The organism is Kriegella aquimaris (assembly GCF_900103215.1).
Classification (GTDB): Bacteria; Bacteroidota; Bacteroidia; order Flavobacteriales; family Flavobacteriaceae; genus Kriegella; species Kriegella aquimaris.
In genome coordinates this window covers 1-57,671 of record NZ_FNGV01000018.1, presented here as the reverse complement: position 1 = coordinate 57,671, position 57,671 = coordinate 1, and the positions used below count along the sequence as shown (strand labels likewise).

At 38.7% G+C, this 57,671-nt stretch carries 58 protein-coding genes and 1 tRNA gene (1 of these 59 running past the window's edge); 25 read left to right on the top strand and 34 right to left on the bottom strand.

All coding sequences use genetic code 11. From position 1 onward, the window contains the following. Together BLS33_RS22485 and BLS33_RS22480 are read left to right on the top strand one after the other, a co-directional pair. A protein-coding gene (locus BLS33_RS22485) for a M14 family metallopeptidase (RefSeq protein WP_089895217.1) crosses the window boundary here: on the top strand, positions 1–1,748 show its 3' portion. Its footprint begins 772 nt before the window's first position; only the last 1,748 of its 2,520 coding nucleotides appear in the window; its start codon lies beyond the left edge, outside the window; the stop codon is at positions 1,746–1,748. A gap of 45 nt (positions 1,749–1,793) precedes the next feature. Continuing rightward, on the top strand, positions 1,794–4,139 hold the full coding sequence (locus tag BLS33_RS22480) for an alpha/beta hydrolase (RefSeq protein ID WP_089895215.1): 2,346 nt from the start codon (positions 1,794–1,796) through the stop codon (positions 4,137–4,139). 169 nt (positions 4,140–4,308) lie between these two features. Here BLS33_RS22480 and BLS33_RS22475 read toward each other — a convergent pair whose 3' ends face one another. The 3 genes from BLS33_RS22475 to BLS33_RS22465 form a co-directional block, all read right to left on the bottom strand. Further along, positions 4,309–5,298 carry a 1-acyl-sn-glycerol-3-phosphate acyltransferase gene (locus tag BLS33_RS22475; RefSeq protein WP_262495089.1) on the bottom strand — a complete coding sequence of 330 codons (990 nt, stop codon included), beginning with the start codon at positions 5,296–5,298 and terminating at the stop codon, positions 4,309–4,311. Between the two features lie 50 nt (positions 5,299–5,348). Beyond that, complete coding sequence (locus tag BLS33_RS22470; protein WP_089895211.1) at positions 5,349–6,269, bottom strand: bile acid:sodium symporter family protein; 921 nt, start codon at positions 6,267–6,269, stop codon at positions 5,349–5,351. Between the two features lie 290 nt (positions 6,270–6,559). Further along, the gene (locus BLS33_RS22465) at positions 6,560–6,865 is read right to left on the bottom strand and encodes a phosphoribosylpyrophosphate synthetase (protein WP_089895209.1); all 306 of its coding nucleotides are present in this window, start codon (positions 6,863–6,865) and stop codon (positions 6,560–6,562) included. Positions 6,866–7,084: 219 nt separating this feature from the next. Between BLS33_RS22465 and BLS33_RS22460 the strand changes: the two genes are divergently transcribed. Further along, the gene (locus BLS33_RS22460) at positions 7,085–7,642 is read left to right on the top strand and encodes a thioredoxin family protein (protein ID WP_089895207.1); all 558 of its coding nucleotides are present in this window, start codon (positions 7,085–7,087) and stop codon (positions 7,640–7,642) included. 41 nt (positions 7,643–7,683) lie between these two features. On the opposite strand, the gene BLS33_RS22455 is transcribed toward BLS33_RS22460, so the two are convergent. Then, on the bottom strand, positions 7,684–8,229 hold the full coding sequence (locus BLS33_RS22455) for a YfiT family bacillithiol transferase (protein ID WP_089895205.1): 546 nt from the start codon (positions 8,227–8,229) through the stop codon (positions 7,684–7,686). A 182-nt stretch (positions 8,230–8,411) separates the two neighbouring features. Between BLS33_RS22455 and BLS33_RS22450 the strand changes: the two genes are divergently transcribed. The 4 genes from BLS33_RS22450 (at position 8,412) to BLS33_RS22435 (ending at position 10,852) form a co-directional block, all read left to right on the top strand. Further along, complete coding sequence (locus BLS33_RS22450) at positions 8,412–9,050, top strand: peroxiredoxin (protein WP_089895203.1); 639 nt, start codon at positions 8,412–8,414, stop codon at positions 9,048–9,050. A 176-nt stretch (positions 9,051–9,226) separates the two neighbouring features. Further along, complete coding sequence (locus BLS33_RS22445; RefSeq protein ID WP_089895201.1) at positions 9,227–10,078, top strand: hypothetical protein; 852 nt, start codon at positions 9,227–9,229, stop codon at positions 10,076–10,078. Between the two features lie 2 nt (positions 10,079–10,080). Next, complete coding sequence (locus tag BLS33_RS22440; RefSeq protein WP_089895199.1) at positions 10,081–10,470, top strand: hypothetical protein; 390 nt, start codon at positions 10,081–10,083, stop codon at positions 10,468–10,470. A 187-nt stretch (positions 10,471–10,657) separates the two neighbouring features. Continuing rightward, a complete protein-coding gene (locus BLS33_RS22435) occupies positions 10,658–10,852 on the top strand; it encodes a cold-shock protein (protein ID WP_089895197.1) in 195 nt (64 codons plus the stop codon). Positions 10,853–11,480: 628 nt separating this feature from the next. Here BLS33_RS22435 and BLS33_RS22430 read toward each other — a convergent pair. The 3 genes from BLS33_RS22430 to BLS33_RS22420 all read right to left on the bottom strand — a co-directional run bounded on the left by BLS33_RS22430 (position 11,481) and on the right by BLS33_RS22420 (position 14,853). Continuing rightward, the gene (locus BLS33_RS22430; RefSeq protein ID WP_089895290.1) at positions 11,481–12,413 is read right to left on the bottom strand and encodes a peptidylprolyl isomerase; all 933 of its coding nucleotides are present in this window, start codon (positions 12,411–12,413) and stop codon (positions 11,481–11,483) included. 161 nt (positions 12,414–12,574) lie between these two features. Beyond that, positions 12,575–13,972, bottom strand: a complete 1,398-nt coding sequence (locus BLS33_RS22425; protein ID WP_089895195.1) for a M28 family peptidase — start codon at positions 13,970–13,972, stop codon at positions 12,575–12,577. Beyond that, the gene (locus BLS33_RS22420; protein ID WP_089895289.1) at positions 13,969–14,853 is read right to left on the bottom strand and encodes a PPK2 family polyphosphate kinase; all 885 of its coding nucleotides are present in this window, start codon (positions 14,851–14,853) and stop codon (positions 13,969–13,971) included. Before BLS33_RS22420 ends, BLS33_RS22425 begins: the two co-directional genes overlap by 4 nt. 196 nt (positions 14,854–15,049) lie before the next feature. Between BLS33_RS22420 and BLS33_RS22415 the strand changes: the two genes are divergently transcribed. Beyond that, positions 15,050–15,757: a hypothetical protein gene (locus tag BLS33_RS22415; RefSeq protein WP_089895193.1), complete on the top strand. Its 708-nt coding sequence runs from the start codon at positions 15,050–15,052 to the stop codon at positions 15,755–15,757. A gap of 40 nt (positions 15,758–15,797) precedes the next feature. Here BLS33_RS22415 and BLS33_RS22410 read toward each other — a convergent pair whose 3' ends face one another. From BLS33_RS22410 to BLS33_RS22365, 10 genes are all read right to left on the bottom strand, one after another. After that, on the bottom strand, positions 15,798–16,961 hold the full coding sequence (locus tag BLS33_RS22410; protein WP_089895192.1) for a sigma-54-dependent transcriptional regulator: 1,164 nt from the start codon (positions 16,959–16,961) through the stop codon (positions 15,798–15,800). A gap of 9 nt (positions 16,962–16,970) precedes the next feature. Beyond that, positions 16,971–17,858, bottom strand: coding sequence for a DUF6268 family outer membrane beta-barrel protein (locus tag BLS33_RS22405; protein WP_143017672.1), 888 nt, complete (start codon positions 17,856–17,858; stop codon positions 16,971–16,973). Next, positions 17,837–18,742 carry a mechanosensitive ion channel family protein gene (locus BLS33_RS22400; RefSeq protein ID WP_089895188.1) on the bottom strand — a complete coding sequence of 302 codons (906 nt, stop codon included), beginning with the start codon at positions 18,740–18,742 and terminating at the stop codon, positions 17,837–17,839. Before BLS33_RS22400 ends, BLS33_RS22405 begins: the two co-directional genes overlap by 22 nt. Before the next feature lies 1 nt (position 18,743). Then, the gene (locus tag BLS33_RS22395) at positions 18,744–20,081 is read right to left on the bottom strand and encodes an ABC transporter permease (protein ID WP_089895186.1); all 1,338 of its coding nucleotides are present in this window, start codon (positions 20,079–20,081) and stop codon (positions 18,744–18,746) included. Next, on the bottom strand, positions 20,074–21,009 hold the full coding sequence (locus BLS33_RS22390) for an ABC transporter ATP-binding protein (protein WP_089895184.1): 936 nt from the start codon (positions 21,007–21,009) through the stop codon (positions 20,074–20,076). Before BLS33_RS22390 ends, BLS33_RS22395 begins: the two co-directional genes overlap by 8 nt. Before the next feature lie 413 nt (positions 21,010–21,422). Then, positions 21,423–22,547: a molecular chaperone DnaJ gene (gene dnaJ, locus BLS33_RS22385; protein ID WP_089895183.1), complete on the bottom strand. Its 1,125-nt coding sequence runs from the start codon at positions 22,545–22,547 to the stop codon at positions 21,423–21,425. Between the two features lie 9 nt (positions 22,548–22,556). Beyond that, complete coding sequence (locus tag BLS33_RS22380; protein ID WP_089895181.1) at positions 22,557–23,120, bottom strand: nucleotide exchange factor GrpE; 564 nt, start codon at positions 23,118–23,120, stop codon at positions 22,557–22,559. A 139-nt stretch (positions 23,121–23,259) separates the two neighbouring features. Further along, a complete protein-coding gene (locus tag BLS33_RS22375; RefSeq protein ID WP_089895178.1) occupies positions 23,260–24,219 on the bottom strand; it encodes a TIGR01777 family oxidoreductase in 960 nt (319 codons plus the stop codon). Positions 24,220–24,346: 127 nt separating this feature from the next. Then, positions 24,347–25,006: a tRNA (5-methylaminomethyl-2-thiouridine)(34)-methyltransferase MnmC2 gene (gene mnmD / locus BLS33_RS22370; protein WP_089895176.1), complete on the bottom strand. Its 660-nt coding sequence runs from the start codon at positions 25,004–25,006 to the stop codon at positions 24,347–24,349. A gap of 1 nt (position 25,007) precedes the next feature. Further along, positions 25,008–25,511 (bottom strand): DUF4920 domain-containing protein, encoded by a 504-nt coding sequence (locus tag BLS33_RS22365; protein WP_089895175.1) that lies wholly within the window; start codon positions 25,509–25,511, stop codon positions 25,008–25,010. Between the two features lie 106 nt (positions 25,512–25,617). Here BLS33_RS22365 and BLS33_RS22360 point away from each other — a divergent pair, with 106 nt between their 5' ends. Further along, positions 25,618–26,682, top strand: coding sequence for a branched-chain amino acid aminotransferase (locus tag BLS33_RS22360; protein ID WP_089895173.1), 1,065 nt, complete (start codon positions 25,618–25,620; stop codon positions 26,680–26,682). Between the two features lie 95 nt (positions 26,683–26,777). On the opposite strand, the gene BLS33_RS22355 is transcribed toward BLS33_RS22360, so the two are convergent. Then, complete coding sequence (locus BLS33_RS22355) at positions 26,778–27,164, bottom strand: pyrophosphohydrolase domain-containing protein (protein WP_089895171.1); 387 nt, start codon at positions 27,162–27,164, stop codon at positions 26,778–26,780. A 446-nt stretch (positions 27,165–27,610) separates the two neighbouring features. Here BLS33_RS22355 and BLS33_RS24985 point away from each other — a divergent pair, with 446 nt between their 5' ends. The 5 genes from BLS33_RS24985 (at position 27,611) to BLS33_RS22325 (ending at position 31,800) form a co-directional block, all read left to right on the top strand. Beyond that, positions 27,611–27,781 (top strand): hypothetical protein, encoded by a 171-nt coding sequence (locus BLS33_RS24985; RefSeq protein WP_176801485.1) that lies wholly within the window; start codon positions 27,611–27,613, stop codon positions 27,779–27,781. 553 nt (positions 27,782–28,334) lie between these two features. Next, positions 28,335–28,706 carry a fluoride efflux transporter CrcB gene (gene crcB / locus BLS33_RS22340; protein ID WP_089895165.1) on the top strand — a complete coding sequence of 124 codons (372 nt, stop codon included), beginning with the start codon at positions 28,335–28,337 and terminating at the stop codon, positions 28,704–28,706. A gap of 283 nt (positions 28,707–28,989) precedes the next feature. Beyond that, positions 28,990–29,328, top strand: a complete 339-nt coding sequence (locus BLS33_RS22335) for a P-II family nitrogen regulator (protein ID WP_089895163.1) — start codon at positions 28,990–28,992, stop codon at positions 29,326–29,328. Positions 29,329–29,356: 28 nt separating this feature from the next. After that, positions 29,357–30,601: an ammonium transporter gene (locus BLS33_RS22330; RefSeq protein WP_089895161.1), complete on the top strand. Its 1,245-nt coding sequence runs from the start codon at positions 29,357–29,359 to the stop codon at positions 30,599–30,601. 125 nt (positions 30,602–30,726) lie between these two features. Then, entirely contained in the window at positions 30,727–31,800 is a 1,074-nt protein-coding gene (locus tag BLS33_RS22325; protein ID WP_089895159.1) for an outer membrane beta-barrel protein, read from the top strand. Positions 31,801–31,870: 70 nt separating this feature from the next. Here the strand turns inward: BLS33_RS22325 and BLS33_RS22320 are convergent, their stop codons facing one another. The 4 genes from BLS33_RS22320 to BLS33_RS22305 form a co-directional block, all read right to left on the bottom strand. Then, positions 31,871–32,521 carry a DUF1684 domain-containing protein gene (locus BLS33_RS22320; protein WP_089895157.1) on the bottom strand — a complete coding sequence of 217 codons (651 nt, stop codon included), beginning with the start codon at positions 32,519–32,521 and terminating at the stop codon, positions 31,871–31,873. 101 nt (positions 32,522–32,622) lie between these two features. Further along, positions 32,623–34,035: an alpha/beta hydrolase gene (locus tag BLS33_RS22315; protein ID WP_089895155.1), complete on the bottom strand. Its 1,413-nt coding sequence runs from the start codon at positions 34,033–34,035 to the stop codon at positions 32,623–32,625. 172 nt (positions 34,036–34,207) lie between these two features. After that, positions 34,208–35,032 carry a mechanosensitive ion channel family protein gene (locus BLS33_RS22310; RefSeq protein WP_089895152.1) on the bottom strand — a complete coding sequence of 275 codons (825 nt, stop codon included), beginning with the start codon at positions 35,030–35,032 and terminating at the stop codon, positions 34,208–34,210. A gap of 154 nt (positions 35,033–35,186) precedes the next feature. Continuing rightward, positions 35,187–35,645, bottom strand: a complete 459-nt coding sequence (locus BLS33_RS22305; RefSeq protein WP_089895288.1) for an Lrp/AsnC family transcriptional regulator — start codon at positions 35,643–35,645, stop codon at positions 35,187–35,189. 110 nt (positions 35,646–35,755) lie between these two features. Between BLS33_RS22305 and BLS33_RS22300 the strand changes: the two genes are divergently transcribed. The 3 genes from BLS33_RS22300 to BLS33_RS22290 all read left to right on the top strand — a co-directional run bounded on the left by BLS33_RS22300 (position 35,756) and on the right by BLS33_RS22290 (position 38,210). After that, positions 35,756–36,160, top strand: a complete 405-nt coding sequence (locus tag BLS33_RS22300; RefSeq protein WP_089895150.1) for a hypothetical protein — start codon at positions 35,756–35,758, stop codon at positions 36,158–36,160. Between the two features lie 445 nt (positions 36,161–36,605). Beyond that, positions 36,606–37,457: a formyltetrahydrofolate deformylase gene (purU, locus tag BLS33_RS22295; protein ID WP_089895149.1), complete on the top strand. Its 852-nt coding sequence runs from the start codon at positions 36,606–36,608 to the stop codon at positions 37,455–37,457. Between the two features lie 45 nt (positions 37,458–37,502). After that, positions 37,503–38,210 (top strand): DUF4197 domain-containing protein, encoded by a 708-nt coding sequence (locus BLS33_RS22290; protein WP_089895147.1) that lies wholly within the window; start codon positions 37,503–37,505, stop codon positions 38,208–38,210. Between the two features lie 243 nt (positions 38,211–38,453). Here the strand turns inward: BLS33_RS22290 and BLS33_RS22285 are convergent, their stop codons facing one another. After that, positions 38,454–39,236, bottom strand: a complete 783-nt coding sequence (locus BLS33_RS22285) for an alpha/beta fold hydrolase (RefSeq protein ID WP_089895287.1) — start codon at positions 39,234–39,236, stop codon at positions 38,454–38,456. A 421-nt stretch (positions 39,237–39,657) separates the two neighbouring features. Here BLS33_RS22285 and BLS33_RS22280 point away from each other — a divergent pair, with 421 nt between their 5' ends. Continuing rightward, the gene (locus tag BLS33_RS22280) at positions 39,658–39,858 is read left to right on the top strand and encodes a hypothetical protein (protein ID WP_089895145.1); all 201 of its coding nucleotides are present in this window, start codon (positions 39,658–39,660) and stop codon (positions 39,856–39,858) included. 20 nt (positions 39,859–39,878) lie between these two features. On the opposite strand, the gene pyrF is transcribed toward BLS33_RS22280, so the two are convergent. Beyond that, positions 39,879–40,700 (bottom strand): orotidine-5'-phosphate decarboxylase, encoded by an 822-nt coding sequence (gene pyrF / locus BLS33_RS22275; RefSeq protein ID WP_089895143.1) that lies wholly within the window; start codon positions 40,698–40,700, stop codon positions 39,879–39,881. A gap of 103 nt (positions 40,701–40,803) precedes the next feature. Next, positions 40,804–41,880, bottom strand: coding sequence for a peptide chain release factor 1 (gene prfA / locus BLS33_RS22270; protein WP_089895140.1), 1,077 nt, complete (start codon positions 41,878–41,880; stop codon positions 40,804–40,806). Between the two features lie 366 nt (positions 41,881–42,246). Between prfA and BLS33_RS22260 the strand changes: the two genes are divergently transcribed. Further along, entirely contained in the window at positions 42,247–42,909 is a 663-nt protein-coding gene (locus BLS33_RS22260; RefSeq protein ID WP_089895136.1) for an ATP-binding cassette domain-containing protein, read from the top strand. Here BLS33_RS22260 and BLS33_RS22255 read toward each other — a convergent pair. The 7 genes from BLS33_RS22255 to BLS33_RS22225 all read right to left on the bottom strand — a co-directional run bounded on the left by BLS33_RS22255 (position 42,906) and on the right by BLS33_RS22225 (position 50,064). Next, positions 42,906–44,186 carry a DUF3570 domain-containing protein gene (locus BLS33_RS22255; protein WP_245731605.1) on the bottom strand — a complete coding sequence of 427 codons (1,281 nt, stop codon included), beginning with the start codon at positions 44,184–44,186 and terminating at the stop codon, positions 42,906–42,908. The genes BLS33_RS22260 and BLS33_RS22255 overlap by 4 nt on opposite strands. Positions 44,187–44,229: 43 nt before the next feature. Then, entirely contained in the window at positions 44,230–44,439 is a 210-nt protein-coding gene (locus BLS33_RS22250) for a DUF4266 domain-containing protein (protein WP_089895132.1), read from the bottom strand. Positions 44,440–44,465: 26 nt separating this feature from the next. Beyond that, entirely contained in the window at positions 44,466–45,461 is a 996-nt protein-coding gene (locus tag BLS33_RS22245) for an FAD:protein FMN transferase (RefSeq protein WP_089895130.1), read from the bottom strand. Beyond that, positions 45,458–45,892, bottom strand: coding sequence for a thioredoxin family protein (locus BLS33_RS22240; protein WP_089895128.1), 435 nt, complete (start codon positions 45,890–45,892; stop codon positions 45,458–45,460). Before BLS33_RS22240 ends, BLS33_RS22245 begins: the two co-directional genes overlap by 4 nt. Positions 45,893–45,921: 29 nt before the next feature. After that, complete coding sequence (locus tag BLS33_RS22235; RefSeq protein WP_089895125.1) at positions 45,922–46,362, bottom strand: QcrA and Rieske domain-containing protein; 441 nt, start codon at positions 46,360–46,362, stop codon at positions 45,922–45,924. Positions 46,363–46,503: 141 nt separating this feature from the next. After that, positions 46,504–47,685, bottom strand: a complete 1,182-nt coding sequence (locus BLS33_RS22230) for an AIR synthase related protein (RefSeq protein WP_089895122.1) — start codon at positions 47,683–47,685, stop codon at positions 46,504–46,506. A 192-nt stretch (positions 47,686–47,877) separates the two neighbouring features. Beyond that, complete coding sequence (locus BLS33_RS22225) at positions 47,878–50,064, bottom strand: glutamine synthetase III family protein (RefSeq protein WP_089895120.1); 2,187 nt, start codon at positions 50,062–50,064, stop codon at positions 47,878–47,880. Positions 50,065–50,268: 204 nt separating this feature from the next. On the opposite strand from BLS33_RS22225, the gene BLS33_RS22220 reads away from it, so the two are divergent. Then, positions 50,269–51,291 carry a glutamine synthetase beta-grasp domain-containing protein gene (locus BLS33_RS22220; RefSeq protein WP_089895118.1) on the top strand — a complete coding sequence of 341 codons (1,023 nt, stop codon included), beginning with the start codon at positions 50,269–50,271 and terminating at the stop codon, positions 51,289–51,291. Between the two features lie 77 nt (positions 51,292–51,368). Here BLS33_RS22220 and BLS33_RS22215 read toward each other — a convergent pair whose 3' ends face one another. Next, entirely contained in the window at positions 51,369–52,307 is a 939-nt protein-coding gene (locus BLS33_RS22215; RefSeq protein ID WP_089895116.1) for a calcium/sodium antiporter, read from the bottom strand. Positions 52,308–52,478: 171 nt separating this feature from the next. On the opposite strand from BLS33_RS22215, the gene BLS33_RS22210 reads away from it, so the two are divergent. The 3 genes from BLS33_RS22210 (at position 52,479) to BLS33_RS22200 (ending at position 55,937) form a co-directional block, all read left to right on the top strand. Next, the gene (locus BLS33_RS22210) at positions 52,479–52,838 is read left to right on the top strand and encodes a BlaI/MecI/CopY family transcriptional regulator (RefSeq protein ID WP_089895114.1); all 360 of its coding nucleotides are present in this window, start codon (positions 52,479–52,481) and stop codon (positions 52,836–52,838) included. After that, positions 52,839–55,256 (top strand): M56 family metallopeptidase, encoded by a 2,418-nt coding sequence (locus tag BLS33_RS22205; RefSeq protein ID WP_089895112.1) that lies wholly within the window; start codon positions 52,839–52,841, stop codon positions 55,254–55,256. 528 nt (positions 55,257–55,784) lie between these two features. Next, positions 55,785–55,937: an SsrA-binding protein gene (locus tag BLS33_RS22200; RefSeq protein WP_089895110.1), complete on the top strand. Its 153-nt coding sequence runs from the start codon at positions 55,785–55,787 to the stop codon at positions 55,935–55,937. Here the strand turns inward: BLS33_RS22200 and BLS33_RS22195 are convergent. After that, on the bottom strand, positions 55,934–56,446 hold the full coding sequence (locus BLS33_RS22195) for an adenine phosphoribosyltransferase (RefSeq protein WP_089895108.1): 513 nt from the start codon (positions 56,444–56,446) through the stop codon (positions 55,934–55,936). The two genes, BLS33_RS22200 and BLS33_RS22195, sit on opposite strands and share 4 nt — an antisense overlap. A gap of 168 nt (positions 56,447–56,614) precedes the next feature. On the opposite strand from BLS33_RS22195, the gene BLS33_RS22190 reads away from it, so the two are divergent. Both BLS33_RS22190 and BLS33_RS22185 read left to right on the top strand, forming a co-directional pair. Further along, positions 56,615–56,688, top strand: a tRNA-Arg gene (locus BLS33_RS22190). A 493-nt stretch (positions 56,689–57,181) separates the two neighbouring features. Further along, entirely contained in the window at positions 57,182–57,538 is a 357-nt protein-coding gene (locus tag BLS33_RS22185; protein ID WP_089890427.1) for a bleomycin resistance protein, read from the top strand. Positions 57,539–57,671: the final 133 nt, after the last annotated feature.

The window sequence follows — 57,671 nt, the reverse complement described above, 5'->3', positions numbered from 1 at the left end:
CCTTCTTCTTTCAACCTGGAGAACCAGACCGGGTACATCCGCTGACACCAAAACTGAATCAAGAACTAACTACGGAAATTGCGACATACCACGCCAAAGCTTTGGATAAAATCGGTTCTTTATATTATTCCGAAGAACAGTACGATGATTATTTTTATGGCAAGGGTTCGACTTTCCCCGATGTGAACGGGGGCATAGGAATTCTCTTTGAACAAGCCAGCTCTAGAGGCCATATTCAGGAATCACAAAACGGAATACTAACATTCCCCTTTACTATTCGCAATCAGTTCACAACGGCCCTTTCTACCATCGAAGCCGCCAAAGAGATGCGGGTAAAAATTCTAAGGTACCAACAAGACTTTTTCAAAAACGTAGGTCTAATGTCGGCGATAAGCAGAACCAAGGCCCTAGTTTTTGGAGATAACAAAGATGCCGCCAAAACATGGCATCTAGCCGAAATATTACAGCGACATAAAATAAAGTTTCACGAACTCTCGAACGATATCTCCTTTGACGGTAAATCGTATAAAAAAGGCTATAGCTATGTCGTTCCCATGAATCAAAAGAACCAAAACCTGATAAAGGCCATGTTCGAAAAAAGAACCACCTTCAGTGATAGCCTGTTTTATGATATTTCAGCTTGGACCTTTCCGCTCGCCTTTAATTTAGACTATTCGGAATCCCGCTCTTTGAAGATTGCAGGAAAAGAAGTCGTAAGTCTTACACCCTTAAGCGGTAAAATCGATTCGCAAAGCAATTATGCATACCTTTTTGAGTGGAACGAGTACTACACGCCAAAAGCCCTAAATAAGATTTTGAACAAAGGTATACGTGCCAAGGTGGCAAAACAACCTTTTAGCCTAGATGGAAAAAACTACGGCTATGGTACGATTATGGTCCCCGTTCAAAACCAAGTACTAGCAGCAAGTGAATTGTACGACTTTTTAAATAAAGTTGCCCAAGAAAGTAAAATTGAAATAACGGCGGCAAACTCCGGACTTACCAAAGGAATAGATTTAGGCAGCAATAGTTTTAGTCCTCTTGGCAAACAAAGGGTTGCCATGTTGGTCGGCAGTGGAATCGATGCACACGGAGCTGGCGAGATTTGGCACTTGTTCGATACGCGCTATGATATGAAGATTACCAAAATCGATATCGCCTACTTCAATTCCGTGGATTTGAGCAAGTATACCGATTTAATTATTCCGAATATGGGGAGCAGTCTCTCAAAAGATCAGTCAAAAAAACTGAAGGAATGGGTCGAAGCAGGTGGCACACTGATCGGCTATCAAAAAACCATCAATTGGCTGAACAAGAACGAATTGATCAAATTACAATTAAGAAAAGATACCTTGGTCGGTAAACATATATCGTTTGGTCAAAAAAACGATTTTAAAGGTGCCCAAAACACTGGAGGTGCCATTTTTGAGGCCAAGCTCGATCTTTCCCATCCCATTAATTTTGGTTATAAAGATGACAGATTACCCTTTTTCAGGAATACCAACATTTATATCGAACCCGATAAAAACAGCTATAACAACCCTATTCAATATACCAACAACCCGTTATTGAGTGGTTATATTTCGGAAGAGAATCTGGCGCTATTAAAGAACAGTGTTCCTTTTCAAGTACAATACATTGGCAAAGGAAGAATCATAGTTTTTACCGACAATACAAACTTTAGGGCGTTTTGGTACGGAACAAACAAACTGTTGATGAATGCAATTTTCTTTGGGAAGATGATGTAATAGTTCTATTTATTCGTTAGCAATCAAACTGACCCTTCCTCAAATATGAAGCAGAAACACAAACAGATTATCCAATGGATAAATATTCAAATCAAAGCTATCACACCCGGAAAGAATGCGGTAAAAGGGGCTTCATTAGGTTTGCTGACGACAACAGCATTTTTTTGGCTAGTATACTCTATTAGAATTTATAACAAGCTTAATGATCCATGGATACTCTTATTAAGCTTGGTCGTTGTTCTAGCTGTCATATTGTTTGCCTTTGTGATTAGATGGGTTCTCAAACTTTTAAATAATGTGCCAGCTTTTTACAAATTGGCACTTTTTATCACGTGGCCATTGCTGATTTTTATGAGCTCTAAATCGATTATCTCTGCTTTAATTATAGTTTTGGCGTCACTTTGTGGAGCTGTTATATTAGTTTTGAAAAGAACCAAATATCAAAATTTATCAAAGTCGAAAAAGATTATTACAGGTTTGGGAACAATTATAGGTTTTGGCGGATTCATTGCGCTTGGGGTTTTATATTATCAAGATGGTTTTGATGTTGATCCAATTACAAATGCAGCACTATCCTCTGATTCAAACATTCAACAAATAAGGGCGATTTCTCCTTCCGAAAAAGGTTTTTACACAGTAAGGACATTAACGTATGGAAGTGGGAAGGACTTACACCGACCAGAATATGGGGCAGAAGTCAATATTAAAACTGATTCTGTTAACGGCCTTGCCTTTATTGATAATTGGAAAGGCTTAGGCGGTTGGTATAGTGAAAAATACTTCGGATTCGATTCCAGATCTCTGCCTTTAAATGCTCGTGTTTGGTATCCTGATGGAGAAGGTCCTTTTCCTTTGGCTCTTATTGTCCACGGAGCTGTGGATATGCATTATTATTCAGATGCTGGATATGAATATCTTGGAGAATTACTGGCTTCCAAAGGAATAATTCTCGCATCGGTAGATCAGAATTTTATAAATGGTTCACATTTTGGAGCATTAGCTAAGGAAAATGATGCACGGGGATGGTTATTACTCGAGCATCTAAAGGTTTGGCATGAATGGAATAAGAAAGAAGACAACCTGTTTTATGAAAAAATTGATACTTCCAAATTGGCACTTATTGGCCACTCAAGAGGTGGCGAAGCCGTTGCTCATGCCGCGATGTTTAATAAACTACCGTTTTATCCAGATGATGCTTCAATTAAATTTGATTACAATTTTAATATAAAATCGATTGTAGCAATAGCTCCGATGGACGGGCAATATGAACCAGCAGGAAGTAGAACAGAAATAGAGGATATTGACTATTTTGTAATTCATGGATCACAAGACGCAGATGTTAGCTCTTATATGGGCTCTCAACAGTATGAAAGAATAACTTTTAAGGACAGTCTTTATCATTTTAAATCGGGACTTTATATTTATGGGGCTAATCATGGCCAATTTAATACAGTCTGGGGCAACAACGATACCTATAATCCTTTTTTGGGCCTTCTTAATCTCAAACAACTGATTTCTGCTGAAAATCAAATAAAAATTGCACAGGTCTATATTAGTTCTTTCTTAGATATAACATTAAGAAATAAAAACGAGTACCTACCTCTATTTGTAGATTCTAGAGTAGGTAAAGCCTGGCTTCCCGAAACTATCTACTTGAACCAATTCGAGGATTCTAATTTAAAGACTGTTGCCAATTTTGATGAAGACTTTGATGTTTCTACAATGACATGTGATGGTGGAAAAGTTAATACCAAGAACCTATCCGTTTGGCGTGAGCAAGAAATAAAACTCAAATGGGAGAAAAAAGGAAGTAGAGCCCTTATCGCGGGTTGGTATTATGATATTGAAAACAAAAAGAAATCGATTGAATCAGTTCCGGACTCTCTTATTGCTAGCTACACTATGAGTCTTTCTTCAACATCTTTAGATTCTTCTTCAGTTTTGGTTTTCTCAATGGCAGAATCTAAGGAATCCGCCAACCCCAAATCAGAAGGGAAATGGGTAAAAAACAATAGTAACAAGAAAAATGAGGATACTAATAAAAACGATGATGAAAAAAAAGAAGATAAAGAAGACAAAATGAAGGCCGAAAAGCCTATAGATTTCACCATTCAACTAAGTGACTCTTCTGGGCAAGAAGTCTCTTTTCCCTTGAGTAAATTTTCTCCTTTACAAAGAGAAATTGAAGTGATTATTACGAAAACTGGATTCATCAAAGACGACAAACAGTCAGAAATGGTATTTCAAACATTCTATTTTCCAGTTAATGACTTTCAAAAAATCAATCCAAACTTTAATCTCTCCAACATAGAAAACATTAAATTTATTTTTGATAAAAATGAAAGCGGGGTAGTCGCTATTGATAATATTGGGTTTATGAAAATATTTTAAGGTTTAACAATTTCGACTACGAACAAAATAACCATTGCACAAGCCGTTAATTCAGCAAAGAAGAATTTTATTCCCCCTTCTTTTAAAGACTTTTTCGGTGTCAAGTCAGAAATGGAAAGCTAATTTTCCATGCTTTATAAAGGCTATACCGCTATTGAAGATATGAAAATCAACCTACTCGAACATACACCACATTAAACAAAAACAGTGCAGCAACTACCAATAAACCGATTGATCCGCCCCAAATAAGTGCTACGGCCAAGAATAGCAAAAGATAATAAACTGGATAAACCAGCATGGCAAAAGCGAACCGAAAGGTGCCCATAAACTCCATTTCGGGTACTTTCGGTTTTAAAGTCAAGATCCATAACAACCACACCGGGAAATTTAATAGCACGAAAAGTACCTTTAAAATTTTGGGCTCTGATATCGGTTTTGGTTTCCGTATGTGTTCCGAATTTGAACTTTCCAAAGATGCCAAGATCGCATTCGCTTGTTGCGGATTTAAATAATCGACATCTAATGCGTTCAGCTTTTCCTCAGTATGGTGATACTTACTTTTATCTTCAATATGGGTGGTCAGGGTCTTTAGACCATTGGAAACTTCGCTTTTAATTCGATCCACCGATCTACCAAGATCTTCAGGGTCATATAATTTTTGAACTGCAATAGCTTCCCCGTAGCATACCGCTACCCGATCGGGGAATCTTTTAGCATCCCTATAATTTAATCCGACAGGCACCAGTCGAATATCCAATTCAGGCCGCCTTTCAAGTGCATTAAATAAAATTCTTGTAAAACCCTTGCTCAAGGGACGAACGCGGCGCTGCAGATTATGGTTGGCCTCCGGGAACATCACAATAGCATTATTTTCTTGCAACAATCGAGCACAATATTCGAAGACCTCTTGATTGTTTTTTAACGATTCCCGTCCGTCGCGAATGCGGTAAACCGGAATCATTTGAAAGAAATTGAAAACAGTTTTTAGAAGATTACTTTTAAATACGTCAGATCTAGTTAGAAAATAAGGTTTCCTGTTGCATTTCATGCCAATCAATAATACATCGAGCAAGGCACTTTGATGATTGGGTAAAAATAGTAACGGCTTGTCACTCGGCACATGGGCCAGACCTGAAATTTTTATCCTCCCGAAATACAAATACAGTCCGCACTTGATCCAAAATCTTGTTAAATTATATCCTATCTCCTTCAAGCCAACTTTTCTTTTTCAACAGGTTTAAAGCCCCAGAAAAACGCCAACAACAAACCTGAAACCAAATGCCAAATACCCCAAAATGCAGCAAGTAACGCCATTCCGCCAAGGCCATCGAAAAAAGTAAAAATCAGCAAAAGTCCCAAACCCGAGTTTTGTATTCCCGTCTCAATCGTTATACTTCTGATATCTCTTTGCGACAGCCCCATAAAATTTGCTAAGGAAAAACCTGTAGCAAAGGCTATGACATTATGAAGTACCACTATCCAAAAGACGTAAAAGATATAATCCATAAATATATCGCGGTTGTTGTAAAGCGCCAAAAATATCAAAACAACAAAAAAGAGTAAAGAAACCGCTTTTAATATCTTCGCCATCTTCTTTGCCATCACCGGTCTGATATGATGTAGACCCATTCCCAGAAGTAATGGTACACCCAATAGCAAAGACACGAGTTTTACCATTTCGAAAGGTGCTATGGCCACCTCTTGCAACAATGCCGATGTCGGGGCATACAACGAACCCCACAATTGCAGGTTCAATGGGGTCATGAAAACGGCGAGCAACGTAGCCACCGCAGTCAGGCTGACCGACAAGGCGGTATTGCCCTTTGCTAAATGCGTAATAAAATTCGAGATATTACCACCCGGACATGCGGCGACCATAAACATTCCGAGCGCTATGCTCGGCAAGGGTTCAATCGCCCAAACCAATATAAAGGTTACCGCCGGCAACAATACAAACTGACTAAAAACCCCGGTAAAAACAGGTTTAGGCCTTTTCAGTAAGTGTTTAAAGTCCGTTACTGAAATATCTAAGGCAATACCGAACATGACCAAGGCCAAGGCCAAGTTCAGTATCCATAGCGTTTGATCATCAAAGTTGATTTGTACGTTATCTAAAGTTGTTTCTGTCAAAAAAATTGGAGATTTTGAGCGTACTAAGAACACCTATTCACAATTAAAACAGGATAGTCCCATTTTTTTACGCTGCTCCCAAGATAAGACATTCGGGCATAAAATCGATTGTTTGAGTTTTCGAAAAGTAAGAAGTAATCGTTAACTGCGGATCAGAAAGTGCATTTTTTAGATAGGTTTTTACAGCTTGTAGTAGCTTTTCACTTCATATGTTTTATTTGTAAGAATCAGAATAATTTTCAAGTTGCGCATTTCGGCCTTCTAAAAATCCAATTCGTCTCAAGGCTTCATCATCTCGACATTTTAAGCTTGTCCATTAGTTCTTTTGACACATTGCCAGAATAAGCTCCGTAAGCATCCATAAGCAGCCCTTTTTCTCCGGAGTTCGTCTCTATCACGTACAATACCGTATTATCATCTGGGTCACTCATCCCCTCGAATCGATAGTACTTGACCACATTGAGATCATCGCCGGAGTGCACTTCTTTTTTATGTTTGTTTTCTACACCCGCATCGCATAAATTAAAATCTGCGGTAAAACCTTCTAATTGTAAATTGGTAATTGCCTCCGCTAATGATGTGTATGAATTATCCATGATATGCGTAATTTAAGGTTATACGTGCGTGCATTTTCTACCGATTCGGAAACAGAAATTCCGTCACGGACGGAGCGTTGAAACGGGTTCTTTAAGTTAACCAATGTGCAATAAAAAAACAAGTGTTTTAAATTACTTTTAATTCTGACGCTTTGTTCGTATGTTAGTAAAAACCATCATTGGTGATGGTCATATGTAGCAGTTACTAAAATTAAAAATATGGCACGAACACCCAGCAACATGTTACCTTTGGGAACGCAAGCCCCATCATTTCATTTGTTTGATACCGTTTCTAAAAAAACACAAGCCCTTCATGATTTAAAAGGAGACAGGGGAACGCTAGTTATGTTTATCTGCAACCACTGCCCTTTCGTAAAACATGTGAACCCAGAAATTTCTCAATTGGGACGGAAATATCAGGCAAAGGGAATTGGTTTTATTGCTATTTCCAGTAATGACGCTGAAAATTATCCGGAAGATGCTCCTGAGCTTATGGCGCGAACTGCCCAAGAGGAGGGCTATACATTTCCTTATTTGTATGACAAAAGCCAAGAAGTAGCCCGATCGTACGATGCGGCATGCACCCCTGATTTTTATTTATTCGATAAGGATTTAAAACTGGTATACCGGGGACAATTGGACGATTCGAGACCCGGAAATGGTATTCCCCTGAACGGATACGACCTACGCAACGCTATGGATGCCCTATTGGCAGGGCTTGAAATAAACCCAGATCAAAAGCCAAGTATCGGATGTAATATCAAATGGATAAAATAAGCCAAGGGATAGGAAGTGCTGAATTTTGGGCCTATCGGGTGTTAAACCCAACCTTCCCTGCGTATCAGTCTTTCAATATGTGCACAATGGTGATTGCCGTGCCATGCATATCTTCCAATATTCTCTTTCACCGAAACTTTCACATTTCCATCGGGGTGAATATACACTTTTTCTAAATCGTCATCCCGCAGACTCCCTAGCAGATAAACCAGTTTTGCATGAATGCTTTTTATATGGGCAATCGACAGTTCTATCGGGGCAGAAACGGCATCTTCTAAACTGGCCCATACCTTTTCGTCATACGCCTTAATAATAGGTTTGTTTTCAGTAAGCGCCCACTTGAAACGAATGTAACTATGGTGGTGGCTATCTGCTATGTGGTGCACTACCTGGCGAACCGTCCACCCACCAGGTCGATACGGTGTATCCAACTGTGTTTCGGAAAGGTTTTTGACCAAATCTTCCAACACTATGGGCAATGCTTCCAATTGTGCTAACCAATCTTTCACTTCTAGGTCTGTGATGTCATCGGGCATAGCAAAATGACCGATAGGATAGCGAAGTTCTTCTAAGGTATTGTTTCTCATGACCTAAAATTAATGAAGTTCTACCAACATATTTAAAAAATCTCCAATCTATCGCTATGGCACACAAATATGAAAATAGGGAGAAGTAAATTTTAATACATTTTTAACCTTAAAATGAAGTATTTTCCACTTAATCTACTAATTTTGTAGGATAACAATTAATCCATTTAAACAATACGACTATGGCAACAATACGATTGGGCGACAAAGCCCCTGATTTCACGGCTGACAGTTCCGTAGGAATGATAAATTTATATGACTATCTCGGTGACAGCTGGGGTATTTTATTTTCGCATCCTGCTGATTTCACACCGGTATGTACTACCGAATTAGGTACTGCGGCAAAATTTAAGGATGATTTTGACAAACGCAATGTAAAAATGTTGGCGTTAAGTGTTGATGGGGCCGCATCACATAACGAGTGGATAAAAGACATTAATGAAGTTGAGCATACCAAGGTAAACTTTCCGATTATTGCCGATGAGGATAAAAAGGTTTCTGACCTCTATGACATGATTCACCCAAAAGCGGACAATAGTCTTACGGTACGTTCGGTATTTATTATTGCACCTGACAAAACGGTAAAATTGATGATTACATACCCTGCCTCGACAGGTCGTAATTTTTACGAACTTTTACGCGTAATCGACTCGTTGCAATTAACGGCAAACCATAAAGTGGCGACACCAGCTAATTGGAAAAATGGTGAAGATGTCGTAGTTAGCCCAGCGATTTCAACCGAAGATGCGAAACAAATGTTCTCAAAAGGCGTTAAAGAAATTAAACCTTACTTGCGAATGACTCCGGATCCGACCGCATAGTCGTACGGAAAATAATTTATTAAAAACCTCCCTTGAATATGGGAGGTTTTTTTTTGCCTTTTTTTCATCAACGCACAAACAACGCACCCTAATTTTTTAGATGTTATGTAAGAAAAGTGCAGCTTTATTTTTAAATTGTAACAATTGATGTTGCCAACTTCTATACAAGCACTTTCATGCAAAAACTACTATCGAATATTCTTGTTTTAATTCTAGCCGCCATCACCTCAACGAGCTGTGTAAATTTAAAGCACGTTGGTGAATTCTCGGAGTCTTCAATCGAAGGCATTGAAAAATTCGAAGCTCTTTCCTATAACTTTGAAAGAAACTGCACAGATGAATGCCTTCAAAAAGGTATTGAGAAACTAAAAATACATGGTCAGACTTGTGTATGTACTGCCGATAAAAAGGCCGATAGTATTACCACATTGATTTACAGTAGTACCCGAGATTATTTCTACGGCCTTACCGATATTTCTAAAAATCAGCTTACCAATTACAAAACAGAAGAACTTACGCAGACCTTGGCAACTGGAGATTATGGTTCTCTATCGCTGAAAGAGACAGATGTAAAAGCCTATTCAAGTATTTCTACCATTATTCTTAGAGCGTTTACCGATGGTTACCGAAGAAAAAAAATAAAAGAATATGTGACACGGGCGAATGAACCGTTACAAACTTTGCTCCATTTTCTAGACCTTAATCTCTCTGGCAATTTAATAGGAAAAATGGAAGTGCAAAAAAACAGTATCAAAAGCTTCTATTTTGACCTGATATCGAATACTGAGCTGTCAATCTATGAACGCACGAAGTTCACCGAAGACTACTTCAGACGTATATCGGAATTAACTGCAAAGCAAGAAGAACTTGAAACATATTCTAAAGTAATAAAGACCATTGCAGAGGGTCATACTATTCTTTACAACAGCATAAGCAAATTAACCGAAGATGAGATAAAGGGGCAATTGGCTATACAGGGCACCCAACTCAAAAACTTGTCACGCTCCTTGAACAATAAAAATCAATAGCCATGGGAAAATTGACTGCCGAACAAGTAAAGCGCCTAGCCGATGATTTTGCACATATGGCCAATGCTCTGGGCGATTATCGCTACGAGAACTTTGAAAACCTTACCAATGAAGAAAATCTAAGGCTCAAGGAACTACACGCCCAGACATTATCACATACGACGGAGCTCTATACCCAATCTGCCATTTTGGTCTTAGATGATGCTGCCACGTCATTGGCCCAAATTAACACCATAACATTAGAAACCAAAAAGCTCTATAAAAAATTGGTAGGGGTTCAAAAAGTACTGGACAGGGCCACTTCAGTTTTAACCCTAGCGACTGCCATAATAACTCTAGATGCAAAAGGAATTACCAATTCGGTAAAAAAATTACTGGCTCCCGATAGTTAAATTTAAGCACCTTAACCCTAAAAAATCACCTTTTACCGATGATGTAAGCACCTAATGGAGTAAACCAAAATTTAAGAATATTTGCACTTAACATCATCTTTACAGAAATATAACTTCCAAAAAATCATGCAATTAAAAATTTTAACACTATATTTGCGCTTTAATTTTTAATATTTAATTTTCTATTATGAGTAAAGGAACAGTAAAATTCTTCAATGATTCCAAAGGTTATGGTTTTATTACTGAAGATGGTTCAAGCGAAGATCACTTTGTACACATTTCTGGTTTGATCGATGAAATTCGTGAAGGTGATGTTGTAGAATTTGAACTACAACAAGGTAAAAAAGGATTAAACGCCGTAAATGTGAAGGTAATTGACTAGGTACGCATAAACTTTTTTATAGTAAAACCCTGACTTCTAAGTCGGGGTTTTTTTTGCACTTATTTTACCTAAATGTAGGAAATAAGATACTTTTTTGTAATTTTGTTCAACTTTCAACGCAACCATTATATAAAAAAAACATCTACAAGTAAAACAAAAACGTTTTCCCCACGTTAACCAGTTGATTAACCATTATAGCCATGCTAACTTTCTTTGGAGTACTTTTAGTTTTACTTGTTATCAATATAGTCTTATTGGTCGTCAGTGTGCCGGCCCGCAAGAATCCCCGTTAATTTTCGGGGCTTTATCGATAAAAGGTAGGGTTTATTATATGTCGGTTGTTTTATAGGTGGATGGATACCATCCCTTTGAAACCATATAATTTTTTTTCTATGCTTCCTTTTTTTGGAATTTTACTATTCTTAGTAATCGTCAATATTCTCCTCTTGATTTTCAGCATCAACACTCCACGATAGTACACACCCCCCGATTCTAGGTTACTTAACTAATATTCTTACAAATATCTTACTCTAAAAGACATAGGTCAATTGCAAACCGTTTAAAACTAAGGCACAAAAAAACCGCTTTGATATATCAAAACGGTTGTTTATTTCAAACGCATATAAATCTAGCCGACGTTCATTAATTCTACATCGAAAATCAATGTTGCATCCGGAGGAATAACCCCTCCAGCTCCTGCACTGCCATAAGCTAAGTCGGAAGGAATAACAAAACGTGCCTTATCACCTACTTCAAGAAGGGAGATTCCCTCGTCCCAACCTCGTATTACTTGTCCAACACCCAATTGAAAATCAATGGGCTGATTTCTTTTATAAGAAGAATCGAACACTTGTCCGTTTAACAAAGATCCTTCATAATGTACAGAAACCTTTTGTCCTTTTTCAGCTTTGGCACCCGCGCCCTTCTGAATGATTTTATAACGAAGTCCGCTTTCGGTTTCATCAAACCCAGCAGCAACCTTATCAAGTTCGGCAGCTTGTTTCGCTTTTTCTTCGGCCAATCGCTCTTTTCCCGAATTCTTAAATGTCTCGAACGCCTTTTTAGCATCCCAATTTTCAGCTTCCTCGCCTACGCGTATAATCTCAAGAGACTCAATGGCATCGCCTTGAGCAATGGCATCAACTATTTCCTGCCCATTTTCTACCCGTCCAAAAACACTATGTTTATTGTCTAACCACGGTGTAGGTACGTGCGTGATAAAAAACTGGCTTCCGTTGGTCCCCGGTCCGGCATTGGCCATTGAAAGTACGCCTGGTACGTCATGCTTTAAATCAGGATGAAACTCATCATCGAATTTATAACCGGCATCTCCCGTTCCCGTTCCTTGAGGACATCCTCCCTGAACCATAAAATCAGGTATCACCCTATGAAATTTTAAACCATCGTAATAAGGCTCTCCTTTCGATTTTGCAGTATTTTCTTGGTTCCCCTCGGCAAGTGCCACAAAGTTACCTACCGTTCCCGGAGTTTTGTCATGGGTTAATTTGACCAAGATTTCCCCTTTCGAGGTATTGAATTTTGCGTAGATTCCGTCTTGCATTTTACTCATTTTTTGTGAGCTGCAAATATACAATTTTGTTCGGAGTTTGTGAGTTGACCGCAGCAGGTTTTGAAAAATGCTGACACGGACCAAAATAGCACCATGGTACCAATTATTTGGCGCCTTGAAATTCTTACAAACCTTGAAAAAAAGAAAATATATTATCCCTTAATTTTTTTCGGAGGAACAATACCGTACTTATCAAATAAGTAAACCAAGCTTGCCATAGTGGCCGCCCCTAATTCCAATTCACGTTTATTTACATGTTCGAAGGTATCGTTCTCGGCATGGTGATGGTCAAAATAACGTTGCGAATCTGGCCGAAGACCTGCCAAGACCATGTCATCGTTTTTCAATGGACCAATATCGGCACCACTTCCCCCTTTTACAAATAGATGAATCAAATATGGCTCAAAAAGTTCTTTCCAACTTTGTACTTTTTCAAAATTAGCATCTGAACAATCGAATGAGAATCCCCTTGGGGTAAAACCACCAGCGTCACTTTCCAAGGCAAATATATGTTTCTCACCTTTTTCTTTTGCCAATTGGGCGTATTTGTTACCTCCTCGAAGTCCGTTTTCCTCGTTCATGAACAAAACCACTCGCAATGTTCGTTGGGGCTTATAACCCGTCTTTTTTAACAAACGCAATACATCCATGCTCTGCACACAGCCGGCCCCATCGTCATGGGAACCGTCGCCAAGATCCCAAGAATCTAAATGTCCGCCCACCATCATAATTTCCTCAGGATAAGTACTGCCGCGTATCTCACCAACCACATTGTAAGATTGAACATCTTCTAGCTGTCGACAATTTTGTTTGAAATAAAATTGGGTATTGGGACTCAATTCAAGCGTTGCGCTCAATAAGTTCGCTCCTTTGGTGCTAATTGCCGCAGCAGGAATACGTTGGTTCACCGGAGTATCACCATAACTCATAGCCCCCGTATGTGGATAATCATCAAGCCTTAGACTCATAGATCGGACTATAACGCCTACCGCGCCATATTTAGCTGCTTCCTCGGCACCTGAATATCTTTGATCAACGCAACCAGAGTATGCAGCATAGGTATTGATCAAGGTGGGGTCCATAGGTCTATTATAGAAAACAATTTTTCCCGATATTTTAGCGTTGCCCAATGCTTTTAATTCTTCGACACCTTTCACTTCGATTACTTCGGCCTTCAATCCGCCCAAAGGCGTCGCAACAGAACCTCCTAAAGCACAAATAGGAACATTGGTAGACATGCCAGGTACAGTTTCCAAATAAGCAAACTCAGGTGTTCCGCGTACCCATTTAGGAACCATGACGGGCTGGAGCCAGACCCGATCTAAACCTAGTAAATCTAATTGCGCCTTCGTATAATCGACCGCGCGTTGGGCCTGTATTGATCCAGAAAGCCTACCTCCTATTTGATTTGATAGATGATTCAACCAATCATGGGCCTTGCCTTCGGTCAACGCAGCTTCATAAAGTGCCTTTATCTGTTTTTGATCTTCGCTCTGCGCAATACCGGACCAACAGGTCAAAAGAAATAAAAGAAATAACTTCTTGATCATAGTTCTTTGGTTTCCAATTGTTGTTTATAGGTCTCCAAATTAGCCTTTATTTTTTCATCAAGTTCAGGTTCAGCTATATCTTTGTATTTTTTTAACGCTTCTAGCAAAATGGAAGCCACAATGACTCTGGCTTCTTCTTTATTGTCTGAAGGAATTACGAACCACGGGGCATGGGGTTTTGAAGTGTGGTTTATAGCATCTTCATAGCAGTTTTGATAGTCGTCCCATAATTTGCGCTCTTTTAGGTCACCGGGGGAAAATTTCCAATTTTTTCTCTTTAAATCTAATCTTCTGAGCAATCTCTGCCGTTGTTCTTCTTTGGAAATGTGTAGAAAAAACTTGAAGATGATAGTTCCATTTTGGGCTAAGTGCCGTTCGAAATTATTGATTTGCACAAAGCGTTTCTCCCAAAAATTTTCATCAATATCAGCTACACTATGAATACCGGGAATATTCTCACCCATAATATATTCAGGGTGCACCCTAGTCACCAAAACATTTTCATAATGCGTGCGATTAAAAACACCAAACTTGCCTTTGGCTGGTAAGGCAATATAATGACGCCATAAATAATCATGTTTACGCTCAAGCTCGGTGGGCACCTTAAAACTATGCACCACTACACCGCGGACATTAAAATCTTTGAAAACCTCACGAATAAGACTGTCTTTACCTGCAGTATCCATTCCTTGAAGACATACAAGCACACTATATTTAGCATGGGCATAAAGGGTATCTTGAAAATCACCCAGCTTTTCCCTGATATCTTCGAGTTCTTTTTTAAGCTTCTTCTCAGATGCCTTCAACGTTCCCGATGTAGGATAATCGTCCAACTTTATTACTTTTTCGACCTTAAAATCCTTTAAATCTATATTCTTCATAGGTTGAAGATAAAATTTTTTACCGTTGAAATACATCAATGTCTAAAAAAAAGAACCATTCATCCTATCTAATATTCAGTTTGTCCAAGTTATTGGATTCCATAGGCGTTCCATCGAAAAAATAAGGCACAAAGTCAATGAATACCTACCTTTGTAAGGTAAATCGTCCCAGATTTTACATGTTAAATACAGTGCTATGATGAAATATTTCGTTAGGTCTTTCTCGTTGGTCATTGCTATGGTTTTATTTTCTTCTTTTAGACCAAGTACTGCATGCGACTACCTAGGCTCGAACATGGGATTTGTGAGAGACCAGACCGAAAAAGCAATAGATAAGGAAGATATAAATCAAGCGCACTTTTATGCCTACAGGGCCTTAAAGGCCATTGAGAAGTCTAGAAAACAATTAGATAATTGTGGTTGCACGCCGGCCACCAAATTAATTGAAGAAAGCCTCGAAAATCTTATCATGGCCACAAGGGCAAGCACTTTAGATAGTACTCGTATACTTTTGACTAAAGCGCTACAAAAAACAAAGGACAGCCTAAAAGAACTTAAAAGACATGACCTTCATGAAGGGGAGTATGAGAATGATACTCTTGTCATGAATACAGTACCGGAAGAAGAAAGGCACAATGATTTGAACGAACCATTGGACCCTCGCTCTTTTCAAGAAAGAATAGACGAATCTCTGAGGAAATACGAAATTTCGATGAACAATGTCATCGCAACCGTCGATTGCAAAAAAGCACGTGCCTTTGCACAGCGTATTTATGAAAACTGTGAACAAAAATTACTCCTTGAAAATCTCTCCGAAGAAAAGAAATACTACAATCTAAAAACAAAGGAAATCACTGAGAATGCCTTGAATCAGTTAAAGGATTGTACGGAATCTTGGAGATGAAATTCATTTAAAAAAATCGCCTTGGCATCTGTTGACGGAATTATTTACTGGCAAATAGTTTAACGTCTTCTTCACTAACTTCATTACCTCCCAAAATAATCAGACGTTCGACCACGTTTCTTAATTCACGTATATTTCCCGTCCAATCATACCCTTTTAAGAGTGTTATTGCCTTGTCGGAAAATGTTTTAGAAGGCATACCCTGTTCAGATATAATTTTTTTTGTGAAGTGGGCTATTAGCAAAGGAATATCATCACGGCGGTCGTTCAATGCAGGAACCTTTATCAAGATAACCGCCAACCTGTGATAAAGGTCTTCACGAAAGCGACCTTCCCCTATTTCCTTTTTTAAATCTTTATTGGTCGCCGCTATCACGCGAACATCTACCTTGATATCTTTATCGGAGCCGACCCTTGAAATCTTGTTCTCTTGCAAGGCCCGAAGCACTTTTGCCTGTGCCGACAGGCTCATATCACCTATTTCATCTAGAAAGATGGTGCCTTTATTTGCTGTTTCAAACTTTCCGGCTCTATCTTTTACCGCAGAAGTAAAGGCTCCTTTAACATGCCCGAACAACTCACTCTCTATAAGTTCTGACGGTATAGCCGCACAATTGACCTCTACGAACGGACCACCACTACGTTGGCTTTTTTCATGAAGCCAATGTGCTACCAATTCCTTTCCGGTACCGTTAGATCCTGTTATCAAAACCCTGGCATCGGTGGGTGCCACCTTCTCGATCATTTCTTTGATGACCGTTATCTCGGGACTGTCACCGATCATTTCATAATTTTTACTGACCTTCTTCTTTAAAATCTTGTTTTCGACTACAAGCTCTTTTCTATCAAGGGCATTTCGAACAGTTGTCAAAAGTCGATTAAGATCAGGCGGTTTTGAAATATAATCAAAGGCACCCAAGCGCATGGTATTTACGGCCGTATCAAGGTCGCCATGACCAGAAATCATTATAAACGGAATCTCGGGTTTGATTTTTCGTGCTGCTTCAAGAACTTCGACCCCATCCATTTTGGGCATCTTAATGTCACATAGCACAAGATCGAAATCATTGTTTTTTATAGTTTCCAATCCTTTTAAACCATCTTCTGCCTCTTCTACCGAATAGACATCGTTCTCTTCCGAAAGAATTTTCACCAACACCCTTCTAATGGCCGCCTCATCTTCTATTACCAAAATTTTTGACATAATTCTATTTTAAAGTCCTATTCTAAATCCTGTCCTGAAATAAAAGGCCGGATCATCGTTCAATGTAAAAATATCATTTCTATCGGTATCCCTCAAAACGCCATATTGAAATAAGGTATGCCCCATAAATGCATATATCGACATCACTTTTGTAAAGTTATAAGAATACCCAAGCGTAACCAACGCGGCAGAAGAAGAAATTGACGATGCAAAACCGGCATCGGGCAAGGTATACGTATTCTGCAGGTTAACATAATATCCATCTAAAATAAACTCCGTTTGAATAATATGTTTTTGTTTGTAGTGATATTTCATACCCGTTTTTGGGGCACCGACAACATACGTCCAATTCGGATGAAACCGCTTTTCGAAATAAACGACCGGTAACGGAATGCGCAAAGCAACTGTCGAATTATAGGCCAAGCCAAGTACCAATCGCGTCGGTTTCTCAATGTCTTGTCTATCCCTGAAAGCTCCGACCGTAGCATTTATAGATACATCGCCATTTTCAAGCCTATTGGTCAAAGTTGACGATAACCGCGGTGTTATGACCCCAATGAAACGCCAGTCTTTATTATATTTCATTACATAGGCCAAATTAAAATCTACTATGTAAAAATGATTGGGGCCCTCTTGTTCACCAATCGTTATATCATTTCGCTGCAGGTCATAAGCTAAACGGTTATACTCGCCACCGATTATAATGGCATTAGAATCTTTAACCTTTATGGGCATATTCGCCACCAATTTTATTCGTGATAATTCAACATCTGAATCATTTCTAGGCATCAACATATACTCCAATCTAAAAACATCCGGTGTCTGGGCCAGGCAAAAGGCACCAGTGAAGAGTAACCACAAAAAACAGCCGTAACTCAATCGTCTCCTAATCCCCATTCCTTTGTTGAGTTTTCGACCCTACTGTGTTGAAAAGGACTATGCTGATAAACATGCACATCTCTTTGAGGGAACGGTATACTAATGTTATTATCTCTGAACTCAGTGTCAATTTTGTATCTCATTTGACTTTTTATTCCGGGAGCCCCAAAGCTATTCGTTATATAAAAATTAAGCGAGAACATAAGTGCCGAATCTCCAAAATCATCGAATTGTACGAATGCTTTCGGGGTTTTAAGAACATCTTCATTACCTTCAGCAACCGCTTCAAGAATTTGGGTGACTTTTGAAACATCACTACCATATGCCACACCAATTTTCAAAGACTCTCGTGTAATGTTATGGTTTTGCGTGTAGTTATAAATACTATCGGTCAAAAATACATGGTTGGGAATTATTATGACCTTGTCATCACGAGTCAAAGTTCTGGTAGTACGCAACCGGATTTCAAATACTCGGCTGACTTTATTATCAATTTCAATTACATCGCCCACATGAAGCGATTGATCTAAAATTATAAGGACACCCGAAATAATATCTTGAAATAGATATTGTAAGGCAAAACCTAAACCTACAAACAAGGCCGCCGATGCCGTTAACAATACGGTGAGATTAACACCGGAGGCATGAAGGACGGTAATTACAATAAGGATATAGAGCAAATACTTTAGGAAATTGAAAATGCTAACGAACTTATTCTTATCCGCTTCGGGTAATTTTGCCGTAACAAATTTATGAACCAAACGGAGTACATACGTTACTACGACCAATACAATAATTATCGTCAGCAATGTGCCAATGGTAATGTCGATATTATCCGTATCGATAATTCTACGGGAAAGGAACCTATTTATTGTAGACATTATGTCTTTAAAATACTCCATATCAATATTTTAGCCACCTAAGTAGTTCTTTATAAGTCGGTTTCTTTCCATACATAAGAATACCTACCCTGTATATTTTGGCCGCTAACCAAACGATGCCAATGAAAGTACCTATCAACAAAAGTATAGAGGTAACCACTTGCCAAATGGGAACGCCGCCTTCACCAATGCCTCCTGGCAACCGCATAAGCATGACAATAGGCGAAGTCAACGGAAAAAGCGAAAAACCTACGGCAATAGGCCCGTGTGGATTGCTAAAAACGGAAAAGAACCCTACATAAATTGCCAGCATCAATGGCAGAATTATAGGAAATATAAATTGTTGGGTATCGGTCTCATTGTCAACTGCAGCTCCGATAGCGGCATAAATCGAACTGTAAATCAAATACCCCAAAATAAAATATATTATAAAAAAGCTGATCAGCATAACCCAAGGAATTTGAAACAGCTCCTGTGCGTAGAGTTTCATGGTTTGATCTGCAGTCGGAACAGGCGGTGTCATACCGACAACCATATTAGCCGTATTTGGGCCATTACTCAATGCTGACGGATCAATATCGAAAATCGAAAAGGCCACAAATAGCAGTAAGACGCCGGAAATAATCCAAATAACGAACTGTGTGATACCCGCTAAAGAAGTACCTATAATTTTGCCCAACATCAATTGAAAAGGCTTGACCGAAGAAATAATCACTTCAATAATCCTGCTTGTTTTCTCTTCAATAACGCTGCGCATGACAAACCCACCGTAAATAATAATAAACATCATAATAAGGTACCCGAAACCACCGCCAATAAATGCTTTGATCTCGTTGATGCCTTTTAAGTTTGTTTGCCCTGCAAAGGTGGCGGTTCTGAGCTCAAAAGCACTGTCCATAGTGGCAAATTCTTCTGTTGATACCCCGAGTTCTTGAAGCCTTCTTTTACGCAACCTATCTTGAAATATATTTTCTATACGATCAAGCACCGAAGTGCTCGGCGCGTCTTTGGTGTAGAAAAAGGAATTTTCTGTCACCATCTTCAAGTTGTTTTCATTGGGAATATGGAGCAGTCCGTAAAAACCCATACGTTCCGTAGAGTCTTTAGCCGCCTGTAACGAAATATCATCGAAACGGACAAAAGATACGCTTTCGGTTGGGTTAAAATCTGTTGAAAAGTAATCACTTTCATTTAGCAGCCCAATAACCCTTTTTTCATTATCGTTAATTTTAGTCAGATAGGCTATAAGTACTACCATGCCGACCATTAAAATCGGACTAAGGAACGTCATGACAACAAAGGACTTGTTTCTGACTTTCGCCAAATATTCCCTTTTAATTATTAAAGGCAGCTTATTCATGAATACCTTTATTTTTAACCGTTTGAATAAATATCTCGTTTGCCGAAGGTATAGTTTCTAAATATAAGTTGACATTCGCCCTATTCGATAAATATGACAACATTTCACCAGAATCGTTAGAGGGCAATTGAACCGTAAAGTCTAATTGTCTTTCTTTTAAATCATATGTTGATGTGGCGATATCGAATTTCTCCATAAGCTCCTTCAAAAGTTCATCACCGTTTTCAACTTCTAAACCCACTTTAAAGATATTTCTTTTGTAGGCCTTTTTAATATCAGATAACCTTCCGTCCAATATTTTTTCAGATTCATGTAGCAAAGCAATATACTCGCATAACTCTTCTACCGATTCCATTCGATGTGTGGAAAATATTATGGAAGTGCCATTTTCTTTAAGTCTGAGGATTTCATCCTTAATAATATTGGCATTTATGGGATCAAAACCACTAAAAGGCTCATCAAAAATAAGCAGTTTTGGTTCATGAAGTACGGTAACTATGAACTGAATTTTTTGGGCCATCCCTTTCGAGAGTTCCTGTACCTTTTTGTTCCACCAATCCCCGATTTCCAAGCGTTCAAACCAAAACTTCAATCTTTTCTTCGCTTCCGCTTTACTCAATCCCTTTAGTTGGGCCAAATACAAAGCCTGCTCCCCGACCTTCATACTTTTATACAACCCTCTTTCTTCGGGCAAATACCCGATCATGGCAATATGCTGGGGCTTTAATAGTTCTCCATCAAAAAAAACCTTGCCGCTATCGGGAAAGGTAATTTGATTGATTATACGTATGAGAGTCGTTTTGCCAGCTCCATTGGGACCTAAAAGTCCGTAAATACTGTTTTTGGGGATTTCTAAGGAAACCTTATTGAGAGCGATATGCTTGCCAAATCGTTTGGTAACCTCTTCCGTGACCAAAATGTTGTTCATGTAAGCAATTTTGCCAAAGATATGTAAATGCTTTAAAAAGCCTTTCGCTTTTCGAATATATGTTGTAAGCGAACCGTGTTATAATAGATAGCTCAAAACCCTTCCATTTTTAGAATAATTTAAAAGGATTGACGACGACTTATATGCGTAATGGATTCAATTCCGAAACAAAATATCGATAATTGGAAAGTATGAAACGGCATCAGCGAATTCCAAAAAATATCAAGCAAGACTACTCTAGTCGATTTAATTTTCAACCTTTTTCACTACAAAGAGAAATTATCATAAAAACAAAACCCACCCTTAAAAATTTAAGGATGGGAAAAAAATTGCTATGAAAAAGAAAATTAATACTGGTTTCCCAATATTAAATCAAATATACGTTTTTTATTTAAAATCAAAATTAATATTCCCTAGGAGAACATATCCTTCACTTTTTCAAAGAAAGACTTGTCAGATTTCTCGGGTTTAGGTTCAAAATTATCATTTCCGCTCATCCGCTCAAAAAACTCTTTTTGTTCTTTGTTCAGCTCCTTTGGTGTCCACACATTTACATGCACCAACAAATCGCCACTTCCGTAGCCATTGATACTAGAAATACCTTTTCCGCGTAAACGTAAAATTTTACCCGACTGAATGCCCGGTTCCAATTTTATTCTGACTTTACCCCCTACGGCATCAATTTCTTTCGAAGTACCTAAAACGGCTTCAGAAATGCTGACGTACAAGTCGTAATGGAGATTATCACCTTCCCTTTTCAAGGTATCGTGATCTTTGGTTTCGATGGCCACCAATAAATCACCTGGAACACTATTGCCCGGCGCTTCATTACCTTTCCCAGGCACTTTCAGCTGCATGCCTTCTTCAACACCTGCAGGTATCTTTATAGACACCGTTTCTTCTTCGATACGAAGCCCTTGGGCATCTGCATCACTGGGACGTTTATCTAAAATCTCTCCACTACCTCCACAAACATTACATGTAGTAGCTGTTTGCATGCGACCTAAAATCGTATTGGTGATTTTCGTTACTTGGCCTCTACCAGCACATGTACTACATGTTTTATATGTAACACCTTCCGCCTGTACTTTTCTGCGAACCTTAACTTTCTTTTCAACACCGTTAGCTACCTCTTCCAAGGTCAGTTTTACGCGAATTCTTAGGTTGCTCCCTTTGACCCTTCGTTGACCACCGCCGCTGAAGCCTCCAAAGCCACTAAATCCACCTCCACCACCAAAAGCACTTCCAAAAATATCACCAAACTGGCTGAAAATGTCATCCATGTTCATGCCGCCGCCGCCAAAACCACCAGCTCCTTCAAAGGCTGCATGACCGAACTGATCATAACGAGCCTTTTTATCGGCATTGCTCAAAACCTCATAGGCTTCAGCAGATTTTTTGAACATCTCTTCAGACTTGGTATTCCCTGGATTCTTATCAGGGTGGTGCTCCAATGCCTTTTTTCGATACGCCTTTTTTATTTCGGCCGCAGTGGCATTTTTACTTATGCCCAATATGTCATAATAGTCTTCCTTCATCCCGCTATTTTAGTTTCCGACGACCACTTTTGGGTGACGAATGATTCTGTCGCCCAATTTAAAGCCCTTCTCAACGACGTCTATTATCTTTCCTTTAAGGTTTTTGTTAGGTGCAGGTATTTGCGTAATGGCATCATGAACCTCTGCATCAAAGGTATCGCCCTGCTCCACTTCCAGTTCTTCCAAACCTTTTGATTTCAGCGTTTCACGGAATTTCACCCTTATAAGTTCAACACCTTTGAACATTTCCTTATCCTCTGACTTCGCAAGCTCATTAAGAGCACGATCAAAATCATCTAACACAGGCAACAAACTTACAATAACTTCTTGGCCTGCAGTCTTAAACAAGTCCATACGTTCTTTGGAGGTGCGTCTTTTATAATTCTCGAATTCAGCAAAAAGCCTTAAAAACTTATCTTTCTCTTTTCCGAGCTCTTCCCGAAGTTTCTCCTCTTCAGATCTTTCGTCTTGTTCTTCCATTCGATTTTCAGTATTATCAGAGGACGTCTCTTCTGTAGATTCCTTTTGTGATAACACGTCTTCTATATCTTCTGCTTTGCTTTCTTTGCTCATTTAATACAAGTTTAAATACACAATTTTCAGACGGCAAAAGTACTGCCAATTCTTCAAAAATGTCATAATGTCACCAAACTTTAAAAAAAAATCCGCCAGTGGCGGATATAATAACTAAAACTGAAATCAAAATACCCTTTTAAGGCACATATTGCTTGGTACTTACCGAATTCGATAGCATGCCCTCGCCACCTTCATAAATTTCATCAAGAGCACGACAAATATTCTGGTATTCAAAAACAAAACCTTCTTCTTCAATTTTCTTACTGCTTACTCGTTGACTGGCTAATAATAAATAAGACATTTTACCGAGTAATAGTTGCAAAACAAACTTTGGGATTTTCGGCAAAAGAAGAGGCTTATCCAATACTTTCGCAATCTCTTTTACCAATTTTGTATTAGAAACAGGGTTGGGACCCACCCCATTGTACACTCCTTTAAGCTCATTATCAACTACGTATAAAAAAATTCGGGCCAAATCGGAAATATGTATCCACGATTGCCATTGCTCACCACTACCTATAGGTGCCCCAACGTAGTTCTTTATTGGTTTTGCCATTTCAGGTAGCGCGCCACCTTTCAGAGACATTACCAAACCTATGCGTACTTTCGAAACCTTCAAGTCAAGCTTCTTAAAGGCATCCACTTCTTTTTCCCAAATTTGTACAACCTCACCTAAAAAACTATCATCTACCTGCTTTTCATCCTCCACATAATACCTGTCAAATGAATGGGGATACACGCCAATGGCAGAGGCTGACACCAACGAAACAATTCGGCTCTTATCAATTTTTTCAAGGGCCTGATATAACGTTCGTAACGAATTGACCCTACTCTTGATGATTGCCTTTCGATTTCGGGGTGTCCACCTTTTTGAAATAGTAGAACCTGCCAAGTTGATAATAGCAGTTACATCTTTAAAGCATTCCAAATCGATTTCACCGCGACTTGGGTTCCAGAGAAATCCTTGATAATTTTCTCTCGAGACCACTTTTTTGGAATTGGTCGTCAAGTAGTTTACAAAAATATTACGCTCATGACACAAGCGTACTATTTCGCTACCAACTAACCCTGTTGCTCCTGTAATCAATACCCTCATACATCAAAAATAGGGGTTTTAGTAACGGAAAGCTTCAGGTTTAATTTCGATTTAACAGTGTTCTTTAAACTTGTGTTAATTTCCAAAGGTTTAAGGCTGGTATTTAACTTTTATCGATGTGAAAATTTTATTTTTTTGCCCTAAGCATTTCTCGTTTGCCAGGTGGGCCCGGTAGTCTTTCAACGACAAACCCAACGGCTTGCATCGCACGGCGCACACTTCCTTTTGCCGCATATGTGACCAAAACACCGTTTTTGCGCATGGCTTGATACATTTTTAAAAAAATAGCTTCGCTCCACATTTCCGGTTGCACCCTTGCCCCAAAAGCGTCGAAGTATACAAGGTCAAATTCATTTTCGGCATTGATTTCCTTGAAATCTTTTTGTTCTTTACGCAGAAAAAAATCATCGCTAATCTTTATTTCCCGTTCCCAATCAGAACTATGCATTTTCAAAAAAACGTCGGCAAAATTATCAACCTTCAATTGAGCCGTATAATTGAGTGCCTGAATTTCGGCTTCTTCAATAGGATAGAGCTCGACCCCCGTGTACCGCACTTTCAAACCATTGTTTCTCGCTTCTAAGAAAGTGATGAACGCATTGAGCCCTGTTCCAAAACCAACCTCTAGAACAGATAGGTCACGATTTTCAAAAAGGGAAAGTCCGTGTTTGACAAATACATGATAAGCTTCTTGTATAGCCCCATGTTTAGAATGATATTGCTCGTTCCATTCTTTAATATGTATGGTTTTAGAACCATCTCCAGTAGTAATTATTTCGCGCTCCACATTACTTTTTTAGAAGTACTCCATTTGCCTCAAAACCGTACATTTTTTTTGATTCGGTAATTTGGGCAATTTCCTCTTTAGACTTTCCTGCGTCGGTCGCATAATGTTGCTGATCGGCTACCGTCATTTCTTCCACAAAGGCCAATCCATTCACAATAACCGTTTTCCCGGCAATATCTTTTGGCATGAAAAATCCATAGTCTTTAAAACGCACCATAGTTGTCGAAGAATCGTTCAGCTGCAATCGCATCCAGCAACCTTTGGCCTGACAAACATCGATTACTTGTCCATAAAATTTACTTGCTACGGTATCATTTATAGCCAAGGACGCATATTTCTCTGACATCACAACGCTTGAAACATAGGCATCTGCCTGTATTTTCTCACCAAAAGAAGAAAAATTACCGGTTATGTTCGATACACTGTTTAGGGCTTTCTTGGTTTCTTGTCCAACACAAGAGAAAAAGATTAGCAAAACAAGCAGGAAAATAGTAAAATCTCTCATATACCGTGAAATTAATGCAACTACCACAAAACTGGGCAATTTTGCACTAAAAAAGAAGAACTAGTTGTCATAATTAATTAATTTTAATCTTTTAAATTTAATTACAATGGATACTACCACACTAAAAGTTCTAGTTGAGCGCGCCGAGAAATCGAAAATCGGGCAAGTTGATTTTAATAATCTATCTTTCGGAAACGTATTTACTGATCATATGTTGGTCTGTGATTACCGAAATGGTGTGTGGGAAACTCCTAAAGTAATGCCTTACCAACCTATTAGCCTAGAACCTTCAGCGAAGATTTTTCATTATGGCCAGTCGATATTCGAAGGAATGAAAGCCTATAAAGATGCAGACGGTGCTACTTGGCTTTTTAGGCCTTTGGAAAATCAGAAGAGATTGAATATTTCGGCACATCGAATGGCCATACCAGAATTGCCGGAAGAATATTTTATGGAAGGCTTAAAAGCCCTATTGCGAACCGACGAGCAATGGATTCCGACTTCTGAAGGTAGTTCACTTTATATTAGACCATTCATGTTGGCTTCTGGAACAGGTTTCCATGCCTCTCCCGCCAATGAATTCAAATTCATTATTGCCTGTGCACCTTCGGGATCCTATTTTTCAGGTAAGGTAAAGGTCTTGATAGAAGAAAAATACTCACGTTCAGCTAATGGCGGCGTTGGCTATGCCAAAGCGGGTGGTAATTATGCAGGACAATTTTATCCTACCCAATTGGCGAATGAAAAAGGATACCAGCAGGTTATTTGGACAGATGATAACAACCACGAGTACATCGAGGAAGCTGGCGCCATGAATATTTTTATTCGAATTAATGACACCTTGATAACCGGGCCCACCAGTGACCGCATATTAGATGGCATTACCCGCAAGAGCATATTGGAAATTGCAAAAGACGAGGGCATACCTGTAGAAGTTCGAAAAATTACGGTAAGTGAAGTTGTTGAAGCTTCGAAAAACGGAACACTTAAAGAAATGTTCGGGGCAGGTACCGCCGCAGTTGTCTCACCAATATCCAGTTTTGGTTATAGAGATGCCGACTATGACCTTCCAGAACTAGAGAATAGCTACGCAAGTAGGTTGAAAAAACGTATTACGGACATTCAATATAACAAAGCGGAAGATAAATTCGGATGGCGCTACAAGGTTTAAATTAAGTTCAAGGAAACTATTATTGTTTCTAAAATTTCTGTAGTGAACTTTATGAGTAAAAAAGAGCACCCTTTCGGGTGCTCTTTTTTTTAAGATTATTTATCCAAGACATCTTGAATATTAGGTTTAAAATAATTAGGGCCCTTTAGCACCTTACCATCTTCTCTATATATAGGTTTGCCGTCAGCACCCAATTTACTCATATTACTTCGCTGTATTTCTTCAAATACTTCTTCTATCTTATGCTGCATACCGTGTTCCAAAATGGTTCCGCAAAGAATGTAGAGCATATCACCAAGAGCATCGGCCACTTCAATTAAATCATTATTGTTCGCTGCTTCAAAATATTCCTTGTTCTCCTCGTCCATTAGGTTAAACCGCAACAAATTTTTATCGGCCCCCAAATTGGCTTTCATATTTTCTGATACTCCCAATCCGAACGATTTATGAAAAACCTCAACAGCTGCAATCTTTTGCTTCATCTTTTATGCTTTTAGTTTAGCTTTGCGTAAAAGTAAACAATATGTTCAGTAAAGGACAAATGATTTTCGCCGGGCTTTTCGTAATTGTCTTCGCTGTGGCAATTTTTTTCACATACCGGAAAGATAAAAAGTTACATGCCAAAAACTACAAGGGAGCTGTGTGGGTCGCTGTTGCTTTCTTTATTTTTATTGGTATTCTGTTTTTTATAAAATATGCACTGAAGAATTAAAACTAAGTTAAGACTCGTTATTTTTCCAAGAGAACTCGGAATAAAAAAATTTCTTAGCCCACCCTATGTATCAGGGGTTACTTTACTTTATTAATAAAGATTTTAGCTACTACCCCTATAAGTATTTATGCCGAAATTGATTAATTCACAACAATTTTTACTTTAACATTAGAAAAAAACAATATATAGTCATATATTTGAATAAAATTTAAACAAATGGCTATTTTTTTAATTATTTTGTTATTCTTGGCAATTATCAACAGCGTACTATTCATTTTAAATCATAATCAAGTTCAAGGTGTAGACCAAAACGAAAACCAAAAATTGAATACGGCATTGTCAGAAATATATAGAAAACGCTTCACTTCCTCTAAGAAGAAAAAGTAATTTAATTTCTCTTAACACCCTTACTTTCACCCCACAATAGAGTTCTATTACCTTAGGTATATTAAAAAAGCTAGGGGGTTATTCGTCGCGACAGCGGCTTTTTTTTGATAGAGACTTCTATTTCCTTCAAATAAAAGTGATTTTTAACCTCTCAAAAGTTAGATGTTCTCATAAAAGATCGTGTATTTCTTCTTAATCCTTTAATAATCCTTTTCTGTATTGCGTAATCAATTACAAAATAACAAAAAAATTGATTTTCCCACAAAAATTTGATTATTGACAACATAAAATCGATTTTCAACGTATAACATAACAAATAACATAATTTTGCGTTATTCATTCAAAGGGGCAATAAAATGATAACTTTTTTTACTATACTTTTCATATTAATAGGTTTAAATGCCATAATGATGGTTTTCAGTCTTAAGGGAACAAACCAAGTGACTAAGAAAACAACTTCTAACGTCTCAACGGCATCAGAATCAAAAATCTATCCTCTAGATTTAATTTCTTCCGAATACAAGAAAGCCGTATAGTTTTATACCTTTAGGGTGTGAAACAATTATTACTCGTTTTTCTCGGTGGTGGTCTGGGAAGCCTTTTGAGATATGTAATCTCCAAAACGCTCAATCCGTATTTTCAATACTTTTTTTTAGGAACATTCTTAGTCAATATTATAGGCTGCGTATTGATAGGAATTATCTTAGGACTTTCCTTTAAGGGCAATTTACTCAGCCAGAACCAAACTTTATTACTATCTACCGGGTTCTGCGGTGGATTTACAACATTTTCTACATTTGCATTTGAGAAGCATTCATTATTGACTGCAGGCGAACTTTTGCATTTTTCGATATATATGTTATCGAGCATAATCGTGGGCATAGCCGCGGTCGCTTTTGGCCTTTGGCTTTCAAAAGTCCTATAAACCATACTTTATTTTTTATCACTTTTTAATAATTCGCGGGTTCAAATGCGAAATTCTCAAGAGTTTTGCAGAAACCCGATGGGTATTCCTACGTTTTAAAGTTTTTATAGCACATCTTTCATAGGTCAATCATAAAATAACCGATTTTCATCATTTAAAATGTCATACCCATAAAATTTTAGGGTATACTTTGAAATATGAATAAAAATCTACGATGCACCCCCTCATTTTTTATGGGGTATTGTGTTTTAATTTATATTTGCCGAGTAAATAACAAACAATTATGAAGCAAATCGAAGCAATTATCAGAAAATCCAAATTTGACGATGTCAAAGAGGCATTGCATTCAATCGAGGTGAACTTCTTTAGTTACTGGGATGTAACCGGAGTAGGAAATGAAAAACAAGGCCATGTCTACAGAGGCATCTCCTATAGTACTACCGACATTCAGAGACGGTATCTTTCTATAGTAGTCTCTGACGAATTTTTAGACAGAGCTGTAAGCGCCATTTTAGAGTCAGCCTATACCGGAAATGTTGGCGATGGCAAAATATTTGTTTCCGACGTTCTGGAAGCTTACCGAATCAGAACGAAAGAAAGTGGCCATTCTGGAATAAACTAATCTAAAACTTAACAAAACTTTTATAATTATGGATGCAGGACTATTTACCGCAAATAATGTTTGGATGATGGTGTGCACAGCCTTGGTTTTCTTTATGCATACCGGCTTTGCTTTTCTAGAAATCGGATTGACCAGACAAAAAAATACAATCAATATACTTTTTAAAAATGTCTTTATAATATGCGTCGGCATATTACTTTACTATATCGGGGGCTTTAATTTAATGTACCCAGGTGAATTCAATGGCTTTCTTGGTTTCGCAGGCTTTGGCATTGCACTTCCCGAGGGGGGCTTGACACCTGATTATGCCGATGGAGGTTATACGTATTGGACAGATTTTCTGTTTCAGGCCATGTTTGCCGCCACGGCAGCTACAATTGTTTCAGGCGCCGTCGCAGAACGTATCAAATTAGGTGCTTTTATGATATTCGTACTTATTTATGTCGGTCTCGTCTACCCCATCGTAGGGTCTTGGCAGTGGGGCGGAGGCTTCCTTTCTACCATTGGTGGTGAGAACGGTGGATTTCATGACTTTGCCGGTTCAACACTTGTGCACTCCGTAGGGGGCTGGGGCGCTTTAGTCGCCATTTATCTACTAGGTGCTCGTATAGGCAAGTTTGGAAGCGACGGAAAAGCGAAAGCCATTCCTGGCCACAATATTCCTTTGGCCGCGGCCGGGGTATTGATACTTTGGTTGGGTTGGTTTGGATTTAACGGTGGCTCTGTACTTTCAGCTGATCCAGGATTAACTTCCTTGGTACTCGTAACTACATCATTGGCTGCAGCTGCAGGTGGGGTATCAGCATTTGCTATTTCGACCTTTATGTACAAAAACTTTGATTTGACCATGATGCTCAACGGAATCTTAGGCGGACTTGTAGGTATAACGGCAGGTGCCGACCTTATGTCGCCTCTAGAGGCAATAGCCATTGGGGTTATTGCAGGAGCTGTAATCGTCTTTGGTGTCGCTTTAATAGACAAAGTTAAGTTAGATGACCCTGTGGGCGCAGTAACCGTACACCTTATTTGTGGTATATGGGGTACGTTGGCCGTGGGTATCTTCGGCGACAAGGCCGGTATCGACCAGATTCTTTATCAATTAGCTGGTATTGGTGCAACAGGCGTTTTCTGCATGATCACAGCATTTATTATTATCTACACCTTGAAAGCGACTATGGGAATCAGGGTTTCCAAAGAAGAAGAACTTGAAGGACTAGACATTCACGAACACGGCATGGACTCTTATGCCGATTTCAGAATGAACGATAGATAAAAAAAAAAAACGGAGCGTTTGGCAGAACGCTCCGTTACATAATCCTCTTTTCGATAAATCAATATCAAAATTTCAAACAAACTAATAAAACATCCTTAAACCAAGGATATCTAAATCATTGAAATATGAAAGCGATTACAAATACAAAGTACATAAAAAATTTAGGTTTTCTAGCCATTATACTTTTAGGAACTACAGTTTTTGCCCAAGACGACGAAAGTGAAGATGCTAAAAAGTTCTCTCTTAGTGGCTCTATCGATGCTTACTACAGAGCGAATCTTAATGCGAACAACAGCTTTGATGAAGAGGCAGGCGCACCTTATGCCGCACCAGGATCATCATTTGCCAATCTACCCGGTTTTGCCTTGGGTATGGCCAACATTATTGCTTCATATGAAGGAGAAAAGGCCGGTTTCGTTGCTGACTTAGTCTTTGGACCAAGAGGTACAGATGCTATTTTTGCATCTCCAATTTACTCCGCAACAGGAAATATTGTCAATCAATTATATGCCTACTGGAATGTAAGTGACGCTGTTACATTAACTGTGGGTAACTTTAACACCTTTTTAGGATATGAGGTTATTTCTCCGGTTGCTAATTTCAATTACAGCACCTCGTATTTATTCTCATACGGCCCCTTCTCACATACTGGGATTAAAGCTGATTTTGCCTTGTCAGATGATTTTAGCTTGATGTTGGCCTTTATGAACCAAACTGATGTTACCGAGTTGAACATTACAGGAAAATACGCCTACGGTGCACAGCTTGGGTACAGTGGCCAATATTTGAACCTGCTAATCGATAACGGTTCGTACGAAGTAGATTATACCGGCGGTTTTGATTTATCGGATGATTTCTTTTTAGGTATTAATGCTGCTTATTTCGATGGAGCGGATGATACTGGTTTCGCAGGTGCCGCACTTTACCCACAATTAAAAACCTCGGAAACGTTCACATTAGGACTTAGAGGTGAGTATTTTGTTGAGACAGGTGCTTTCGGTGCCATCGGAACAAGTGTCGAAGACTCTAGCGTCTTTGCTGTAACACTTACTGGAAGTGCTACCATTGGAAATTTGATGATCAAGCCTGAATTACGATTAGATAACGCTTCTGATGATTCTGCTCTCTTTTTAGATAGTGATTTAAATCCTCAAAAGAGCCTATCATCTTTTGTATTGGCTGCCGTTTACTCTTTCTAAGACAACCATTAATTGATTGTTAGTTGAATATATATTAAGTTTAAGTAGCAAAACCCTGACACAACCCGTGTCAGGGTTTTTGTTTGAATGCCTTTACACCTGCCAGAATCTTGGTATCCAAAGCATTTACACTGGGTACTATCGGGCAAGAGTATTTTTTGTTATAGGCGCAATAGGGGTTGTAAGCCCTGTTGAAATCAATGATAATGGTATCACCTGCGGGTATTGACAAATCAATATACCGACCACCCGTATAAGTCTCCTCTCCATTTGTTTGATCTGTAAATGGCAAGAATAAATACTCTTTATACCTGTCTTGCAACATTAATTCTTTATTTTGATAAATCTCAAGCTGGTGCGATTTCCCATTCAAATCAAAATGCGCAATACCATAAACAGATTCTTCCGAGTTTTCGCCGGTCGTGGTCGGCATTAAAAAGGGCAGTGCTTCAGGAGTTCTTTCAAATTTAGCCTTGACTACATAATTGGTGTCAGGCGCAAAAAAATCCAATCCCTCAAAATTTTTTCGATAACGATCTGGCAAGGGAGAGGCTTCGGGATCTTTGAATTCTTCATCAAGTCCTTTTTGAAATTCAAAAATCAGCTGAACGGTATTGCTCTGGCCGACAGCTTCGTTCTTTTCTTTCAAGTCATGGTATTTCTTCTCTTGTCGACAGGATAGAAAGAGTATTAAAAGAAGAGGGAGTACGTAATGTTTCAAACCTTATTTTTTTCGCTAATTAATCAATAATATTCTAAATGAACATTATCAGGAATATATTTCCGTAGCTCTTTTGGACTGCAATCAACCTTAAGTTCTCGTTATTCTTCAAGGATATCGTATCGTGCCGATTTTAGATATTTTTCCACAATAGTATTAAATTCAGGAGTTATACGCAATAGGGCCGTACCTTCCAACGCATATAACTCATTTTTATCGGTATACCCGTTTTTGAACAATTCCTCGAGATAAAATAGCGATGTACCATAATCTTCATTTTTGGCACTGTATGAAATAATCTTAAGGTAGAACGAATAATCCGCTGGGTCCGTTATGGTTTTTAACATCCACAAAAAGTTCAGGGCCTCTTCATCTATAACTTCTTCAGCCCTCAACATATCTATATTATCAGCGATAAGAGCGTTCAAATACCCTTTAAGCCGTTTTCCCATTTTTCGCTCGAATAAATTGGAACTTCTATCATATTTTTTCAATTCTTCCATCTGATAGTTCCACCAACCCAGATTGTTATAATTATAGGTAAGAATATCTTCTTCCAAATAATAAGAGTAATCGTCCTTAATAAGATTCTCCTTAAAGAAAATGGTATTTTGATTGCGGTTCTGGGTTTTGAACAACTTACTTTTTCTAAGTGTTTTGCCACTATCTTTTAAAGAATCAATACTTTTATGGGGTTTATACAACTCCATCAATTCTTCGAGTGCATGGTTCGCCCGCAATGGCTTGTTCGAAGTAATCAGCGCACTGACATCGCCCAGATTTCTATCAAAACTTTCATCGATAAAGGTCTTGTCTTTTGGTACAGAACCCTTACCCATGGCAGACACCGTAAGATACTCCATGGCCTTCGATAAATAATCAGTGGTTGGCCACTCATGGCCTCCTTCAAATATCAAAAGTTGGTTCGGAAACTTCAATTTATCCAAAAATTGTGCGGCATTGAGCATATTCTGATAGTTGTAATCTTCATCACCGACGATACCGATATAATGAAAGGGGTTCTTGCTACTCAAAACATCCATATTGGCAATTGTAGCACCACAGGAAATCACGCCGCCCACACCTTTTATAAATGTTGGTATCAAAGAAGCCAATTGGGCCCCGCTAGAAAACCCGGCCATATATATTCTTTTTTCGGCTATTGGCAACAACGATAACAAAGAACGGAACATACGATTGGCAATCAAGACATTCTGGGAAATCGACAGGCTGTCACGAAGATTATTCGACGCAGCCAAAATATACCCTTGCTGCTCACCGGCACGACTAAACATACCTGTGACCTGTTTACCCCTTCCATCCATATCAAAGATGAAGACCACGGGCCACTTCTTGGAGGTGTCAAAATTAGAAGGAAGAAAAAGGGCATAACTTTCAGGCAAGGAATCGTTAACCTTGATTCCGTCAATGACCACCCCCTTCTTTAATGCCATTTGCTGCGCGGAAGAAGAAAAGGTTATACCGAGGACTAACAATACTAAGATTCGCTTCATATAAAAGGAGTCATCAAAAATCTAGCCAAAGGCCAATAAAACAAAGTTACAGATAACCATCGATATTTTCAGAAACAGATGTACCATATTGTATTGTTGTTCTCTGCGCATCAACAAATACTTACCTATTTGTGCGAAGCGCATTTTTTGGCAGAATATTTACATCGGACAACTACTCCCCTATCGCGCCAATTTCAATACCTTCAGAGTAGGCAACACTAATGTTATTATTATTGAATGCTTTTTTAATCGCGGCGTAAGCATCGAATGTGACTTCCCAAAAATCATCGGGCAAAACATATGGTCGAACCAATAGTTCAATACTATGGGAGTCAAACGTATTGATTCCTATTTCAACTTGGGGGTCATTCAGTATTTTGGAAATTGGAAAGAGTGCTTCTTCAATAATCGATTTAACTTTCGGAAAACTTTCGGCATAAGGCATAGAGACCATTAGCTCGAGACGTATCATCCCTTTTTCTGAATAGTTGGTTACCACCGTATCGGTTATTTTAGAATTGGGAATAATCAATATTTTATTCCCAGGCGTCAATACGTCTGTACTAAAAATACCAATTTCTTGAACCCTTCCGAACTTATCTTCAAGTTGGATCCAATCCCCGACCTTGTAAGGTTTCAAGGTCAATAACAATATACCCGACGCAAAGTTGCCCAAGCTGCCTTGCAATGCCATACCTATGGCAAAAGCCGCGGCTGCAAGAATAGCGAACAAGCCTGTAAGATCTGCACCAATAACCGAAGCAATGATAAAAAGCACGGCACCCTTGAGAATTATTCCTACAGTAGACGAAAGAAAAGGACGTATAGTTTCTGAGAACCCAGCCTTGGTCAACGCCAGTTTAGTCAAATCGACAATTTTCCTTACTATCTTAAATCCTATCCAAAGTATAACGCCTGCAGCAACAATTCTTGGCAAAAAGAATACAGCCTTATCTACGGCTATTTGGAGGTATTCGTCCATTCTGTTCCAATCCATGGACTAAAATAAATGATTAAATTGTTTACCGACAAACATTTAGAGGTTTTTATATGCCGCGCATTTTCGAGCCAACATAAATCTTACAAACAGTAGAGATGGTCATTATTGACATCGCGCAAGCCTACATACCTTACAACTAATGAAATTGAATTCAAAAATCACCCCTTTCGATGGGGGCATTTGAAATCACGTTCGACAATATAATATGCGTTCGGGTCTCACCATACTTTATAAGCTTGTCTATAAACTTTTCTAAATGGAATTGATCCTTGAGCACAACTTCCATCACAATGTTTTCATTACCCGTTATTCGATAACAATTGATTACTTCTTTGTAGGTTGTGACAATGGACAAAAAAGGCTTTAATTTCCCCATGAAAGCACGAAGGGTAATGATTGCTTTCAGATGGTGGCCTGTCAACGAATGAGAAACTTTTGCATTATACCCTTGCAAAATGCCCACATCTTCCATCTTCTTTACACGTTCTGCCACGGCAGGGGGCGTAAGACCTATTTCACGACCAATATTTGCAAAAGATTCACGACCATTTTGCTGAAGACATTTGAGTATCTTCCAGTTTAAATCATCTATCTTTACATTCGAAGCCATTCTCCCAAAATATTTTATAATATAAAGTAAAATTACAAAAATGCTTTTGATTATAAAGACAAAATCCATGATTCGGCCGTAACTTTATACTATTAAATTGCTATAACAAGATGTCCCACAATTCTTTACGTTCGATTCCGGTTTATCGGAAGGCTTTGGATCTCTGTATCATAAGCAGGGAAATTGCTTCGTATGTTTCCTTTAACAAGGATTTATTGAAGCTTTACAAATCTAACAGCCTTAGAGATATTATTGCCGATTCATTACTCACCGATGCTATTTTGATACCCAAAAAAATTGCGCAGGCGGAATATTCCAATTGTCCTGCCGAAAGAATGAAAAGTGCCACTTTTATTAATATCATGATTCGCAATATCAATTCGTATTGCAGAGGACTTGAACACGATGGCGTTAAAGAAAAAGAATACCTAAACCTGCTTCGTCAAGAAGTCAGAAGTTTTCGAAAATCGTTTAAGGAATGGCGAAAATCACTTCGCAACGGAGGAGATCTATAATTACATCTATTAATCATTACTACAAGATAGGTCGACACTAACCGCTAATAGAAGTAAATCCTACAAATATCTTTAAAATTTATTGTGTCTACCTTAATAAAATGAAATTCATCCCTACTCGAATAGCACAATCATCTATTTCCGGTGTATTGCGCCTCTGAACCATATAATTGATTTTAATTCAGGTCATGAAAAACATTGGGTTTCGCCCTAATTGTAAAGTCATAATGGCCGGCTATAAATTAAATTTGCACTTGAAAACGAACATTATAACTGGGACTATGATGTTAAATTTGCTTCATCTTCAAGAAAAGACCACTTTTGTTGCTATGCTTTGCAAAAAGTGCAACTAACAATCGGTTCCAATCAGAATTTTAAAAAAGTTTCCTGAAAGGAAAACCTAAATTTTAAATATTCTACTTTTATCTACTCAAAAGCGAACACCGTGAAAACGACTATTCTTATCAATTGTCCCGATAAATCGGGAATTATACGTGCCGTTACTACTTTTATTCACACCAAAGGAGGGAATATCGTATACCTCGACCAACATGTTGACAAGCAGGCAGGTGTATTTTTTATGCGTCTGGAATGTGATTTTGAGGATAATTCACCAATAATGGAAATGTTCGAAAACGAATTTATTTCAACGCTGGCCAATCCTTACCAAATGCAGTACGAGATCCATTTACAAAATGTGAAACCAAAAATGGCGTTGTTCGTATCAAAATACAACCATTGTCTATATGATTTATTGAGTCGATTTCGTTCGGGGGAGCTTGCAGTAGAAATCCCTTTCATCATAAGCAATCATATTGATTTAGAACCTATTGCCGTACAATTCGATGTTCCTTTTTATCATATTCCAGTTTCCAAGGCAACAAAAGAAACTGCCGAGGCGAGGCAGTTGGAACTTATGGAAGAACATGGTGTTGATTTTATCGTTCTTGCCCGGTATATGCAAATCGTAACCGATAAAATAATAAACAGATATCCAAACAACATCATCAACATACATCATTCTTTTCTACCTGCCTTCGCAGGGGCCAAACCTTACCATGCCGCTTTTGAGCGGGGTGTTAAAATTATCGGGGCAACCAGTCATTATGTTACTGTAGAACTTGATGCCGGCCCTATTATCGAACAAGATGTAACCACCGTATCACACTCCCACACAATTAAAGACCTCATGGACAAAGGAAGAGATCTCGAAAAAATCGTGCTCGCCAGAGCAGTACGGCTTCATGTGCAACGTAAGACTATGGTCTACAACAATAAAACAGTTATTTTTTCGTAATGTAAAAGTAGAAGGCTTTCAAAGCCTATTAAATACTTGAACATCATGTCGAAAAAAATCATTTTACTATTTGCCGCGTTTCAATTTTTGGCCTGCGGAGAACTACAACAAGTCATAAACCAATTACCTCAAGAAGGACTGGGCAATGCAGAAATTGCTAGTGGATTGAGAGAAGCACTGGATAAGGGAATAGATAAACAGGTCAGCAAACTTACCCAGCCCGATGGTTTTTTTAAGAATGAACTGGTAAAAATAATGTTGCCAGAGGAACTTCAAAAGGTAGATAATACACTTCGCAATATAGGTTTAGGCAAATTGGCAGATGAAGGACTAAAAGTTTTGAACCGTGCTGCCGAAGATGCTGTGGGAGAAGCTACCCCTATTTTTGTCAATGCCGTAAAAGGCATCACCTTTGATGACGCCAAAAATATTCTCTTAGGCAGTAACGATGCAGCTACACAATATCTGACAAAAGCCACACAGGCCGAACTTTATAATAAGTTTAGCCCCGTAATCAAAAACTCTTTTGAAAAAGTGGGCGCTGACAAAATATGGGCGAACTTGATTACCAAATACAACAACTTACCCTTGACGAGTAGTGTGAACCCTGACCTTACCGACTATGTAACCCAAGAAGCATTGCAAGGAGTTTACACGATGATTGCAGTCGAAGAAAATGAAATTCGCACCAAGACTTCTTCAAGAACCACAGACCTTTTAAGAAAGGTTTTTGCACTGCAAGACCGCATGTAAAAACCTTGGTCAATCAACAATATTAAGTGCTTTCTGTCGTTTAATCTTACACATACAAAAGTAACAAATTGCTAATCTTTAGTTAACCTTTGTTACGTAGTTCTAATGGACTTTTGTACCGAGTTATTTGAGTTAGTAATTTTTTAAGTTAGTTAGTTTAAAACCGGTGGGAGCGCCGGTTTTTTTATTGGATTTTTTTGCCTTTTTAAGATTTCCACAACCTATTTCGGTGCGACAATCCTTTTAATTCAAATCGGAAACATATCCAATAACAAAATTGTTGAATAGTTGTGATTGCTCAACATTGACCACATGACCACAGTGCTCAATCAGCAACAAGCTAGACTTGCTATGTTGCTCTACCATTCTTCTAACTGACGGAAGAAAAAGATGATCTTCCCCGCCCATAACGTATAGTGTAGGTATACCAATATCGGCAGCTCTAAATAAACGCAGTAAGGGATTAATATCGGCGCTTAGCTTAAACCAACGTATAAACTCTTTTTGATATAATTTTTTAGCCTCTCGTACAAGTAACAAGCGCGACTCTTTATGATTACTATCAGGCATTATGGCAAACGTAAACAACTTGTACAACCAAATATAGGGCACTACAGATTTAAAAATAGCGCTCAAGCCTAAGAGCATCCTAAATTTAAAATCCAGTTTCAAAATGGCCCCACCCAGCACCATACTTTCTACACGGGCAGGATACTTCTCGGCCAAGTTTCTAATCAAGACAGTTCCCAACGAAATACCGACAAAATGTGACTTGATAATTTCTAAATGGTCGATGACCTCGACAATGTCATTGGTGATAGAATCGAAATCATACCTTTCATTGAAAGCATCCTTAAAACTTGGTTTTGAATCACCATGGCCCCGCAAGTCTAACAATAAAACATTAAAATGATTCTTAAATTCGCGAATCTGTTTGTGCCAAATAGCAGAACTGCCTCCCGCACCATGTACGAAGGTCACCCAAGTTCGTGAACTTTCATGAAGATATGTGTTGTAATTAAGCAAAGTGTTCTCTCGTAACCCTCTGATAAAAGGGTTATTGCAATGTATTAAATCTTTCGATCCAGTAGCTCTTTTGAGAACAAAAAAAGCAAACAATTTTGAAGATACACATCAACATAGGATAAAAAAACATATCAAGTAAGATAAGTCCTCTTAAAAATGTTGATTTGAGTATTTATAGCTAAAACAAAAGCTTGTGATGAATTAATAATTGAAATTTCCCAACGTCTTTGACAAAATATTTTAACCAGAGATCTTAACCTATGCTCATTTCTTTTAACACTATAATAGCGAAATCATCAGCTACGATATTACCACCTTGTTAATAAATCATCAAAAGAACCGATTTTTAGTCAAATACAACGAATGCTAAGATCCAAAATTCTTTTTGCTCCGTATATTTGAAAGAACTAATTGTAAGACTATGGAAAAGCAATATTGCAAAGTAGGAACAATAACACCGATCGCCGCAAATAGAAACGCCGTAACGATGTTAGAATACCAGTATCAGAACTTTTTAGACAAGGCCAGCAACATGGAATATACCGATGCTAAACTTGTTGAGTTTTTTGAACAAAAGGCGGAGAAAATCCAAAAAATATTAGAGAACATGCTTCAGGCGTAATTGAATCGAAGTTCCTTTGATCAATTCGTTTTTTGCAGCTCTTGCGCCATTTGATTTTGTAGTTCTTCCGCTTTTTCTGCGGCAGCCTCCGCAAAATCTTTTTTATTGGATGCATAAATAATTCCTCGGGAAGAATTTACCAGCAAACCGATATTTTTTGTCATTCCGTAGTGACAGACCTCTTCTAGACTTCCTCCTTGTGCCCCAACCCCCGGCACCAATAGAAAGCTCTCTGGTACAATTTCTCGAATTCCCGTTAAAAAGCTTGCCTTTGTTGCTCCTACCACATACATCAAATTCTCTGAATTCTTGTAGGTTTTAGAGGTTGCCAAAACCTGTTTGTAAAGCTCTTTTCCTTCAACTAATTTTGTTTGAAAATCATAAGCTCCTTCATTGGATGTCAAAGCTAAAAGTATGGTGTGCTTGTCGTGAAACGCCAAAAATGGCTCGACGGAATCTTTTCCCATATAAGGAGCTATAGTAATTGAATCGAAGCCCATATGCTCAAAGAAAGCCTTTGCATACCTGGTCGAAGTATTTCCTATATCCCCACGTTTTGCATCGGCTATCGTGAATATTTCCGGGTGGTTATCGTTCAGATACTTCATTGTTTTCTCCAAAGCCTTCCATCCTTTTATTCCGTATGCCTCATAAAAAGCAATATTCGGTTTGTAGGCGACGCATAAATGATGTGTGGCATCTATAATAGCTTTGTTAAAAGAAAAAATGGGATCTTCTTCCTCTAAAAGATGCTGAGGAATTTTATCTACATCGGTATCCAATCCTATGCAGAGAAAAGATTTTTTTTTGCGAATTTGGGCTACTAGTTCTTTGGTCGTCATAAAACTGTTAACTTCTTCAGCGCAATCGAGAAAGTAAGGAAATAAAAGAGCGAACGAGTTCTCGACTGCGTTAAGATCTTCTCGCCCTATAGAATGGAATTCGTTAAAAAATTTCGGAAGCTTCTTTTAATTTTTCCGTATTATCGACCAAACTCAATTCATCTATAATCTTTTGAATATCACCATCGATGATATTCTGTAAATCATAAAGGGTAAGCCCGATTCTATGGTCGGTCACCCTACCTTGGGGATAATTATAGGTTCGAATCTTGGCCGAACGGTCACCACTGCTTACCTGCGAATTTCGTTTCGCCGCATCTTCTTCTTGCTTTTTGGCCAGTTCCATATCGTACAACCTTGAACGCAATACACGAAAAGCCTTGTCTTTGTTCTTATGCTGCGATTTTTGATCCTGGCATTGTGCCACCAATCCTGTGGGAATGTGCGTCAAACGTACCGCTGAATAGGTCGTATTTACAGATTGACCACCCGGACCTGAAGAACAGAAAAAATCAATACGAACGTCTTTTGGGTCTATTTGAACGTCGAACTCTTCAGCTTCGGGCAATACCATAACCGTGGCGGCGCTGGTATGAACCCTGCCTTGAGTCTCTGTTTGGGGTACCCGTTGAACACGATGCACGCCGGCCTCGAATTTCAAAGTTCCGTAAACGTCTTTTCCCATGACTTCGAACTGTATTTCCTTATATCCCCCACTAGTACCCTCACTTAAATCGATAACATTGGTCTTCCAACCTTTCGATTCGCAGTATTTGGTATACATTCGAAAAAGGTCCCCGGCAAAAATGCTCGCTTCATCCCCACCAGTTCCGGCACGTATCTCGACGACCACATCTTTGGCATCTTCGGGATCTTTGGGTATGAGCATCAATTTTATTTCTTCTTCCAATTGCGGTAAGGCCCCTTTCGCCTCGTCCATTTGCATTTTGGCCATTTCAACCATCTCGGGGTCGCTCCCGTCCTTAATAATTTCCTCAGCTTCCTGTATGTTATCCATTAGGGCGACATACTGGTTTCTTTTTTCAACAAGGTCTTTTAGGTCACTATATTCCTTGGTCAATTGCACATACCGCTTTTGGTCCGAAATCACATCGGGCTGAATTATCAAGTCGGCAACCTCGTCGAAACGCTGTTTTACAATATTCAATTTATCTATCATCGTCTAGTATCACTTGGATTGCGAATTTACGACAAATTTGTACATTTAGATAGAATCACTTCATCAGATGAATATTATCTTGAGAATAAAAACGTACCAGCTCGGTTTTAACTTTTACAAAAAGTATCTCTGGGCCAGTCTATTGATTACCACATTTCTAATCTTCTTCAATACAACGCTTTTAGTACTTCTCTTTGTCAAACTAGCTTTGAGCAAATTCTTGTTCTTTGCCTATTACGAAACAAGTTTGGCGCAAAAGCTTGTATTTTATAAGAATTTTGGTATCTCAAAATCAAGTCTTTTTATAATTTTCTTTGTAATCGATTCACTATTCAGCACACTAATATTTTTGATAATGGAATTATTTTGATTCTCGAAGCCGACAATATAGAGCTCAGTTTTGATCGCAAGACGATTCTTAGGGGAATCTATGTTAGGGCGGAAACAGGAAAAATCACCGGAATTCTGGGCAGGAACGGTTGCGGAAAAACCAGTCTACTACGCATTATTTTCGGAAGCCTTACCCCAAAATATAAAAGCATTCGAAAAGACGGGAAACACCAGAAAAGAAACCTTTACCTCGGTCGCGACATCGCCTATTTACCTCAACATCAACTGCTGCCCAACTCCCTCAAATTGGGATCGGTATTTCAACTTTTTGGCGCGAATTGGACGGAATTCTTAAATCTTTTTGATGCTTTTAAAGGCTACGCCAGTGCGCACCCTAATGCCCTTTCTTCAGGCGAACTTCGCATTGTAGAAACTTACCTCATACTTACATCCAATAAAAAAATCATCTTGCTCGATGAACCTTTTTCATTTATTGCTCCCGTATACATTGAGAAATTCAAGACCATCATTCATAAAAAGAAGAAGGATAGCGTCATCATTGTTACAGACCATTTTTATCGCGACATTTTAGAAATCAGTGATTGTATATACTTTCTGAAAAACGGCTATTCCAAAGAGATAAGGACTAAGAAAGATTTGGAAGAAGAAGGTTATATAAATTTAGACCCCTCTGACTAATCGGCTATAAAAGTGGTTCCCAAAGTCGTTATAAAAGCTCCAAGTCCGTCACTTCTATCATATTTGCTAAAACGGAGCTGTATGGCTTTTAGACCAAACATGAACACTCTGGTTTTCGTGAAAATATCTTTGTACTGAACACCGACACCGTACTGATGCGCCGTATATTTTGAAAGGTCATAATCGGAACTGTAGAAGTCGTAGGTTGAAAGTGCCGTCTCTTTCTCATAAAAATAATCAGCTTTGGTCTGACTGTAAAATCGATAGGTGGGATACAAAGTAAATGAATCTCCCAATTTCACGGGCACCTCTAGACTTGCGGTATGGGCACTGATACCCCAATCGTCGGCATAGTATCGATAATAGCTGCGAAGCACCACAGCGTCGTTCAAATAATAATTCAGTCTGGCACCAATAGGAATTTTAAAACGTGAATCAGGTAAATGCTCCACATCATCGGCCAATTGAAAATCATCAATAAAAAAATCGTTCGTATCTCTAAAATAGACACGTTGGAACGGGGTACTTAACAGTCCGTTCTGCATAACCACATCCATAAAAACGGAACCCTGAAGTCTTTTACCTAGAATCTGGGAAATCGCCAAGGAGAGCGAATAAGAGTTTCGGTTCTCTTTATCGAAAGCTGTAAATGATGGTTCATAATTTCCGCTTCCCAAAATACGATTGTCAAAAAATCCTGCTCTCAATTCAATTGGATATTGAGGATTCCATTTATCAAAATACAATTTACCGTTCAGCGATAATTCCGTATTCTTCTCATTGAATGCATACGTATATCCCCCGCCAATACCTAATGAGAAATAATCGTATTCAGAGGCGATGTATGCATTAATGTTCCAAATTTTGTTTCTGTCCTCCGAGCTATGTTCCAATGACGGATTAAAATGAACAAGTTGGTCGCTACGTGAAGCACCCGAAGAAGCACTAAAAGGACTTACAATTTGAGATGGGTCACCGTCTAATGGATTCACATTGCTAGATGACGCCGATGTATAAGCAGAAATTCCTACATCAACTGTCAATACATCATCGGGATTCAAAGGAAGCTGAACAATAATACTTGAAGCGGCATCGGTTAATTTTTCGGTGCCTTCACCACCTGAAACTGCGGCATGATCCCCTTTTTGACCATAATAGCTGAACACCAAGTTTACTTCGCTGGCTTCTAAAACTCTTTTCTTATACGAAGTATCCTCTTCTTGACCGACGGCCCAAAAGCATGTTAGCAGTGCAAAGAGTAAAGCGGTTTCTTTCAAAAAGGAAAAATTAGTCGTGTTCTTGGTATATTGACCTCCCAAACTAGTTACATCCACAACCACCACCAGATCTTCCGCCGTTGGCACCCGAGGCAGCCTCACGATAAATTTGAAAATTGGTCTCAAAACGTTCATCTCCCTTTGCCGACAATTGCATCTCAGCATCGTTGACAAATACTTTTTCATATTCTTTTACCGCCACGCAAGACGATGAAAAAAGAAGCACAAAAAAAAAGAAGAACAGTCTTTTCACGTGTATGAATCTAATATAAATTAAAGTTACTCATTACTTTCGAAATGGATGCCCTTACTTTTATGGATTTTATTATTGTCGTCGACCAAAATAGCTTCAATACCCGCAAGCTGATCTATTAAAAAAAGTCCGGCTTCTTTACCCATAATAAAAACGGCAGTCGCCAATGCATCGCAATACTCGGCACTTATAGCAAAAATTGACACACTGTTTACGCCAGAAGCAGGCCAACCCGTTCTGGGATCGATGATATGAGTATACTTTTTTCCATCGAACAATACAAACTTTTCATAATTTCCAGAAGTGGCAACAGAAGATTCGACGATAGGCAACCATGAAAAAATCTTTTCTTTACTCAATGGATGTGCAATACCTATCAACCATTTTTCGCCCGTAGCCTTGGTACCCCACGTGGTAAGATCGCCCCCTGCATTTATAATACCGGCCTCAACTTGCTTAGAAACCAGAAGTTCTTTGGCCTTATCGGCGGCGTAACCCTTACCAATAGCGCCAAACGAAATCTTCATTCCCTTTTGTTTTAAAAAAACGGTTTTTTCCTCAGCATTTAAAATAATTTTTTGATACCCGACCTTGGCGATGGAATTACGGATTTGTTCATCAGTCGGCCTCTCTTTCATACTGCCGTCGAACTTCCAGACCTTATCGAGCGAAGAATAGGAAATATCGAAGGCCCCGTCGGTTAAATCAGAAATTTTTATGGCTCTTTCTATCAACATAAAAAGCTCTAAACTCACTTTTACCGGCTTTATTCCCGCATTATTGTTTATTAATGAAGTTTCTGAGTTTGAATCCCAAGCAGATATCAGTTTCTCAATTCTAGAAATTTCAGCTTCGGCTTCGGCAATATTTATATAGCCAACCTCTTCATTATCAGTTACAACGGTTATATCAAAACGGCTTCCCATCAACTCCATTGACTTGTGCACCGTCACAAGCTTTTTATCTTGAGCTTGTATCGTAACCGTCAGAAAACCAATGATCAAAACAATAATTACTCTCATTTTAAGAATGAGTTTAGAAGTGATATGTACTCATCGGGAGAAAGTTTTTTATACCCTGTCTCACCTAAGACCTGCTCTTTTTCATTTAAAACTACAACCAAGGGAAAATAACCTTTTGAGTTAAAGTTAGCCGCCAATTTGTTATTCTGATCGGTTAGTTCGGGACTCAGTTTGTTGGCTTTTTTTCTCGGAAAATCTGCCCTATATAGTATATAATTTTCCTTTGAAAATTTTTTGAAGTTTTCAGACTGCCATATTTCCTTATCGAGCCTGATACAAGGCGCACACCAATCGGAACCCGAAAAAACCAAAATTAATGGCTTGTGTTGTTCCTCGGCTTGTTCGAGCGCCACGTTATAGTCTTCCTGCCAATCTTGACTCGAAGCCATAACGGAATAAAAAAGAAAGAGTAAAAATATGCTGTATTTCATGAAAACTAAAATAGCAAAATCAGTGCCAGTTATTCAAATACACGAAGCGTATTATTTGACACTTCAACTTTAAAAATCTTCAAGGGCTTCGCCGTTTTACTATCCACTTGGTTCAAAGGGCTACCCGTCTGACTAAAGCGAGAACCATGTACTTCGCAATGAAAAAAACCACCATCAATGGCAACAAAACGAACTTGATCATAGGCCTCATGACTGCATATTTGACTGGCAGCAATGAATTCTCCTTCTAAATTTTTAGCCACAACAACATCATTTTTCAAAATAAAATCGCCATTATCGGCCAATTTGGCACCTTCGGCAGAATTCAAATCGATAGTAAAATCGATATTTGAAGGTACCGGTTTAATCGCGCCGTTAGTGTCATCTTTAGAACACCCTTGTAAACAGGGAAATGTCAGGGCAAAAGCAGCTCCTGCCCCCAAACTTCTGAGAAATTCCTTTCGTTCCATTCCATACTTTTATAGTATAAAAACGCACGAATCAATGTATTCGTATAAAAATAATGCTGTATAATTTAACATATATACTTAAGAGAGTATATAGATATATTAAGAATAAACACTGTGTATAAACAGCACTTATACCAGTTTCTAGGAATAACTAAAGACTCCTTCGGAACTATTGATTGTAAGTTTTTTTACAGAGCTTGCTTCAGCCCTACCGATGATTTGGGCATCTACCCCAAAACCTTTAGAAATCTGAATCAGGTCAGAGGCTATCGACTGGTCAACATAAAGTTCAAGTCGATGACCACAATTAAAAACCTGATACATCTCTTTCCAGTCGGTACCCGATTGTTCTTGAATCAATCGGAACAAGGGTGGTACGGGGAATAAATTATCTTTTATGATATGGAGATGGTCGATAAAATGCAAAATCTTGGTTTGTGCCCCTCCACTGCAGTGCACCATACCATGAATATTTTCAGAGGAATACTTTTCAAGAATTTTCTTTACAATCGGCGCATAGGTACGTGTCGGGGAAAGTACCAATTTACCGGCATCTAAAGGAGAATCGGCAACAGTATCGGTCAATTTCATTTGACCCGAATACACCAATTCCGATGGTACGGATGCATCAAAACTTTCGGGATATTTGTCAGCCAAATATTTCGAAAAGACATCGTGTCGCGCTGAAGTTAATCCGTTGCTGCCCATACCACCATTATATTCCTTTTCATAGGTGGCCTGACCAAAAGAGGCTAAGCCTACAATAACGTCACCAGCCTTTATGTTGGCATTATCAATAACATCGGTACGCTTCATTCTTGCCGTTACCGTAGAATCTACGATAATTGTTCGTACCAAATCACCAACATCCGCTGTTTCGCCTCCTGTTGAATGAATCGTTATACCATGGTTGCGTAAATCGGAAATCAGCTCCTCAGTTCCATTGATGATGGCTGAAATAACCTCTGCGGGAATCAAATTCTTGTTTCTTCCGATGGTCGACGAGAGCATGATATTATCAGTGGCACCCACACAAATCAAATCGTCGATGTTCATGATCAGAGCATCTTGGGCAACCCCTTTCCAAACGGAAATATCACCCGTTTCTTTCCAATACATGTAAGCCAAAGAAGATTTTGTTCCAGCACCATCGGCATGCATTACCAGGCAATAGTCAGCATCATTGGTCAAGTAATCAGGCACTATTTTACAAAATGCCTTAGGAAATAGTCCCTTGTCTATATTCTTTATAGCGTTGTGCACGTCTTCTTTTGAGGCCGAAACCCCCCTTTGATCATATCTTTTGCTTGCTGACGTACTCATCTCTTTGTTATTTTGGGCAAAAATAGAAGATTAGATAAAAAAGATAGCATTTTAAACCCTTTAATTGATTTTAGATTATTGCAATTCCACATCCGCATACTATAAACTCCGTTCGCGTCCGAGAAATTCACCCTCTTAAAGTTTTACGGAAATTTCACTTTTTCAAAACCAGAACAAGTTCGACCGGCTATTTTATTTAATAAATAATAACTCTTGATATTTAGTCAAGGGCCAGCCACTGTCAGCCACTAATCTCTCTAATTTATCGCAATGGTAGCGCATTTCCTCAAAATAAGGTTTTACATTGTCGCAGTAGGCAGCAGCCTTTTTATTCGTATCAGAAATGGCATTGGCCTTTTTTCTGGCATCGGTCATCGCATCGGTTTTTTTCTTTAGTGCCGATATATGTTCTGCAATTTCTTCGATTATAGTCAATTGCCCATAAGACAATTTTTTATGGGCGGCTCCGTAAACCTCTTTTAATCCCATGACATTTTTAATCAAAAGATTCTGGTATTCAACCGCCGATGGTATGATATACCCATAGACCAATTCACTAAAAACGCGGCCTTCAATCTGAATATGCAAGATATAGGCATCCAATTCTACCTCTAGCCGAGCTCTCACTTCTACTTCGCTCAATACGTTCATCGACTTGAACAACTCCAAACTTTGGGTCGAAGTCATTACTTGCAATGCCCCTGGCGTGGACTTATTATTACTCAGCTTTCGTTTTTGGGCTTCCTTTTCCCAATCAATACTATACCCATCACCATCGAAACGAATTCTTTTTGATGTCTTTATATATTCACGCAGCACATTGAATATAGCCTCATCCTTCTTTAAGTTTTTCTTGTCAATAAGCGTGTCGACCTCTTTTTTGAAAGCTATCAATTGTTTTGCGACAATCGTATTCATTACGGTCATCGGCTTTGCACAATTCGCTTTTGAACCTACGCCACGAATCTCAAATTTATTTCCGGTAAAAGCAAAGGGCGATGTGCGGTTACGGTCGGTATTATCGAGCAAAATCTCAGGAATTTTACCCACCACATTGAGTTTCAACTCCGTTTTTTCTTCAGGGGAGAGCTTTCCCTGTGAAACGCCTTCCAACTCATCAAGTACACTACTCAATTGAGTACCGACAAAAATTGAGATAATTGCCGGGGGCGCTTCATTGGCACCAAGTCTGTGGTCATTGCTTGCCGAAGCTATCGATGACCGAAGTAATTCTTCATACGTATCTACCGCCTTAATCGAGTTTACAAAAAAGGTAAGGAACTGCAGGTTTTTCATGGGTGTCGAACCAGGACTCAATAGATTAACCCCCGTGTTGGTAGCCAACGACCAGTTGTTATGTTTTCCCGATCCATTTATACCCGCAAAAGGTTTCTCATGAAAAAGCACTTTAAAATGGTGTTTGTCGGCAATTTTCTCCATAACATCCATGAGCAGCAGGTTATGGTCAACAGCCAAGTTGGCTTCCTCAAAAACTGGAGCGAGTTCAAACTGATTGGGTGCTACTTCGTTATGGCGGGTCTTAACAGGAATACCCAATTTAGTACATTGTTGTTCTAGATCACTCATAAAACTCAATGCCCGTTGCGGAATGACACCAAAGTAATGATCATCGAGTTGTTGCCCCTTTGCAGCGGAATGACCTACCAACGTTCTTCCTGTCATTAGAATATCTGGGCGCGAATGGGCCAAAGCCTTATCGATCAAGAAATATTCTTGTTCCCAACCCAAAGTTGCATTTACCTTGGTAACATTTTTATCAAAATATTTAGCTACGGCAGTCGCAGCCTCATCTACAGCATTCAACGCCCGAAGCAAAGGTGCTTTATTATCAAGTGCTTCTCCTGTGTATGAAACAAAAATAGTAGGTATACAAAGTGTCGTACCGTAAATAAAAGCAGGGGAAGTCGGATCCCAAGCGGTATAGCCCCGGGCTTCAAAAGTATTGCGAATTCCTCCGCTAGGAAAACTTGAAGCGTCAGGTTCTTGTTGCACCAATTGCCCACCACCAAATTTTTCTAGGGCCCGGCCATCTGGCAAAAGATCAAAGAAAGCATCATGTTTTTCAGCTGTGGAACCCGTTAAAGGTTGAAACCAATGTGTATAGTGAGTGGCACCTTTTGATATGGCCCATCCTTTCATAGCCTCAGCTACTTGATCCGCTATTTTTCTATCGATTTTAGAACTCGAAAAAACAGCGCCCTTTACGCTTTCTAGTGCATCTTTGGTCAGATATTGCAACATTCGGTCTTCATTGAAAACGTTTTGGGCGAATATTTCCGACCGTCTTCCCGTCTCTTCAATCGTAATTCTCTGCCTTTTCAAACTCTCCGAAATAGCACTAAAACGCAACTTGGGCATAATCTATATAATTTAAAGCGGCAAAAATACTCATTATGCATTTTATAAAAAAACAATGTTCTATTTATAATACCCATAAAAAAATAGGGGGATACCACCATAAAACAGAATTTTTTGAGATTTATCCCTTAAAATAACAGCTCATTCCTCAGAAAAGTTATTTTTGTTACGCCATTTTAGAAAATCCTAAAAATTTTGAAAGTTATGAGCAAAATTAAATTAGAATACATTTGGTTGGATGGTTATTTTCCAACACAAAATTTAAGAAGCAAAACCAAGGTAGAAGAACATGAAGATTTCAAGGGTACCCTCGAAGAAATCGGAAATTGGTCTTTTGATGGTTCTTCGACTCAACAAGCAGTAGGTGGTTCCTCTGATTGCTTATTGATCCCCGTGGCCATTTATCCTGATCCAGAGCGCACGAATGGATGGTTGGTAATGACCGAAGTTATGAATGCCGATGGAACAGCACATAAATCTAACGGAAGAGCTACTATCGATGACGATGACAATGATTTCTGGTTCGGTTTTGAACAGGAATACTTTATCATGGATACCCACACCCAACTACCTTTAGGGTTTCCTGTTGGAGGTTATCCTGCACCACAGGGAATGTACTATTGCTCTGTAGGTGGAAAAAACACACACGGAAGGGAATTGGTAGAAGAACATGCCGATCTTTGTATTGAAGCCGGACTCAACTTCGAAGGAATAAACCAGGAAGTAGCTTGCGGACAATGGGAATTTCAATTATTTGCAAAAGGGGCCAAAATAGCAGGTGATGAATTGTGGATAGCGCGATATTTGCTTGATAGGCTTACTGAAAAGTATGGATACTACATCGAATACCACCCGAAACCACTTGGAAAAGATATGGACTGGAACGGTTCTGGTATGCATGCCAACTTCTCTAACACTACCTTAAGAACTTGTGGATCTCGAGAGATTTATGAACAAATATGTGAAGCTTTCCGACCAGTTGTTAAAGAACATATCGAAGTATATGGTGAGTTCAATGACCAACGTTTGACAGGCCTACATGAGACAGCGTCAATAACCGATTTCAGCTATGGTGTTTCCGATAGAGGTGCATCTATCAGAATTCCGATTATTACTGTAGAAAAAGGTTGGAAAGGCTGGTTAGAAGATCGTAGACCAGCTTCTAACGCCGACCCATACAAGATTGCAGGCAGAATCATCAAGACCGTTAAATCTGCAAAGGTTTAAGCTGTTACGAATTAATTGTTGATTTATACATTTTACCTATCGCCGTTGACTTTGTCAACGGCGATTTTTTTTACCCCTTAAGAAATCGTAAAATATAGGAATGTGGCGTAAACAAGCAAAAGAATAATACCATCGCGCCAGCCTAGACGCAACCCTTTGGGAATGAACACCAATGGAAGAATCAAGAATGAAATGCCCAACATCCAAAAAATATCACTACTTAAGAGCCCTTCATCCATTACGCGAACAGGCGTTATTATAGAGGTAATTCCCAATACCGCAAGAAGATTAAAAATATTTGAACCGATAAGATTTCCTAAAGAAATTGCTTTTTCCTTTTTGATTACAGCAATCACCGACGCGGCCAATTCAGGTATACTGGTACCTATAGACACCACGGTTATTCCTATTACGCGTTCACTGACCCCATAAATTGTTGCCATACCTACGGCTCCGTTAATCAATAACTCCGATCCACCCCAAAGGGCAGCGCCTCCGAGGCCCAAGAATAAAACCGTCTTGTACAAAGGTAAAAGCACATCATCTTCAGGCGCCTCATCAACAACGGCCTGTTTTTGAAAGCGCAAAAGATAAACCAGGAATAAAAAGAGGACGATAACCATAATCACCCCTTCATGTTGTTGAAGCTCCCCGTCAAAATAAATAAAACCGAAGAATAAAAAGGAAGCCACCATCATTGCCGGCCAATCGGTAGTATAAAAACTTTTTCTAACATCGATACTTCCCAAAAGTACGGTAACCGCTAAAACCAATCCCAAATTAGCAATATTTGACCCAACTACATTTCCTAATGCCAAATCAGGAAAGCCATCTAAGGCAGCCTGAATACTTACGATTAGTTCAGGAGCCGACGTTGCGAAAGACACCACGGTCATTCCGATAACTATTTTTGGGATATTGAGGCGCAAAGACAGCCCTACGGCAGCTTTAAGCAACCAATTTCCCCCGGCTATTAATAAGCCCAGACCTAGAACGATAAAAAGAAGATTTTGCATTGATGGGGATATCGAAAGTTTCGTCGCAAATATAAACCAAGATTTTTAACTAATCGGCCTATCTTTATGGGAACCTACGGAACAAATCAACTACCAATACAGTTTAATAACTAAAAAAATAGTTGTTCAACTAAAAAAATAGTAATAGATTTGGATTCAAACAAAAGCCCCATGCAAAAACTGACCAATAAAGAGGAAGAGATCATGAAAATACTCTGGCATTTGAAAAAAGCCTTTGTAAAAGAAATTAGGGCCGAATTAAAAGGTGATAAACCACATTACAATACGCTTTCTACTATTGTGCGCAATCTTGAGGACAAAAACTATGTGGGTCATGAAGCTTTTGGGAATACGCACAGATATCACCCCCTGATATCAAAAGACGCTTACCGTAAAAAATTCATTGATTCTACCATTAGCGAATTTTACGACAACTCTTATAAAAGCTTGGTTTCCTTTTTCGCAAAAGAAGATAAAATTTCGGTCGCCGAACTTAAAGAAATTATTGCACTCATCGAAAAGAACGATTAAATGGAAGTCTTCTTTCTATATCTTGTAAAATCATTGGGAATTCTAGCTCTTTTTTTTGTGTGCTATCAACTCTTGCTCAAACAAGAGACTTTCTTTAGCGCTAATCGTATATTCTTGTTATCCGGCATTTTATTATCGGTCTGTCTACCAATGGTAAGTATCGTGCACACCGTATGGATCGATGTCGTGCCTCAGCGTACTATTACAAACACAGACCTACTCCCTGTACAACATACCATGGTCGAAGAGTCCTTTAATTGGTGGCAGGCACTTTTGATTATTTATTTAATTGGGGTAGCTGTTATGGTCCTTCGTTTAATGGTACAATCATTTTCGCTTGTGAACATGTTAATAAGAGGGCGAAGCTTTAAAAAAGGTAGTCTTAAAATAGTAGAGATCGAAGCCGATATTTCGCCCTGTTCATTTTTTAATCGTATTATTTACAATCCCAGAAAAATAGAAGCAACTTCACTACCTGCCATTTTCGCCCATGAAAAGTGCCACGCCCAGCAACTACATTCAATCGACGTGTTGTTGGCAAACCTCTTTCTAATCTTTCAATGGTTTAATCCATTCGCGTGGTTGTATCGATCTGCGATACAGCAAAATTTAGAATATTTGGCCGATTCCCATGCACAGCAAACAGAAGACACTACCAAAGACTATCAATATGTATTGCTCAAATCACATGTCGGGGACCATCTTTTTTCCCTTGTAAATCCATTTTTTAATTCATCGATCTCATCAATCAAAAAACGAATTGTCATGTTAAACAAAAGAAAATCAAGAAAAAGGAATTATGTCAAATTCGGAACTGTTCTTCCGATTCTTGTCGTATTTGTACTTCTATTCAATATCAAGACTGAAGCAAGGCATAAAATAGTTACTCAAAATACCACGTTAACACAAGAAGTCGAGCAATCATATCTTATCACGAGCAAAACTTCGGATATCGAACTGAAAGCATTTGAAAAAGAAATAAACCACAAGAACGCAACACTCGAAATCACCAATCTGAAACGGGATAAAAATGGTCTCATCATAGAAATAGCAGTACAATATAAAGTAGACGGAAGTGGGGAAGTAACCGGAAATTACAACGATAAAGAAGGAATTAGTCCAATTGATTTCGGCATAGGCAATGATGGTGGAATTTATATCGGTTCACGCACGAAAAAAACCTCAAATTCCAAGATATTGAAAACATCGGAGAATTCGGAAAGTAAAGAAGCCGCGAAAGAGGAATTTTCGAAACTCGTTATTCACGATTCGATATCAGGCAAGCCTATTGCAACAAATGTTACTTCAAGTATGGAATCTGGTGCCAAAAAGGATGAAATTTCTCAAAAGCTTTATAAAGATTCGGTTACGGGAAAGACTTCGGGCTATACAATTAATGTCCCAGGGAAGAAACCTGTAGAAGTTCGATATGGAAAGGAAGCACCTGGCGCTGGGCTTAACTATGCAGCCCCTGACCATGTCAAAAGTATGAACAACGCTTGGAACGACAAACAAACGGTATTAGGGTATGACTTAAACGCTTCGACGAGAAATATCCAAACATTTCAAAACGATATTGCAAAAACGGCTAAAAAGCCCCAATCTACTTTAATCATTCACGATTCTATCACAGGAAACCCCATTGCCACCGGAGTCGCCTCTGGTATAAAATTAGGTATTCAAGATAAAAATCCTTTGATAATTTTAGATGGAAAGGAAGTGCCGCATGCTACAACCAACCTCATATCTCCAAACCAAATCGAAAGTATGAACGTCTGGAAGGGCCAAACGGCGATATCGATGTATGGCGAAAAAGCCAAAGACGGCGTCATAGAAATACGTACCAAAAACAGTAAATATAACCCCATCGTTTACGACAAAGAGCGTTCCGGAGACTTTCCCCATGGCCTTACTATTCGTTCGAATATTTACACAAAACCTAATCCTCCCCTTTATATTATTAATGGGAAAGAGGCCCCCAAATCAGTATTTGAAAAACTGGATAATACCAACATAAAAGAAATTCGGGTTTTAAAGGGAGAAAAAGCCCTTGAAAAATATGGTAAAAAGGGGAAATATGGTGTGCTATTGATTACCAGCAAAACTCTGGAAACTTCGTCTATAAACAATCCTATGGCAATTCAAGATTATGTAATCACAATTGATAAGAACACTAGCCAAAAGGATTTAAAGAAAATCCAACAAAAGTTATTAGAGAAGGGCATGACGTTCACTTATGCATTAATTGAGCGAAACAATAAAGGTGAGCTAATTAAAATTGAACTGACATTAAAGGACAAGTTAACTTCTAGTGAGGGAAGTGCGTATTTCTCCGATGGAAGAGATAATTCAACGACGATACCCAACATTGTGGTGGGAAGGCTTAAGGGTAAACCTACGGTCTCATCATCTTTGTAGATAATTATCTGCTCAAACATAAAACCGATTCCAAAAATGAATCGGTTTTTTTCATCAATTAACGAAAGTGTAGAATTTGATTATTTTTTAAATGAAAACTACCTTACAAATTCAAATCTGTCCAAAAAACCCCCTACATATATTTCAATTTAGAAGTATAAAATCAAAATTATATTTCATTTAAAAACATTAACCAAGGCATTATAAAAAATATTGAAACATTATTCATTTTTTAAGTCACAATACTGTATTCACTTGTATTGATTTCACACCAATTATTTGGAAATGATTGATTTAATTTGATATCTTGATTGGATAATCGATTATCGAGCAATAGTTGCTCACTCCTCTTCAATGGGGGATTAACCTAAAAACAACATATTATGATGACACTTGCCAAATTCTTGTTGACCCTGCTATTATCGCTGATCATACTATTGGCATAAGTAGTATCATATATAGGCCTATATAAATTAAAAGCCCAGAGGACATCCTCAGGGCTTTATCTTTCTAACTATCTTTATACCAATGAAAAAAGCATTTTTTAAATTTTTAGCCAAGGTGAACAAAGCCTTACTTCCCTCCTATTCTAAAAAGAAACTGGATTTGGCCAAGGCTTCTAAATTTCAATTGGCCCTAACAGCATGGCGCTATTTTGTGACCACCCGTGCCTTGGACTAATACTTCAGTAACGATCTTACGTTATAGTCACTGAGCTTTTCCCTACCCTTTAAAAACTCAAGTTCGATTAAAAAATTACACTGCACGATCTCGCCTCCCAATTGTTCAACCAATTTACAAACGGCCGCAGCGGTACCACCAGTAGCCAGAACATCATCGTGAATCAGCACTTTTTCCCCTCTTAAAATACTGTCGGTATGCATCTCTAGAATATCGGTGCCATATTCCAGTCCATAAGCATGACTTATTTTTTCGAAAGGTAGTTTTCCGGGTTTACGAACGGGTACAAAACCTGCATTGAGTTTATCAGCGAGTAAGGGAGCAAAGAAAAAGCCGCGACTCTCCATTCCTATGACCTTGTCAATTTTCGTTTCGCCGATCATATCGAAAAGCATTTTCGATGTTTTACGCATCGCATTGGCATCTAATAACAAGGGGATAATATCTTTAAATGTGACTCCTTGTTGCGGAAAGTCGTCAATATCTCGAATAAAGCTTTTCAAATCCATTTAATAAGGTAAGTATATTTTGCCGTAAATTTAAAAAGAAATATATTTGCACCCCGCTATATAAAAAGCGGGCCAAAATGACCTCTTAACGCTACAACGACTGTTGAAAAAATAGCGGATTTGATTTTGAATCGGGGCGGCATTTGAGAAGTAAAAGAATGACATATTGGTCCTGTGGCGCAACTGGATAGCGCATCTGACTACGAATCAGAAGGTTACAAGTTCGAATCTTGTCAGGATCACTTAAAAATCAAGCAGTTACAAAATTTTGTAACTGCTTTTTTATTTGGTCAGCGTGCTTTTTTTAACATCCACGATTACCAAAACCGCGGATTTTTGGAGAAAATAATAAGCGCTGACAGAAGGGATTGTACCATCCTAACCCACGTTCAGGGTTAGATTCTAATTTCTTCTCCCTATCCACAAAAACCGGTCTAAGTCTATTGACGATTGTAGATAGGCCTGCGATTTTGGAGTAAGCGGAACTTGCACTGCCTGACAAAAAAATGAAAAACCGTTCGCTAACAATACCTAAAGTTCATCGCTTGCGGATTTCCTAACGGAAATCCTGCGCAAAAAGTTAACTTTGAGTTCGGCTGGATTGTCCTGCGGACGAATCACAGCAACGAACGAGCCGCGACGTTGGCGGTCATTTAAGAATACCCAATAAAAAATTGTGGATATTGAACTGACTTGGGCTAATTAAATATTAGATTTAAAATTTAAGATAATAATATGCTAACGGACATCAATCCGAAATTACCGATGCGTGACAAAAAAGTGACTCGGGAATTTTACTCAAACCGATTAGGTTTTAAGGAATTTGGAAGTGCCGATTTTGACGGTTATTTGATGATGGAAAAAGACCAAATCCAAATTCATTTCTTTGAATTCAAAGAAATCGACCCGAAAGAAAATTATGGACAAGTTTATATTCGGACCAACAATATTGACGAATTCTATAAATCATTATTGGACAAACAGACTGAAATTCACCCAAATGGAAAATTGGAAATCAAACCTTGGGGACAAAAGGAATTTTCGATACTTGACCCAGACAGTAATTTATTGACATTTGGACAAAATATTTGAAGTGAAAAAAGGAATAAAAACGAACCGCCCACAATGGCTATAAGTAATTGCTTTCAAAGGGTTAATTGAATTTGGTTCCCTACTTTTATATCAAACTAATTCTACACCAAAAAAAACGCCAGAGCAACTACGC

Excerpts from the sequence above, each read along its gene's own strand:
- BLS33_RS22480 (WP_089895215.1), top strand. The coding sequence starts at position 1,794 with ATGAAGCAGAAACACAAACAGATTATCCAATGGATAAATATTCAAATC.
- BLS33_RS22465 (WP_089895209.1), bottom strand. The coding sequence starts at position 6,865 with ATGGATAATTCATACACATCATTAGCGGAGGCAATTACCAATTTACAA.
- BLS33_RS22460 (WP_089895207.1), top strand. The coding sequence starts at position 7,085 with ATGGCACGAACACCCAGCAACATGTTACCTTTGGGAACGCAAGCCCCA.
- BLS33_RS22455 (WP_089895205.1), bottom strand. The coding sequence starts at position 8,229 with ATGAGAAACAATACCTTAGAAGAACTTCGCTATCCTATCGGTCATTTT.
- BLS33_RS22450 (WP_089895203.1), top strand. The coding sequence starts at position 8,412 with ATGGCAACAATACGATTGGGCGACAAAGCCCCTGATTTCACGGCTGAC.
- BLS33_RS22445 (WP_089895201.1), top strand. The coding sequence starts at position 9,227 with ATGCAAAAACTACTATCGAATATTCTTGTTTTAATTCTAGCCGCCATC.
- BLS33_RS22440 (WP_089895199.1), top strand. The coding sequence starts at position 10,081 with ATGGGAAAATTGACTGCCGAACAAGTAAAGCGCCTAGCCGATGATTTT.
- BLS33_RS22435 (WP_089895197.1), top strand. The coding sequence starts at position 10,658 with ATGAGTAAAGGAACAGTAAAATTCTTCAATGATTCCAAAGGTTATGGT.
- BLS33_RS22430 (WP_089895290.1), bottom strand. The coding sequence starts at position 12,413 with ATGCAAGACGGAATCTACGCAAAATTCAATACCTCGAAAGGGGAAATC.
- BLS33_RS22425 (WP_089895195.1), bottom strand. The coding sequence starts at position 13,972 with ATGATCAAGAAGTTATTTCTTTTATTTCTTTTGACCTGTTGGTCCGGT.
- BLS33_RS22420 (WP_089895289.1), bottom strand. The coding sequence starts at position 14,853 with ATGAAGAATATAGATTTAAAGGATTTTAAGGTCGAAAAAGTAATAAAG.
- BLS33_RS22415 (WP_089895193.1), top strand. The coding sequence starts at position 15,050 with ATGATGAAATATTTCGTTAGGTCTTTCTCGTTGGTCATTGCTATGGTT.
- BLS33_RS22410 (WP_089895192.1), bottom strand. The coding sequence starts at position 16,961 with ATGTCAAAAATTTTGGTAATAGAAGATGAGGCGGCCATTAGAAGGGTG.
- BLS33_RS22405 (WP_143017672.1), bottom strand. The coding sequence starts at position 17,858 with ATGGGGATTAGGAGACGATTGAGTTACGGCTGTTTTTTGTGGTTACTC.
- BLS33_RS22400 (WP_089895188.1), bottom strand. The coding sequence starts at position 18,742 with ATGGAGTATTTTAAAGACATAATGTCTACAATAAATAGGTTCCTTTCC.
- BLS33_RS22395 (WP_089895186.1), bottom strand. The coding sequence starts at position 20,081 with ATGAATAAGCTGCCTTTAATAATTAAAAGGGAATATTTGGCGAAAGTC.
- BLS33_RS22390 (WP_089895184.1), bottom strand. The coding sequence starts at position 21,009 with ATGAACAACATTTTGGTCACGGAAGAGGTTACCAAACGATTTGGCAAG.
- dnaJ (WP_089895183.1), bottom strand. The coding sequence starts at position 22,547 with ATGAAGGAAGACTATTATGACATATTGGGCATAAGTAAAAATGCCACT.
- BLS33_RS22380 (WP_089895181.1), bottom strand. The coding sequence starts at position 23,120 with ATGAGCAAAGAAAGCAAAGCAGAAGATATAGAAGACGTGTTATCACAA.
- BLS33_RS22375 (WP_089895178.1), bottom strand. The coding sequence starts at position 24,219 with ATGAGGGTATTGATTACAGGAGCAACAGGGTTAGTTGGTAGCGAAATA.
- BLS33_RS22365 (WP_089895175.1), bottom strand. The coding sequence starts at position 25,511 with ATGAGAGATTTTACTATTTTCCTGCTTGTTTTGCTAATCTTTTTCTCT.
- BLS33_RS22360 (WP_089895173.1), top strand. The coding sequence starts at position 25,618 with ATGGATACTACCACACTAAAAGTTCTAGTTGAGCGCGCCGAGAAATCG.
- BLS33_RS22355 (WP_089895171.1), bottom strand. The coding sequence starts at position 27,164 with ATGAAGCAAAAGATTGCAGCTGTTGAGGTTTTTCATAAATCGTTCGGA.
- BLS33_RS24985 (WP_176801485.1), top strand. The coding sequence starts at position 27,611 with ATGGCTATTTTTTTAATTATTTTGTTATTCTTGGCAATTATCAACAGC.
- BLS33_RS22335 (WP_089895163.1), top strand. The coding sequence starts at position 28,990 with ATGAAGCAAATCGAAGCAATTATCAGAAAATCCAAATTTGACGATGTC.
- BLS33_RS22330 (WP_089895161.1), top strand. The coding sequence starts at position 29,357 with ATGGATGCAGGACTATTTACCGCAAATAATGTTTGGATGATGGTGTGC.
- BLS33_RS22325 (WP_089895159.1), top strand. The coding sequence starts at position 30,727 with ATGAAAGCGATTACAAATACAAAGTACATAAAAAATTTAGGTTTTCTA.
- BLS33_RS22315 (WP_089895155.1), bottom strand. The coding sequence starts at position 34,035 with ATGAAGCGAATCTTAGTATTGTTAGTCCTCGGTATAACCTTTTCTTCT.
- BLS33_RS22310 (WP_089895152.1), bottom strand. The coding sequence starts at position 35,032 with ATGGATTGGAACAGAATGGACGAATACCTCCAAATAGCCGTAGATAAG.
- BLS33_RS22305 (WP_089895288.1), bottom strand. The coding sequence starts at position 35,645 with ATGGCTTCGAATGTAAAGATAGATGATTTAAACTGGAAGATACTCAAA.
- BLS33_RS22300 (WP_089895150.1), top strand. The coding sequence starts at position 35,756 with ATGTCCCACAATTCTTTACGTTCGATTCCGGTTTATCGGAAGGCTTTG.
- BLS33_RS22290 (WP_089895147.1), top strand. The coding sequence starts at position 37,503 with ATGTCGAAAAAAATCATTTTACTATTTGCCGCGTTTCAATTTTTGGCC.
- BLS33_RS22280 (WP_089895145.1), top strand. The coding sequence starts at position 39,658 with ATGGAAAAGCAATATTGCAAAGTAGGAACAATAACACCGATCGCCGCA.
- pyrF (WP_089895143.1), bottom strand. The coding sequence starts at position 40,700 with ATGACGACCAAAGAACTAGTAGCCCAAATTCGCAAAAAAAAATCTTTT.
- prfA (WP_089895140.1), bottom strand. The coding sequence starts at position 41,880 with ATGATAGATAAATTGAATATTGTAAAACAGCGTTTCGACGAGGTTGCC.
- BLS33_RS22245 (WP_089895130.1), bottom strand. The coding sequence starts at position 45,461 with ATGAGAGTAATTATTGTTTTGATCATTGGTTTTCTGACGGTTACGATA.
- BLS33_RS22240 (WP_089895128.1), bottom strand. The coding sequence starts at position 45,892 with ATGAAATACAGCATATTTTTACTCTTTCTTTTTTATTCCGTTATGGCT.
- BLS33_RS22235 (WP_089895125.1), bottom strand. The coding sequence starts at position 46,362 with ATGGAACGAAAGGAATTTCTCAGAAGTTTGGGGGCAGGAGCTGCTTTT.
- BLS33_RS22230 (WP_089895122.1), bottom strand. The coding sequence starts at position 47,685 with ATGAGTACGTCAGCAAGCAAAAGATATGATCAAAGGGGGGTTTCGGCC.
- BLS33_RS22225 (WP_089895120.1), bottom strand. The coding sequence starts at position 50,064 with ATGCCCAAGTTGCGTTTTAGTGCTATTTCGGAGAGTTTGAAAAGGCAG.
- BLS33_RS22220 (WP_089895118.1), top strand. The coding sequence starts at position 50,269 with ATGAGCAAAATTAAATTAGAATACATTTGGTTGGATGGTTATTTTCCA.
- BLS33_RS22215 (WP_089895116.1), bottom strand. The coding sequence starts at position 52,307 with ATGCAAAATCTTCTTTTTATCGTTCTAGGTCTGGGCTTATTAATAGCC.
- BLS33_RS22210 (WP_089895114.1), top strand. The coding sequence starts at position 52,479 with ATGCAAAAACTGACCAATAAAGAGGAAGAGATCATGAAAATACTCTGG.
- BLS33_RS22205 (WP_089895112.1), top strand. The coding sequence starts at position 52,839 with ATGGAAGTCTTCTTTCTATATCTTGTAAAATCATTGGGAATTCTAGCT.
- BLS33_RS22200 (WP_089895110.1), top strand. The coding sequence starts at position 55,785 with ATGAAAAAAGCATTTTTTAAATTTTTAGCCAAGGTGAACAAAGCCTTA.
- BLS33_RS22195 (WP_089895108.1), bottom strand. The coding sequence starts at position 56,446 with ATGGATTTGAAAAGCTTTATTCGAGATATTGACGACTTTCCGCAACAA.
- BLS33_RS22185 (WP_089890427.1), top strand. The coding sequence starts at position 57,182 with ATGCTAACGGACATCAATCCGAAATTACCGATGCGTGACAAAAAAGTG.